26 protein-coding genes (1 of these 26 running past the window's edge) are annotated in these 42039 nt (G+C 73.8%); 14 read left to right on the top strand and 12 right to left on the bottom strand.

Annotated elements, in window-relative coordinates:
- Window positions 1–91: 91 nt before the first annotated feature.
- The 4 genes from ACI2L3_RS15605 to ACI2L3_RS15590 all read right to left on the bottom strand — a co-directional run bounded on the left by ACI2L3_RS15605 (window position 92) and on the right by ACI2L3_RS15590 (window position 3246).
- Window positions 92–1210: a Gfo/Idh/MocA family protein gene (locus ACI2L3_RS15605; protein ID WP_404752893.1), complete on the bottom strand. Its 1119-nt coding sequence runs from the start codon at window positions 1208–1210 to the stop codon at window positions 92–94.
- On the bottom strand, window positions 1207–1992 hold the full coding sequence (locus ACI2L3_RS15600) for a sugar phosphate isomerase/epimerase family protein (RefSeq protein ID WP_404752892.1): 786 nt from the start codon (window positions 1990–1992) through the stop codon (window positions 1207–1209). Before ACI2L3_RS15600 ends, ACI2L3_RS15605 begins: the two co-directional genes overlap by 4 nt.
- A gap of 145 nt (window positions 1993–2137) precedes the next feature.
- Window positions 2138–2641: a hypothetical protein gene (locus ACI2L3_RS15595; protein WP_404752891.1), complete on the bottom strand. Its 504-nt coding sequence runs from the start codon at window positions 2639–2641 to the stop codon at window positions 2138–2140.
- A 173-nt stretch (window positions 2642–2814) separates the two neighbouring features.
- Complete coding sequence (locus ACI2L3_RS15590; protein ID WP_404752890.1) at window positions 2815–3246, bottom strand: nuclear transport factor 2 family protein; 432 nt, start codon at window positions 3244–3246, stop codon at window positions 2815–2817.
- Window positions 3247–3364: 118 nt separating this feature from the next.
- Between ACI2L3_RS15590 and ACI2L3_RS15585 the strand changes: the two genes are divergently transcribed.
- The gene (locus ACI2L3_RS15585; protein WP_404752889.1) at window positions 3365–3937 is read left to right on the top strand and encodes a PadR family transcriptional regulator; all 573 of its coding nucleotides are present in this window, start codon (window positions 3365–3367) and stop codon (window positions 3935–3937) included.
- A gap of 21 nt (window positions 3938–3958) precedes the next feature.
- Here ACI2L3_RS15585 and ACI2L3_RS15580 read toward each other — a convergent pair whose 3' ends face one another.
- The gene (locus ACI2L3_RS15580) at window positions 3959–4957 is read right to left on the bottom strand and encodes a fibronectin type III domain-containing protein (RefSeq protein ID WP_404752888.1); all 999 of its coding nucleotides are present in this window, start codon (window positions 4955–4957) and stop codon (window positions 3959–3961) included.
- Window positions 4958–5138: 181 nt separating this feature from the next.
- Here ACI2L3_RS15580 and ACI2L3_RS15575 point away from each other — a divergent pair, with 181 nt between their 5' ends.
- From ACI2L3_RS15575 to ACI2L3_RS15565, 3 genes are all read left to right on the top strand, one after another.
- Window positions 5139–5870: a glycoside hydrolase family 75 protein gene (locus ACI2L3_RS15575; RefSeq protein ID WP_404752887.1), complete on the top strand. Its 732-nt coding sequence runs from the start codon at window positions 5139–5141 to the stop codon at window positions 5868–5870.
- Entirely contained in the window at window positions 5867–7063 is a 1197-nt protein-coding gene (locus ACI2L3_RS15570) for a glutamate--cysteine ligase (RefSeq protein WP_404752886.1), read from the top strand. Before ACI2L3_RS15575 ends, ACI2L3_RS15570 begins: the two co-directional genes overlap by 4 nt.
- Before the next feature lie 70 nt (window positions 7064–7133).
- A complete protein-coding gene (locus tag ACI2L3_RS15565) occupies window positions 7134–7994 on the top strand; it encodes a phenylalanine 4-monooxygenase (protein ID WP_404752885.1) in 861 nt (286 codons plus the stop codon).
- Between the two features lies 1 nt (window position 7995).
- Here ACI2L3_RS15565 and ACI2L3_RS15560 read toward each other — a convergent pair whose 3' ends face one another.
- The 4 genes from ACI2L3_RS15560 to ACI2L3_RS15545 all read right to left on the bottom strand — a co-directional run bounded on the left by ACI2L3_RS15560 (window position 7996) and on the right by ACI2L3_RS15545 (window position 10931).
- Window positions 7996–8406: a PTS-dependent dihydroxyacetone kinase phosphotransferase subunit DhaM gene (locus ACI2L3_RS15560; protein ID WP_404752884.1), complete on the bottom strand. Its 411-nt coding sequence runs from the start codon at window positions 8404–8406 to the stop codon at window positions 7996–7998.
- Complete coding sequence (dhaL, locus tag ACI2L3_RS15555) at window positions 8399–9055, bottom strand: dihydroxyacetone kinase subunit DhaL (RefSeq protein ID WP_404752918.1); 657 nt, start codon at window positions 9053–9055, stop codon at window positions 8399–8401. The genes ACI2L3_RS15560 and dhaL overlap by 8 nt, the downstream gene beginning before the upstream one ends.
- Before the next feature lie 2 nt (window positions 9056–9057).
- On the bottom strand, window positions 9058–10050 hold the full coding sequence (dhaK, locus tag ACI2L3_RS15550) for a dihydroxyacetone kinase subunit DhaK (RefSeq protein ID WP_404752883.1): 993 nt from the start codon (window positions 10048–10050) through the stop codon (window positions 9058–9060).
- 281 nt (window positions 10051–10331) lie between these two features.
- On the bottom strand, window positions 10332–10931 hold the full coding sequence (locus ACI2L3_RS15545) for a hypothetical protein (protein ID WP_404752882.1): 600 nt from the start codon (window positions 10929–10931) through the stop codon (window positions 10332–10334).
- A gap of 436 nt (window positions 10932–11367) precedes the next feature.
- Here ACI2L3_RS15545 and ACI2L3_RS15540 point away from each other — a divergent pair, with 436 nt between their 5' ends.
- Together ACI2L3_RS15540 and ACI2L3_RS15535 are read left to right on the top strand one after the other, a co-directional pair.
- Entirely contained in the window at window positions 11368–12021 is a 654-nt protein-coding gene (locus tag ACI2L3_RS15540) for a hemolysin III family protein (protein WP_404752917.1), read from the top strand.
- A 157-nt stretch (window positions 12022–12178) separates the two neighbouring features.
- Window positions 12179–12754, top strand: a complete 576-nt coding sequence (locus tag ACI2L3_RS15535) for a DUF5994 family protein (protein WP_404752881.1) — start codon at window positions 12179–12181, stop codon at window positions 12752–12754.
- 243 nt (window positions 12755–12997) lie between these two features.
- Here the strand turns inward: ACI2L3_RS15535 and ACI2L3_RS15530 are convergent, their stop codons facing one another.
- A complete protein-coding gene (locus ACI2L3_RS15530) occupies window positions 12998–15307 on the bottom strand; it encodes a C1 family peptidase (RefSeq protein WP_404752880.1) in 2310 nt (769 codons plus the stop codon).
- Window positions 15308–15519: 212 nt separating this feature from the next.
- On the opposite strand from ACI2L3_RS15530, the gene ACI2L3_RS15525 reads away from it, so the two are divergent.
- Window positions 15520–15789 carry a protease inhibitor I42 family protein gene (locus ACI2L3_RS15525; RefSeq protein ID WP_404752879.1) on the top strand — a complete coding sequence of 90 codons (270 nt, stop codon included), beginning with the start codon at window positions 15520–15522 and terminating at the stop codon, window positions 15787–15789.
- A gap of 64 nt (window positions 15790–15853) precedes the next feature.
- Here the strand turns inward: ACI2L3_RS15525 and ACI2L3_RS15520 are convergent, their stop codons facing one another.
- Window positions 15854–16387, bottom strand: coding sequence for a hypothetical protein (locus tag ACI2L3_RS15520; RefSeq protein ID WP_404752878.1), 534 nt, complete (start codon window positions 16385–16387; stop codon window positions 15854–15856).
- Between the two features lie 95 nt (window positions 16388–16482).
- On the opposite strand from ACI2L3_RS15520, the gene ACI2L3_RS15515 reads away from it, so the two are divergent.
- The 3 genes from ACI2L3_RS15515 to ACI2L3_RS15505 are packed head-to-tail and all read left to right on the top strand — an operon-like array spanning window position 16483 to window position 17049.
- Entirely contained in the window at window positions 16483–16605 is a 123-nt protein-coding gene (locus tag ACI2L3_RS15515; RefSeq protein ID WP_404752877.1) for a hypothetical protein, read from the top strand.
- Window positions 16606–16610: 5 nt separating this feature from the next.
- Window positions 16611–16928, top strand: coding sequence for a hypothetical protein (locus ACI2L3_RS15510; RefSeq protein ID WP_404752876.1), 318 nt, complete (start codon window positions 16611–16613; stop codon window positions 16926–16928).
- Window positions 16915–17049, top strand: a complete 135-nt coding sequence (locus tag ACI2L3_RS15505; RefSeq protein ID WP_404752875.1) for a hypothetical protein — start codon at window positions 16915–16917, stop codon at window positions 17047–17049. Before ACI2L3_RS15510 ends, ACI2L3_RS15505 begins: the two co-directional genes overlap by 14 nt.
- A gap of 16 nt (window positions 17050–17065) precedes the next feature.
- On the opposite strand, the gene ACI2L3_RS15500 is transcribed toward ACI2L3_RS15505, so the two are convergent.
- Window positions 17066–17536 carry an MSMEG_6728 family protein gene (locus tag ACI2L3_RS15500; protein ID WP_404752874.1) on the bottom strand — a complete coding sequence of 157 codons (471 nt, stop codon included), beginning with the start codon at window positions 17534–17536 and terminating at the stop codon, window positions 17066–17068.
- 596 nt (window positions 17537–18132) lie between these two features.
- Between ACI2L3_RS15500 and ACI2L3_RS15495 the strand changes: the two genes are divergently transcribed.
- The 4 genes from ACI2L3_RS15495 to ACI2L3_RS15480 form a co-directional block, all read left to right on the top strand.
- Window positions 18133–19104: an ACP S-malonyltransferase gene (locus ACI2L3_RS15495; RefSeq protein ID WP_404752873.1), complete on the top strand. Its 972-nt coding sequence runs from the start codon at window positions 18133–18135 to the stop codon at window positions 19102–19104.
- A 1-nt stretch (window position 19105) separates the two neighbouring features.
- On the top strand, window positions 19106–20212 hold the full coding sequence (locus ACI2L3_RS15490; protein WP_404752872.1) for an arylcarboxylate reductase: 1107 nt from the start codon (window positions 19106–19108) through the stop codon (window positions 20210–20212).
- A gap of 143 nt (window positions 20213–20355) precedes the next feature.
- Window positions 20356–35190 carry an SDR family NAD(P)-dependent oxidoreductase gene (locus tag ACI2L3_RS15485; protein WP_404752871.1) on the top strand — a complete coding sequence of 4945 codons (14835 nt, stop codon included), beginning with the start codon at window positions 20356–20358 and terminating at the stop codon, window positions 35188–35190.
- An 18-nt stretch (window positions 35191–35208) separates the two neighbouring features.
- On the top strand, window positions 35209–42039 hold the 5' end (the start) of the coding sequence (locus ACI2L3_RS15480; protein ID WP_404752870.1) for a type I polyketide synthase. Its footprint extends 8001 nt past the window's final position; 6831 of the gene's 14832 nt are visible here — the first part of the coding sequence; the start codon lies at window positions 35209–35211; its stop codon lies off the right edge, out of view.

Raw genomic sequence — 42039 nt, 5'->3', positions numbered from 1 at the left:
GCAGGGTTGGGGTCTCCCCTGCTCGAGCGAAGCCGAGAGCTTGGGGAAGTGCCAGACCCCGCGCCCCGCGGCATGATCCGCCGGACAGGCCCTAGTCGAGTGTCGCCTCCGTGGGGTCCCAGTCCTCGGGCAGCGGCCGCGGTGGCACGAGCTGTGTGGCGAGCGAGGTGAACTCCGACCGCTCCGCCGAGCGCGCGATCGCCGTCATCGTCTGCAGGACGTGCAGCGCGAGCGCGCCGGACGCCCGGTGCGCGGTGCCGTTCCGCAGGGCGCGCGCCATGTCGACCACGCCGAGGCCGCGGCCGTCGGTCCGCCCCCGCACGGGCAGTTCGCACCATTCGCCGGAGCCGTTGGGCAGCAGCTTCAGCGGGCCGCCGAACGTGTTCGGGTCGGGCACCGCCAGGGTGCCCTCGGTCCCGGTGACCTCGAAGCGGATGCGGGGCAGCGCCGAGTCGAAGCTGAACGTCGAGGCGGCCCGCACACCGGAGGCGAACCGGATGAGCGACGACAGATGCGTCGGTACGTCGACGGGGAACGCCTGGCCCGCCTTCGGCCCCGACCCGACGATCCGCTCCTCGCGCGCGCGGGCCGCCGTCGCGGCCACCTGCTCCACACCGCCGAACAGCGCGACGAGCGAGGTCAGATAGTAGGGGCCCAGGTCGAAGAGCGGCCCGGCGCCCGGCTGGTAGAAGAACGCCGGATCGGGGTGCCAGGCCTCGGGCCCCATGCCCTGCGTCACGGTCGTCGCCGCCACGGGCGCGCCGATGTGCCCGGCCCTCACGGCCCGCAGCGCCGACTGCAACCCCGCACCGAGGAACGTGTCCGGCGCGTTGCCCACCAGCAGCCCCCGCTCCGACGCCTCGGCGAGCACCTTCTCCGCCTCGCCCGGGGCGAGCGTGATGGGTTTCTCGCCGTAGACGTGCTTGCCCGCGCGCAGCGCGGCCGTCGCCACCTGCGCGTGCGCGACGGGCACGGTGAGATTGACGACGAGCTCGACCTCGGGAAGCGCGAGCACCTCCGTGAGGCTGCCCGACACGGGTATGCCGTGGGTGACGGCCGCGGCGGCCGCCCGCTCCTCGTCGAGATCGGCGACGGCCACGACCCGGACGTCCGGGAATCCGCTCAACGTACGCAGGTACTCGGCGCTGATGACGCCCGCGCCGACGACGGCGACGCCGACCGGGCCCGAGCCGACGGGTGCCGCAGTCATGCCGCCTCCAGCGAGGTGAGGTAGATGCGGCTGGCCGCGAGCTCGTCGAAGAGGGTGTCCGTGCCGCCCGCGCAGGAGTCGAACTCGACGATCCGCCAGGCGTCCGGCGCGGCGGCGAGGATCTCCGGCACCGGCATGGTGCCGCCGCCGACCGCCACGTTCGGGTCCTCCCTGGTGCCGGGCCCGTCCTTGAGGTGCAGCGCCCGCACCCGGTCGCCGAGACGGCCGAGGAGGGCCGGGACGTCGGCGCCGCCGACCGCGGCCCAGTAGGTGTCGACCTCCAGGAACACGGCGGGGTCGAGCAGTCCGGCGAGCACGTCGAGGGCGTGCGGGCCCTCCGCCGCACCTGCTTCGCCCGCCCCGTCAGCGCCGAAGCGGGGCTCGATCTCCCACCAGTGGTTGTGGTAGCCGATGCGCACCCCGTGCCGACCGGCCACCTCCGTAAGGGAGTTGAGGCGGTCGGCCGTGCGCGCGAGCCCGTCGCGGGAGGTGAACTCCGCGGGCGGGATGCCTGCGGGGACGATCGCGACGTCGGTCCCGAGCGTCCGCACCGCGTCGAGGACGGGCCCCGGCTCCGGGCCGAGCAACTGCACGGCGTGCGTACCGGACACGGTGAGCCCGAGCTCCTCGACGACGCGGCGCAGCCCCTTCGGATCACTGAGCACGTCGTACGCCTCCACCGCGCCGTACCCCAGACCGGCGAGGCGGCGCAGGGTTCCCTCCCGGTCGGCGACGAGCTGGTCGCGCACGGTGTAGAGCTGAACGCTGAGCGGTCGTGGCATGAACGCGCCCTCCCCTGTCGGCTGGGAGGACGGTAAGGCGGTTCGGTGGGGTCGGCAAGGGTGCCTCGGCATGCGAACGCCGCCCGCCTGTCACACCGACAGGCGGGCGGCGCTCGGTTGGTGCCGGGCCGGCCGCGGCCCTCGCTCAGGGGCGGCCGGCGGCTCCCCGGCGGCGCAGGAACCAGACGCCGCCGACCGCGGCCGCGGCCACCAGGGCCCCGCCGGTGGCGAGCGTGATCGTGCTCCGGTCCTCGGAACCGCCCCCGATCCCTCCGCGGACGCCGCGCGCGGGCGCGGTCGTCGAGGAGGCCGTCGGCGTGGTGCCGACGGTGACGGTCCGAGGCCCGACCTGCGTGCCGTCCTTGCAGGAGACGAGCACCGTGTAGGAACCGGCGCCGACGTTCTGCCAGGAAGCGCTCCCGTTGACCAGCGCCGCCTGTTTGCCTCCGGCGAAGCTGGCGTTGGCGGCGCCCATGAGCGAGGCCGTGCCGCCGTCGGGACATGCGGCGGTGGTGGCCCGCACCGTGGAGCCGGTGGCGGTGACGGTGAGATCGTCGGCCGCGGACGCCGAAGGGGCACCCAGTATCAGCGGCAGCGCGGCGGCGGCGACGGTCAGGCCGGTACGGACACATATCTGAGTAGTACGCATGAGTCTGCCCTCCGGTGACACGGGAGGCGGTACAACCCATGCGCCGCCGAGAGTCGGGGAACGCCCGTGCTACCTGACGAAGAGCCAACGTGCCGCGAGCGGCGACCGCATGCGGACGGCCGCCGGGCAGGTGACGGAATCCTTCGTCCGGCGCAGGTGTGCCGGCAGAGGTGTCAGCGGGGGGCCGGCACGAGGCCGTCCGCGACCAGCCCCTCGTACACCGCCTGCCCGAGCGCCTGGACCGCGGACTGCGGGCGCACCATCACGGTGAACTCCTTGATCCGCCCGGCCTCGTCGAAGTGCAGCAGGTCGATGCCGTGCACCTCCTTCCCGTGCACGGTGGTGCGGAACAGCAGCACGTCCGACTCCGCCTCGCCGCCGTCGGCGCTGGTCTGCGCCTCGCCGGTGTACGCGCCGACGTACCGGAAGTCCTCGAACGTCCGCAGCAGCACGCCGAAGAGCCCGAGCACGGCGGGGCGGCCCTCGAAGGGCGTGAACTTCACCGGGCTGTAGAGCCGGACGTCCGGAGTGAACAGCTCTTCCAGCGCGGCGAGATCGCGCCGCTCGACGAGGGCGCGGAAGCGCGCGGCGGTGGGATGGGTCATGTTTCCTCCCGAGCTGCAGAGAACGCAGAGAACGCAGAGAACGCAGTCAAGAATGTGAGTAGTCAGATCGGTGACTATGATGAGGGGCGAGGCGGCCGGAGGGAAGGGGACCCGGGAAATGGCTCTGCGGCACGCGGTGCTCGCGGCACTGCTGGACGGCGAGTACAGCGGCTACCAGCTGGCCAAGGGCTTCGACATCGGCGTCGCCAACTTCTGGCACGCGCTGCCCCAGCAGCTCTACGCCGAGCTGGCCAAGCTGGAGACGGAGGGCCTGATCGCCGGGCGCGAGGTCGTCCAGGAAGGCCGGCCCAACAAGCGGCTGTTCAAGGTCACCGACGACGGCCTCGCCGAGATGGAGCGGTTCGCCGCGCGGGCCGCCAAGCCGTCCTTCATCCGCGACGACCTGCTGGTCAAGGTGCAGGCCGTCGACGGCGTCGCCGCCGGGCCAGTGATCGAGCAGCTCACGGAGCGGGCGGCGGTCGCCGACGCGAAGATCGACGTCCTGGAGAAGCTGCTCGTACAGCTGCGGGGCGACGCGGACGAGGCGGAGTTCCTGCGCACCAGCGAGCGCGTCGGCCCTTATCTGACCTGTCTGCGCGGGCTCGCCTTCGAACGCGAGTCCCGCGACTGGTGCCGGCGCGCGGCGGCCCTGCTGAGCGAGCGGGAAGCCGCCGCGCGCCGGCGGAGTTGAGCCCCAGGGCCGGCCGGTGGCTCAGCCGGTGGTGACCGTCCGCTCGGGGGAGTAGCCGCCCCATGTCCCGTCCGGCAGCTTGGGGCGGAGCCGCACCCGGTGCCGCTCCCCGGCCTCCCTGCCGATGTAGAAGCTGTGCTCGGCCTCGTCCCGCGGCGCGGTGCCGCCGAAGACGAGCGAGGTCGCGGTGCGGCCGTCCAGCTGGATCTGATACTCCGTCACGGCTCCACCCGTGCGCGGCGGTGTCCACTTCAGGTCGATGTAGTACGCCCCGTCGGCGCGGTGCGTGCCCGCGCGGAAGTCCGTGGGCGCGGTGCCGCGTCCCGATCCCTTGCCGTCGCCGGCGGCCGTGGTGACGCGTACCGCGGGGCTCGCGGGCGAGAAGTTGTCGGCGGCGTCGCGCGCCTTGACCGTGAAGGTGTAGTCGGTGCCGGGCCGCAACCCGGTGACCAGCGTCGCGGTCTGGCTGCCGCCCACGCTGTGGATCTTCGAGCCGCCCTGGAAGATCTCGTACGAGGCCACCTTCTTGTCGTCCGACGACGTGCTCCAGGAGAGCATCACCGCCCGGCTCCCCTCGGCCTCGCCCGTCAGCCGCCCGGGCCGGGCCGGCGGTTCGCGGTCCTCGGCGGCCGCGGCGGGCATCGTGACCGAGAGCTCCTTGCTGTCCTCGCTGACGTTCCCCGCGGCGTCGCGGGCCCGGACGGTGAAGGTGTACGTGGCGGACGGCTTCAGGCCGACGACGTCCACCATGTGGTCCCGGCCCGGCACCTCCTTGACCTTCTTGGCCCCGCGGTACACCTCGTACCCGGTGACTTCCGTGTCGTCGGTGGCCTGGTTCCACATGACGTGGGCGGTGGTGGAGCTGCCCGCCTGCACGGTGAGGCCGCGGGGCGCCGCCGGGGGCCTGGTGTCCTCGGTGCCGCCGCCACCGCCCCATGCGCAGCCGCTCAGCGTGGCCGCGGTCGCGGCCGTCACCGTCAGCAGGGTCAGGGGGGTGGACAGCCGGGGGGTCCGTCGCACGGTGCTGCCTTCCACTCGACGGCATTGGTCCGGACCTATTTGACACAGGTGACGAGAGCACATCAAGGGGTGGGCGTGCCCCGTCCGGTCCCTGATCGCACGCGCGGGGCGTACGGCGGTGCACAAACTGGGATATGTCCGTGAGTCGCCCCGCCCCTCCCTCTATGAAGGGTTCTTCCCTGTGCGCATCAGAACGACAGCCTCGGGAACGACGGTCCTGGTCGCCGCGGCGGCGGCCGCGGTCGCCCTGCTGGCCCCCGCCTCGTATCCCGCGGCGGCACGGGGCGCGGCAGGTGCGGAGACCCACCCGGTCCGGGAAGGGACGGTGCGGGCCGCCGACCTGCTGGCCAGGACCAAGGACTGCGAGCAGATCTCGCAGGGCAAGTACCGCACCGACGTCGGAGCGCCCGAGGCCGTCCCCGTGTGCGGGACACCGGACGCGGTCTTCTGGAAGGCCGACATGGACATCGACTGCGACGGACAGCCCACCGAGGCCTGCAACCGCCGCACCGACCCGCTGTTCCTCCCCACCACGACGTACCAGCAGTCCGACGGCCGCCACCTGAACGCGGAACTCCTGCCCTACGTGGTCGTGCCCCAGCCGGGCCCCCGCTGGAACCACACCGAGCACGGCATCACGGGCGGCACCGTCGCCGCCGTCATCCACGGCGACCAGGTCCAGTACGCCGTCGTCGGCGACACGGGCCCCACCGACCTCATCGGCGAGGCGTCGTACGCGACGGCCCGGGCGCTCGGCATCCGCCCGGACCCGGCAACGGGCGGCGCGAGCTCCGACGTCACGTACATCTTCTTCAAGGACGCCAAGGCGACACCGATCGAGAGCCACGAGGCGGCGGTCGCGCAGGGTGACGCGGTGGCGCGGCGGTTCGTGGCGGGAACGGTGGGTGCATGACAGTGACGTACGGGGCACGGCCGACGCTTGGGGTGGAGGAGGAGTACTTCCTGACGGCCGCCGACAGCCGCGCGTTGGCCGATGGTGCCTCGCGGATCCTGCCGGGAGCCACCGCTCTGCTGGGCGAGCGGTGCTCCGGTGAGCTCATGGAATGCCAGGTCGAGGCCAAGACTCCGCCGTGCTCCACCATGGAGCAGTTGCACGGTCATCTCACCGCGATGCGGGGCGCGCTCGTCCGGGCGGCCGGTGCGCAGGGGCTCCGGATCCACGCTTCCGGCACCCCCGTGCTGGGCGCGCGGGGCGCCGCGACGCTGCGCGACGATCCCCGCTATCTCGCCGCCCGCACCACGTTCCGGGCCAGGACCGAGGGCGCCGTCATCTCGGCCACCCACGTCCACGTCCAGGTCCCGGGGCGGGAGGAGGCGGTGCTGGTCGGCAACCATCTGCGTCCGTGGTTGCCGGTGCTGGTCGCGCTGTCGGCGAACTCTCCCTTCTGGGCGGAGCGCGACACCCGTTACGCCAGTTGGCGGACCATGGTGGCGCACGCCCTGCCCGTGTTCGGGCCGCCGCCGTACTTCACCTCCGCGGACCACTTCGACCGGGTCGCCGCCGACCTGCTGGAGGCCGGGGCGGTCGTCGACGAAGGGATGCTCTTCTGGGACGTCCGGCCGTGCTCGCACCTGCCGACCGTGGAGATCCGGGTGATGGACAGCGTCGCCGACGCCGAGGTGGTCGCGGTGCTCGCCGTCCTGATCCGGGCCGTGGTGGTCACCGCCCTGGAACGGGTGAGGCTGGGGGACCCCGGCCCCAGGCTGCCCGAGACGTCACTGAGCACCGCGTACTGGCGGGCGGCGCGCGACGGCCTGCGCGGCCACGGGGTGGATGCGCACAGCGCGCGGCTGCTTCCCGTGCACGAGCTCGTGAAACAGCTGGTGCGCCATGCGCGGCCCGTGCTGGCGGAGTACGGCGAACTGGAGCGGGTGTGCGGCGTGTTGCGGCGCTGGTGCAGGCAGGGCGGCGGAGCGACGGCTCAGCGAGCGGCCTTCGAGCGCCGGAAAGACCTGCGGGACGTGGTCGACGACTTGACCGACCGCACGGCCGGGACGGCGCCGGGCTCCGGCACACGGCCGTCCGGCACCCCACGGCTCACCCGTTCGGGCCACACGTCGGGCGAGGCCGGGCCGGGACGCTGACGCTGGGACTCCGGCGACCGAACCGGTTGTCGAGGGTTCAGAGACAGGCTCTAAGGGGTTGTGGTCACCCATGGAACAGGCCTTCGGCTACCCGGACGTGCAGAACGTCGACGGCAAGGTGTCCGTGGTCTTTCCACCCGACCACCCGGGCCACCGTGACGCCGCCTACCACGACCGGCGGGTCGCGATGGCCGAGGCCGCGTTCCGCACCCCCGCGGGAGCGCCGGCCCCCGACGTCGCCTACACCGCCGAGGAAGACGCTGTATGGCGGACCGTCACCACGTCACTCGTGGACCTGCACGTGAAGTTCGCCTGCCAGGAGTTCCTCGAAGGCATCAGCCGCCTGCAACTGCCCGCCGACCGACTGCCGCAGCTCAGTGAGGCGTCCGCCCGAATCCAGCAGTGCACGGGAGCCCGGTTCAGCCCGGCACCCGGCATGCTCGCGCCGCGCGACTTCTACAGCTCCCTCGCGGAACGCCGCTTCCAGGCGACCCAGTACATCCGGCATCCCTCGCTGCCGCACTTCTCCCCCGAACCCGACATGATCCACGAGATCATCGGTCACGGCTCCGCCCTGGCGCACGACCGGTGGGCCGACATCTACGAACTCTTCGGCCACACCGTGCGCCGGCTGTCCACCCGCGAGGCCGTCGGTGCCGTGTCGAACGTCTTCTGGTTCACCATGGAGACCGGACTCGTCAGGGAGGACGGGGACGTCAAGGCGTGCGGTGCCAGCCTGCTGTCCTCCTGCGGAGAGCTGGAGAACATCGCCCGGGCCGACATCCGGCCGCTGGACACCGCCGCCATGCAGAACCAGCCGTACGTCGTGACCGGCTACCAGCCGGTCCTCTTCTGCGCCGAATCCTTCGGTGACCTCGAGGAGGTTCTCCGCAGGTATCTGACCGGGGTGAGGGACGAGAACCCCGGGTAGCTCAGACTTTCCGGTAGGTGTACGCCTCCGTCGCCGCCGCCTCGACCGTGGCGAGGTCGGCGCCGGCCGACGCGGTCACCACGGCCGCCACCGCGCCCTCGACGAACGGGGCGTCCACCAGCCGTGTGCCGGGAGGGAGTTCGTCGCCCTCGGCGATCAGCGCCTTCACGGTGAGGACCGCGCTGCCGAGGTCGGTGAGGACGGCGACGCCCGCGCCGCGGTCCACCCGCGCGGCGGCCGCCGAGATCAGCTCCGCGCTGGTGCCGAGCCCGCCGTCCGGTGTGCCGCCCGCGGCCGCCACGGGTGCGGTGGCGCCACCGCCCGCGAGCCCCGCGGCGAGCGCGGCGACTGCCTCGGCGACGGGACCGCTGTGCGACACGAGGACGATGCCGACCAGCCGTTCGTCAGTCACGGCTGCCCTCCGACGCGTCGCCGCTCGCGGTCTCGGCGAGCGCTTCGAAGAGCAGCGCCGAGGACGTCGCGCCCGGGTCCTGGTGGCCGATGCTGCGCTCGCCCAGGTAGCTGGCGCGGCCCTTGCGCGCCTGGAGCGGCGTCGTGGCGAGGGCGCCCTGGAGGGCGGCGTCGCGCGCCGCGCCGAACGCGCCGCCGACTGTGTCACCCGACGAGTCGTCGGGCGCGCCGAGGGCATCGAGCGCGGGGACGAGGGCGTCCAGCATCGTCTTGTCACCGGGTGCGGCGCCGCCGAGCGCGGCCACCGCGTCGACCCCGGCGCGCAGGGCTTCGGCGAACCGCGCCTCGTCGACCTCTGCCGCGTCGCCGAGCGCCTTGCCGGTGCGGCGCAGCAGTGTGCCGTAGAGCGGGCCCGACGCGCCGCCGACCGTCGAGATCAGCTGCCGCCCCGCCAGCGTGAGCACGGCGCCCGGCGTGTCCGGGGCCTCCTTCTCCAGGGCGGCCACGACCGCGGTGAAGCCGCGCCGCAGATTGCTGCCGTGATCGGCGTCGCCGATGGGCGAGTCCAGCTCCGTGAGCCGGTCGGCCGCGCGGTCGACGGCGGCCGCGGCGGCCGTGAGCCAGCGGCGGAAGAAGTCGGCGTCGAGCACGGTCAGACCCCCCAGCGCAGCCCGGGCGTCCGCACCGGCGCGTCCCACAACCGCAGGAGCTCCTCGTCGACCTGGCACAACGTCACCGAGGCCCCGGCCATGTCGAGCGACGTCACGTAATTGCCGACGAGGGTACGGGCCACGGGCACGCCGCGCTCGACGAGGACGCGCTGCACGTCGGCGTTGAAGCCGTACAGCTCGAGCAGCGGGGTGGCCCCCATGCCGTTGACGAGGAGGAGTACCGGATTGCGCGGGTCGAGATCCTCCAGCACGGCGTTGACGGCGAAGTCGGCGATCTCGCGGGAGGTCATCATGGCGCGCCGCTCCCGCCCCGGCTCCCCATGGATACCCACGCCCAACTCCAGCTCCCCGGCCGGGAGTTCGAAGGTGGGGCTGCCCTTGGCGGGCGTACTGCACGCGGTGAGCGCGACGCCGAAGCTGCGCGTGTTCTCGTTGACCTGCCGCCCGATCGCCTCGACCCGCTCCAGCGGCATGCCCGCGTCGGCGGCGGCCCCCGCGATCTTCTCCACGAAGAGGGTGGCGCCGGTGCCGCGCCGCCCCGCGGTGTAGAGGCTGTCGGTGACCGCCACGTCATCGTTGACGAGCACCTTCGCCACCTGGATGCCCTCGTCCTCGGCGAGCTCCGCGGCCATGTCGAAGTTGAGCACGTCACCCGTGTAGTTCTTCACGACGAACAACACGCCCGCGCCACTGTCCACGGCAGCCGCGGCCCGCACCATCTGATCCGGCACGGGCGAGGTGAACACCTCACCCGGACAGGCCGCCGACAGCATCCCCGGCCCCACGAACCCGCCGTGCAACGGCTCGTGCCCGGACCCACCACCCGAAACGAGAGCGACCTTCCCCTCGACGGGCGCGTCCCTGCGCACGATCACCCGGTTCTCGACGTCGACGATCAGCTCGGGATGCGCGGCGGCCATCCCGCGCAACGCGTCGGCGACGACGGTCTCGGCGACATTGATCAGCATCCTCATGCGTGCCTCCTGGGAAGGTTGGCAGGCAGCTCCTCCGCCTGCGTTTTTGCTGGTCGGAGTGGGTATGGCCGGTGCACGGCCGGAGAGCCGCTGTCGGCAGTATCGACCTTGCGGCAGCGAAGGTCACGCCTGGAGACGTCAGAGGTGCGGCCGGGCCCGATGTGCGGACGGACCGCTACGACGTAAGGCACCCGGCCAAGGGATCTTGGCCGGGTGCCTTATGGGCTTCGTCGCGCCCCGTTGAGTGCCTGACGGCACTCAGCAGTGCTGGGGCGGGATGTTCAGCAGGGGAGAGTGGTCTTGCCGGCAGCGCCCGTGGCGCCGGTGGTGCCGTCCGCGAACATCGTGGCCGCGGTTCCATTGCCGCCGGGCTTACCCGGGCACACCGGGCTGGCCGCGCCACCGGCGCCGCCCGTGCCGCCTGTGTGGCCGCCACTGACGATGGCGGCGCCGCCGTTGCCGCCCTTGCCGCCGTTGATTCCGGCCCCGGCGTCGCCGACACCGCCGACGCCGCCCTTGCCGCCGGTGCCACCGAGCTTGGCCTCGCCACCCGAACCGCCGTTGCCGCCGTTGCCGTTGGCGCCGCCGGCCCCGCCCGTGCCGCCGAGTCCGCCGACACTCGCGACGCCGCCGGCATTGCCTCCGGCCCCTCCGTTGCCGCCGTTGCCATTGGCACCCGCGGCGCCACCGGTGCCGCCGAGGCCACCGATACCGCCGAGGACCCCAACGCCGTTCGCCCCGTTACTGCCGGGGGCCCCGGCGGCGCTGTGAGCCCGGGCGCTGCCCGTACCCGGCTGGGCGGAGGCGAGGGCGGGCGACACGGTGAGGCCGGCTACGGCGATCGTGGCGATCAGGAAGGTCCTGGCGGTGGTTGCGCGCATGGTGCGCATGGTGTGACTTCCTTCGATTGTTCAGGCGGAGAGATACTCCGCCTGACGGTTTCCAACCTAGGGGAAACGGAACGTGTCACACATCCCAAATACTGATCAAATGTCTCCAAGTGGACGGAATCAGCAAACTTTGGCCGCAAATCACTATTTCGGCTCGCGTCATCAAAAACGCCTCGCCGTCGGCCCTCCGAGCCTGCAGGCCCCAGAGCCCTGCCAGGGTCAGTTCTTTTAACATGGCGACTTGGTCACCGGTCATGCCGAGGAGTGCGAGGGAGGGCGGGAAGCTGTGGCCCGCGACGCCGTTGAAGCCGATAACACGCACATCGCGCCAGCGCGTGGAGAACGTGGAGAACGTGGTGATGATGAGCCGCGCTGTGGATCACGGGGGGACGGTTCCGGTGGCAACGGGCACCCGGTCGCGGATCTGGTGGAGCGGGCGGCCGACCTGGCCGAACCGATCAAACCCAGGCTGCGAGGGTGGCTCCATGCCGGAATGGTCCCCGCCGCGCTGATCGCCGGCATTGCGCTCATCTTCCTGGCTCACACCCCGCAGGCGGTTACGGCCTGCGCCGTGTACTCGGTCACCGCCTGGCTGCTGTTCGGGACGAGCGCCATCTACCACCGCGGCACTTGGGGGCCGCTCGGCGAAGCCCTTCTGCGACGTCTCGACCACGCCAACATCTTCCTGATCATCGCCGGAACCTGCACGCCCCTCGCGGTGGTCCTCCTTCCGCCGGACCGGCGGGCCGTGCTGCTGTGGATCGTGTGGGCCGGCGCGTTGGCGGGCATCGCTTTCCGGGTTCTGTGGGTCGGAGCTCCGCGTTGGCTGTACACCCCGTGCTACCTGGCCCTGGGATGGGCACCGGTGCGCTACCTGCCGGACTTCCTGCACACCGGCGGGGCAGCCGTACTCATCCTGATCGTGGTCGGCGGTCTCCTTTACAGTGCGGGCGCGGTCGTCTACGCGCTCCAGCGCCCCGACCCCTCACCGCGCTGGTTCGGCTTCCACGAGGTGTTCCACGCCTTCACCGTGGCGGCCTTCACGGCGCACTACATCGCCATCTCCCTGGCCGTCCACTGAGAAGCAAGGACTCCCACAGTCCGTTGCGCCTGACCGGGGAGTAGTCTGGAGGTACCGAGAGCATGTCGTACACCGGCCACCGCGCCCTAGTCGTTCTCGGTGAGCAAATACGCCGGCCAGCCGCTCCCGGGCAGCTGTCCGGAGACGGGTTCGCGCCATGTCCGCGACCATCAGCCTTCTCCCGCCGCCCAGGGACCCCGCCGTACCGGCCGCCCGCCTCTCGCTGAAAGCCCCGGGCACCCCCCGTGGCCTGCTGGACGGCGCGTGGTGGCCACGCTCCCGCGACCTGCTGCGTGAACTGCCCGACCTGACCGACGCGTTGGACCCGCACTGGGGGCGCGTCACCCGCATCGCCGTCAATCCCACTCACTGGCCCGTGATCCCGCGCAAGGTGCCCGTCCGCGGGCACGTGGTGAATGTCGGCTGGTTCACCACGGAGCTCGACCCGCACAAGATCCTGCTGCTCTCCTACGGTGTCGGACGCTGGGACCTGATGGTGATTCCACCTGAGACCCGCCCTGCCGCCGCCGCCCGGCTGATGGCCGCCGTGAGCGACCCCACGGGGGCGCTTCTGACCGCGAGCGCACTGCTGGCCGCGGAGGAAGCCCGCCACGGCGACTCGTCCGCCGGACAGGTACAGGATCCCGAGGAGGCGTGGGAGTTCGAGGGCGGCGCGTCCTTGCCCCAGGCGGCCGCCCTGGTCCTGGCCCGTCGTCCGGGAGCAGGGTCGTGATCGCTATGGACGTGTCCCTGCCCGCCGGCCGAGGCGCTCGCGGCGGCACCACCCGACTGCCCCCGGTTCTGCCCCGGCCGCCCGCCGCTCCCGAGCGTCGCGATCACCGGGACGGAGGACGAGGGCGCCTGCGCCCACGCCGCCGTGTCCACCGGGCACACGGGCAACGCTGACTTGACGCACCCCCCTGGGGCCGTGCGGTTGACCGCCTGAGCCATCCATCCGCACCCACCGGACCAAGCCCTACTGATCGTTGCGGACCATCCTCAGCGTCACCGTGCTGCCGCGCCGCGCTCGGGACCCGGGCGTCGGCTCCTGGCTCCATACCTCCACCCGGGCCCCCTGGGCACCGCTGAAGCGGGGCACGAGGTCCGCGGCGCGGATCGTGTTTCCTGCCGCGCTGCGGCTCAGGCCGGTGGCATCGGGGACCGTCGTCTCCTCGAGCGTCATGTAGACGCGTACGGCCGTGTGTGTCGAGAGCGCGCCGAACCACTCGACGCCCTCGCGCAGCATCCGCCACTGGAAATGGGTGACGCCCGTGGTGGCGGGCGCGGTCACCTGGAACGGGACGGTGACCTGCTCGCCCGGGGCGACCGGGCGCGGCAGTTCGACGCGGCCGAGGCCCCACACCGTGTTGTCCTGCGGACTCTGCGAGCCCAGCCGGTAGGCGCCGACCGTCGTCCAGGTCTCCGTACCGACATTGCACATCGTCACGCTCACGTCATAGCCCTGGCCGCGCACCATGGTGGTGGGCACCAGCTGCGAGACGAACCGCGCGTCGCGCGCCCGGAAGTCGGAGGCGAACCACAGGTCGTTGGCGTCGCGTTTGCCGAAGCACGTGACCTCCTGCTGGCCCATCGTCCAGTCCGGATGCGCGAAGCCCTGGTGGGAGTGGAGGGCGTGCTCGGTCGGGACATGGATCAGGCGCATCTGCCGGCCCGCCTGCCAGGTGCCGCCGCCCTCGATCTCCACCCGCCAGGTGTCGTTGCCGTCACCCTGCCCGGCCTCGCCGAAACACGTGACCTCCTGCTGCCCGGTGACGGGGGAGGGGATGCCGGCGTGGCTGTGCAGGTTGCGGCGGGTGGCCATGTGCTCAAGGCGCACCAGGTCGCCGTGCGCGACGTGCTGTCCGACGCGGTGCTCCGGCGGTGTCCCGTCGGGCCCCTTCACGATCCACAGGTCGTTGTCGTCGGCCCCTTCGTAGCAGGTGACCTGCTGTTGCCGCGACGAGCCCGGGTGACCGTACGGATGGGTGTGGGAGTGCAGATTGGCCCAGCTCGCGGCGTGCCGGACGCGCAGCGTGGAGCCGTAGCGCACGGTCACGCCGGCCGCCTCCACCAGGACGTCCGGAGTGAACTCGCCGAACCACTCGACGGCGTCCTGCACCATGCGCCACTGGTGGTGGGCGGGCAGCTGCGCGGGCGCCGTGACGCGGAACGCGAAGGTCGCCTCACCCCAGGTCGGCACCCGGTGCGGTACGTCGATGCGGCCGGGGCCCCACACCGTGTTGTCCTGCGGTTGCTGCGAGCCCAGGCGGTAGTTGCGGCCCGGCGTCCAGGCCTGGATGCCGGTGTTCCGCAATGTGACGGCGACGTCGTACGCCTGTCCGGGAACCATCGCCGTGGGCACGGACTGCGCCACGAAGGAGGCGTCGCGCACCGCGAAGGGGCTGCGGATGCCCTCGACGGTCCACATCTCGGCGTCGATGCCGACCTCGCCGTAGCCGATGCGGTAGAACCCGCTCTCGCCCCGGTCCGCGCCCCAGCTGTTCTTGCAGATCCAGTAGCCACCCTCGTCGTCGTAGCCCACGACACACACGCAGTGCCCGCCGAGCCACTCGCCCCACACGTGCCGGTACACGCCCCCGCGGTAGTACATGAAGTCCTTGTAGACCGAGAAGCAGGCGATCAGGGGTCCTTCACCGGCCAGCCAGATCTTCATGGAGGCCGGGGTGACGAAGCGGCGCCAGTTCTCGATGTAGGTGAGCCGGGACGGAGCACTGTCGGAGAGGTTCGAGCAGTTCTGGTCACCCGCCGTGTACGGATAGCAGTTCTCGTCCACGACACCGGACTTCTTGATGGCCTCGAGCGCGCGGTCCACCCACCAGCCGTTGTCGCAGTTGCGGCCCTCCCTGCGCGCGTGGCAGTAGAAAAGGTGCGCCTCGGAGTAGTCGATCTCGAGGTCCGGGTTCTTCAGCGCCACCCGCAAGGTGCCCTCGGCGGCGGCGAGCGTCCCGAAGGCCACGCACGAGCCGCAGTTGCCCTGGACGCGGACGGGCGTGATGTAGTTCTGGCCGTCCACGTCGCGCAGGTCGTACGCGCTGGGCGCGCCCAGCGCGGCGGACTCCGGACCGGCCGCTCCCGGCCGATTGCGCAGGGCCACCGCTTCGCGTTCGGCCAGCGACGGGTCGTTGGGGCCGGGGACGAAGCCGAGGCGGCGGCGCTGTTCTTCCAGCGGCAGCCGTGTCAGCGGGTTGCTCTCGGCCTGCCAGTCGGCGTTGTCGCGTGCAATGGCTTGTTGGATCTCTTCCAGGTGCTGCGGTTCCGGTGCCATTGTGTCCCCCCGAGAAGCCGGCTGGGCCGCCATTGAGAGTGGTCACTTTGCTCCGCTGTGTCCGATTCAGCCAGACCTGGCGCGGCAATGACCGGAAAGAGGCGTCAAGTCCGGTGCGGCCCCGTACTGTTGGGCCTGCCCGGGGTGAGGGGGCTGCCGTGCCGCAGGTGACCTGCACCGAGAGTGACCACGGCCGTGAAATTCACGTACACGTGGGGGACTTGGTGGTGGTGACGCTGCGGGAGAACCCCACGACCGGCCATCTGTGGCTGCTCGCCTCCGGGGCCCCGGACGTCTTCGCCGGGCAAGGGGACCAATTCGCGCCGGGCGCCACCACCGCGCTCGGCGCCGGCGGAGCGCGTACGTTCACCTTCCGGGCGTACGCCGTCGGCCGCGCGAAGCTCGAGCTCCACCTGCGCCGATCGTGGTGGGACACAACCGCGCCCGTCGCGCGGTTCGCGCTTGCCGTGGTGGTGAGTTGAGGTTGTGGCTCTCGGGGGGGGCGAGGGCAGGGCTGACTGGCACGCGATCAGTTACTGGAGCGGCTCACCGACATCCCCGCACCGGCCGGTGGCCCAGCCCGTGTCGGACGAAATCCAGGTGGGCCGCACCGACCTCGATGCTGTTCTCATCAAGGCCGTTGACGATCCGCAGGCAGCCGCCGGCGAAGACGAACTCCACCGCCACGGTTCCTGCCGCCAGGTCATGTTCTGGCGGCAGCCATTCGAGGAGCGTGACCTCCCGCAGTTCATGGCCGACGAACGGTTCGAGGCGCTCATCGCTGTGAGACCACCGCGGCGTGAACTCCGACGACTCCCACCCGGCGATGGTCACCGCGGTGTCGATGGTGTTCCAGCTGATCGAGAGCTCGTCGAACTTCCAGTGCTGGACCTCCACCTGGATCCCGTCGAAGTCCAGCACCACCGGGCAGTCGGCGAACCAGTCCCCGTCTTCGGCGAACCGCACCAGCGCGAACCCCGTCAGCCGCCTACCGGCGAGCGCAGCCAGGCGTGAGCCGTGCGCCCGGCGAATCGCGTCGACCCCGATCAGGAAGGACGGCTCGAAACCAGAGATTCCCATGTTCACAGCACAGGAGTCTCCAGGCGTTCGTCCCGGCGGGCCAGCGGGCCAGCGACGTCCTGCGGCACGGCGGCCACCTTGCGGTGTCTGCTTAGATGCGGACATGGGCAACGGACATGGGGTGGCACGACGCCACCATCCACGGCTTGTCCGTCCAGCCGACCGACGACATCCTGCCGCGTCTTCTCCTCGACCTCATACTGGTGCGGCGCTCGTAGGATGCGTGGATGCCCAAGCCGATATGCCGATACGGATGAGTCGCCGCGCGTGGGGTGCCGCGTGGGTGGCGTTGTGCGCGGTCGGCATCGCCGCCACCGCCGGACTGAACGCCTCCTCGGCGCCGGACCCGCAGCCCGAGAAGCCCGTCAGTGCCGAGTGCGCCGAGTACATCGCGAACATCGAGACGCAGCTGGCGAAGGCGAAGGCGAAGGCCGAACAGGAAGGCGCGGAAGACCAAGTGCTGGGTTTCTCGCGGGTCCGGGTCGGTACCGAGGACGACTGCGGCGATGCGTTGCGCGAGCACTTCCGTGGCGATCAGTGAGCCGGGTACGCGGCTCGCCGCGATGGTAGGGCCGGCCGTCAGCCCCATCCTGGCCGCCCTGGACGTCACCAACCGCGTCCACGCCGCACTGGTGGCCCGCGACGCCGGACTCACCCGTTGAGTCCCTTTGAGCGTGGTCACGAGGTGGTCCGGTCGGAGGGTGGCCAGACGTAGGGCAGGTCGTCGGGGACGTCCGGGAAGAGGGGGGAGTAGACGTCCGGTGCCTTGCGCAGCAGGGCCGACTGGTGGCTGCGGTGGAAGGCCGGGTCTCCCAGCCAGGGAGGCAGCTCGCCGGCGTCGGCCAGTTCGTCCTGGGTGCGTACGGAGGCGCCGGGGTGATGCCGGGTGAAGTCCGTGAGCAGGGTGGCGGCGCAGGTGTCGGGGCGTCCCTCCGCCACCCATACCGCGCACACGTCGAGGCCGTAGCGGACCAGGGCCTCCTCGTAGCCGGCCCACATGCGTACCGCGGGGTGGTGCCGCCACCCGTAGCCGGGCACGGTCAGGCCGCGCAGCACTTGAAGGGCCTCGACCCGCTGTTTGCCCAGGCGGGCGCGGTCCAGGACCGTGGCGGAGCGGGTGAAGCCGGGGTACGGGAGGAAGGTCTGCACGGGGGATGCCTACCGCGGCGGGCCCGTTACCACCCCTCCCTGTACGGGCGATACGGCCGCAGACGCGCCAACTCCACGAGGAGCTGAGGACGGCCGGAAGCGGTCTTCTGTTCGGGGGCGTGCGCTCGTGCGAGGGATTCGTCGAACGGCCGACCAAGGGTTCGCGCCACTTCCGGCGAACCGGCCGCGGTCGGGCACGTTGCGCGAATGTGTCGTCCTGCCCGTCCGGCAACCCCGGCTGGCACCTGCCAGCGGCGCGTTCCCGACCCCGCGGGTACCCGCCATGGCGTGCGGAACGTATTCGAATCACGTGCCGTGCGGGGCGTTCGGTGCTGGCTTGTTCCTGTCATTCCGCCATGGCGTGGCGGCGCACATAAAGGGTGGCCGGATCGAGAAGGTGCCGTTCTGCCACCGCGGCCCCGATGTTAGGCTCGCCGAAGTTGCATTCCCGTACCTTTCGACGTCCGATTGTTTACGGTTGTTTATGGGCGTTGTGGATTTCCTTCGCCCAGGCGTGGGAAGGTCTCCATAGGTGGTTCGGACTCGGCGCTGAGTTCGTACGGCAAGAGTGATTCCGAAGTGTGACAGGAGTAAGCATGCCCCTGGGGTACTTATTCGGCGGTGGCGTCGGCACCGAACCGCACGGGATCGAACTGTATGAGGCGTCACCGCTCGTACGACAGCTTTATGAAGAGATATCCGGGTGGACCGGCCTTCCGGCCGAGCAGATTCTGCGCGGCGAGCTTCCCGAGGGGCGGGAGCAGCGGCAGAGCGCCGGCACGATACGCGAGGCGGCGCTCGCCGTCGCCGTGCACGACCTCCTCGCGGAGGCGGGCCTGAGTCCTGACGTGGTCGGCGGGCTGAGCCTGGGCGCGATGACCGCCAGCTCCGTGGCCGGCGCCCTGGACCGCCGGTCGCTGTTCACCATGCTGGCCCGGACGGCCGACGCCCCAGGTCCCGGGCCCGACGCCGTGGAGGAGGGGATGGCCCTCGCCTTCGTGCGGGCCGAGGACGCGCAGGACCCACCGCCCTGGGACGGACGCCCCGACATCCACCTCGCCGGCGACTTCGGACCGGTCGTGGACGGATCCCAGCGCATCGTCATGCTCGCCGGGCACCGCACGGCGATCGAGGCCCTGGCCGCCGAGTCCGCCCCCGGCGCGATCGTGCCGCTGCCCGGCCGCACCATCGCCGTGCACTCCCCACTGCGCAAGCCCTTCCGCGACTTCATCGCGCCGCAGCTGGCGGAAATGCCGTTCACCGCACCCCGCATTCCGCTGCTCTCCTGCCTGGAGCGCGGAGAGCTGAAAACGGCGGACGAGGTGCGCGAAATGTTCGAGCGGAATCCCACGGATCCGATAAGTCTCGTCGACATCTACGAAGGAATGCGGAGCCACGACGTGCGCCTCGGCCTCGTCATGGGACCCGCGATCCCTGAAGGAATGCTCGCTTTCCCGTTCCCTGTTGTTCATGTGGAAAGCATCGAGCATATACAACTCGCCGTCAGTACTGCCTACGATCTGGGAATCGGCTTCTCCGGAGGCGACTCCGGCACACGGGAACGCTGATATGCGGGGGGCCGAGCACACGGCTGGTCCGGAAGATTTCCCGGCGGCCGATCCCGACGTGCTCGTCAAGAAGTGGCTCGACACCGACATCGACGCGTGGACCCGCAGGGTCGTGCGGCGCACCTTCGACCCCGATGCCGGCAGCCCCTACTGGCTGAGCCGTCGCGAGCGGCTCGACTTCGACCCGTACGACATCACGCGCCACGAGGAGCTCATCGCCTTCGGCCCGTTCCCGCTCACCGACCTGCGCGGCGTGGACCCGGCGGACCTGGTGCCACGCGCCCATCGGCGGCCGCTCGCCGGCCGCGTCTGGGACACCGGCGGCACCACCGGCACCCCCTGCCGCGTCTTCTACACACCCGACATGCTCCGCCACCGCGCCGTCTGGCGCCGCTGGTCCTTCGTCCACGAAGGGTTCGCGCCCGGCCGCGGCTGGCTCCAGGCGACACCCACAGGACCCCACCTCATAGGGCACGGCGTCTGGGAGGTCGCCGACCTCTACGCGGGCCTGGTGTACGCCATCGACATGGACCCCCGCTGGGTCAAACGCCTCATCCGCGAAGGCCGCCCGGCCGACGTCCGGCACTACACCGACCACCTCCTGGACCAGATCACCGACGCCCTCGACCAGCCCGGCATCGACTACCTCAACACCACCCCCGCCCTGTTCGCGGCGCTCTGCCGACGCGCGCCCGAGCGCGTCGCGGCCCTCGCCGGGGCACGCCTGAGCGGCACTCAGATCAACGCCGCGATGCTCCGTGACTTCCGCGCCGCCCTCGACGGCGGGATCTGCGGCATCAGTTACGGCAACACCTTCGGCAACGCCGCCTTCCTCGGCGTGCCCGAGAGCGGCGGCCCGATCCCGTACATGCCCAACTATCCGCAGGTGACCATGGCCGTGGTGCGCAAGGACGACTGGCGCTCGGTCGTCGCGCCCGGCGCGACCGGCCAGGTCCGCCTCACCGTCCTCCACGACGACCTGTTCCTGCCCAACATCCTCGAACGCGACCAGGCGGCACGCCACCTCGACCCCGAGTGGCCCTGCGACGGCGTCGCCGACGTCCGTCCCCTCCAGATCGCCAACACCGCGCCCGAAGGCCTCTACTGACGGCCGCTCACCCCGCGAGCCACCCGCCCCGAGAGCCACCCGCACCGACCCGGACCGCGAGCCGAGCGGCCCCGCGTCCCGGCGCCCCGGCGCGCCCGCAGTCCCTGTCCCGTTGTCCCCTGTGCGTGCTGAGGAGCCATGGCGTGAACGTGCCCGAGTCCCCCGCCGGGACCTCCCTCCTGTGGACCCTGTCCGGCGACAGCAGGGGCGCCATCGCGGCGCAGGCGCGACGACTGCGCGACCACCTGCGCACCCTGCCCGAGTGGAACCCCGCGGACATCGGGCTCGCCCTCGCCCACGCCACGACCGTCGAGGGACGGCGCGCCGCCCTCGTGGCCGGGGAAGGCGAGGAGTTCCTGGACCGCCTCGACGCGCTCGCCCGCGGCCACGGCGCCCCCGGCCTCGTCGAGGGCCCCGGCGGGCCCGGCGCCGGCGTCGCCTTCGTCTTCCCGGGACAGGGCTCCCAGTGGCCCGGCATGGCCGCCGAACTCCTCGACTCCGCACCCGGCTTCAGGGAGCGCGTGGACGCCTGCGCGCAGGCCCTCGAACCCTTCGTCGACTGGTCCCTCATCGACGTGCTGCGCGCCGCCGACGGCGCGCCCGCCCTGGACCGCCCCGACGTCGTGCAGCCCGCCCTGTTCGCCGTCGGCGTCGCCCTCGCCGGGCTCTGGCGCGACCACGGCGTGGAGCCGTCCGCCGTCATCGGCCACAGCTGCGGCGAGATTTCCGCCGCGGCCGTCAGCGGCGCGCTCTCCCTCGACGACAGCGCCCGCGTCGTCGCCCGGTGGAGCCAGGCGCAGGCCACCCTGTCCGGGCGCGGGGACATGGTCTCGGTCATGGCTCCCGTCGCCGACGTACGAGCCCGACTGGCTGAGTACGACGGGCAGTTGGGTGTCGCCGCCGTCAACGGGCCGAGCTCCGTGATCGTCTCGGGCGGCACCGCCGCCGCCACGGAACTCGTCGCCCGGCTCACCGCCGAGGGCGTCCACGCCCGCCGTATCGCCGTCGGGCTCGCCGCCCACTCCCCGCAGATCGACGCCATCGTGCCGCGTCTCCACTCCGACCTGGCCCCTGTCCGCCCGCTCCCCGCCGACCTCCCGTACTACTCCGGCCTCACCGGCGACCGGCTCCCCGCTCCGGTCCTCGACGCCGCCTACTGGGCCCGCAACCTGCGCAACACCGTCCGCTTCGACGAAGCCACCGCGGCCCTGCTGCGGGACGGGCACCACACCCTCCTGGAGGTCAGCCCACACCCGGTCCTCACCACCGCGCTCCAGGCGACCGCCGCCGAGCAGGCGGTCGACGCCCACATCGGCGCGACCCTGCGCCGCGGCCACGGAGGCCGCGCGCGGTTCCTCACCGCGCTCGGCGAGGCGTACGCGCACGGGGTCGACCCGGACCGCACCGCCGTCTTCGCGGGGCTCGGCGCCCGCCCCGCCGAACTCCCCGCCGGCCCGCGGGAGACGGACGACGACGCCGGCACGGAGGACCCCGGGGCCGCCCTCCGCGACGAACTCACCCGCCTCACCGCCACCGGACAGCGCGAGCGGCTGCTGCGCGTCGTGGCGCAGGAGGCCGCCGCGGTGCTCGGCGACGCGGGACCCGTCGACCCCGACGCCACCTTCACCGGCCTCGGTGCCGACTCCGTGACGGCGGTGGAGATCCGCAACCGCGTCGCCGCCGTCACCGGCGCCGGGGCGCTGCCCGTGACGGCCGTCTTCGACCACCCGACACCGAGGGAGCTCGCCGAGTTCCTCAGGGACGAACTGCTGGCCGGCTCGGCCCAGGGGGACCGGCATGCGGGCCGGGCGGGCGCCGAGGGGCGCGACACGGCCGTCGCGGGCGTCGCGGGTGTCGCCGCCGCGGACGACGATCCGGTGGCGATCGTCGCCATGGGCTGCCGGTACCCCGGCGGAGCCGACAGCCCCGAGCGGCTCTGGCAGCTCCTGACGGACGGCACCGACGCCGTGACGCCGTTCCCCGACAACCGGGGCTGGAGCACCGGGGACGCCTGCGCCCCCGAAGACGTCGCGCCGGGCCGGCACTATCAGCGCGAGGCCGGGTTCCTGCACGAAGCCGACCGCTTCGACGCCGCGTTCTTCGGCATCTCGCCCCGCGAGGCACGCGTCATGGACCCGCAGCAGCGGCTGCTCCTCGAGACGTCCTGGGAGACCTTCGAACGCGCCGGGCTCGACCCGCACACCCTGCGCGGCAGCCGCACCGGCGTCTACATCGGCGCGATGACCATGGACTACGGCCCCCGCCTGCACGAGGCGACGGACGGCAACGGCCACCTCCTCACCGGCAACACCGGCAGCGTCGCATCCGGCCGCATCGCCTACGCACTCGGCCTCGAAGGGGCCGCGGTCACCGTGGACACGGCCTGCTCCTCGTCGCTCGTGGCCCTGCACCTCGCGGTCCAGGCGCTGCGCCGCGGCGAGTGCGCGCTCGCGCTCGCGGGCGGCGCGACGGTGATGCCGACGCCGGGCATGTTCGTGGAGTTCAGCAGTCAGGGCGGGCTTGCTGCCGACGGCCGCTGCAAGGCGTTCTCCGCGCAGGCCGACGGGTTCGGCCTCGCCGAGGGCGTGGGCGTCGTACTCCTTGAGCGGTTGTCGGACGCGCGTCGGAACGGGCATCCGGTGCTGGCGGTGGTGCGGGGCAGCGCGGTCAACCAGGACGGTGCGAGCAATGGTCTGACGGCGCCGAACGGTCCGTCGCAGCAGCGGGTGATCCGTGCGGCGCTGGCGGACGCGGGGCTGTCGGCGAAGGACGTCGACGCGGTGGAGGCGCACGGTACGGGAACCACGCTCGGGGACCCGATCGAGGCGCAGGCGCTGCTCGCGACGTACGGCCAACAGCGCGCAGACGGGCGTCCGTTGTGGCTGGGATCCCTCAAGTCCAACATCGGCCATACGCAGGCCGCCGCCGGGGTCGGCGGCGTCATGAAGATGGTCCTCGCGATGCGGCACGGGCTGCTGCCCCGGTCCCTGCACATCACCGAGCCGACGCCGTACGTGAACTGGGGCACGGGTGACGTACGACTGCTCGGCGAGCCCACACCCTGGCCGGAGAACGAGCGGCCCCGGCGGGCCGGCGTCTCCGGGTTCGGGATCAGCGGGACGAACGCGCACGTGATTGTGGAGCAGGCGCCGGAGGGCGTCGCCGCGGAGGCGGCCTGCGAGCCTCCCGCGGACGCTTCCGAGGTGCGTACGCCGGTGCCGTGGGTGGTGTCGGCGAAGTCGCCCCAGGCGTTGCGGGAGCAGGCGGCGCGGCTCCTGGAGGCGTGCGGTGCGGAGGTGCGGATCGGTGATGTGGGTCTGTCGCTGGCTGTGACGCGTTCCCGGTTCGAGCACCGGGCCGTGGTGGCGGGAGACCGGGAGCAACTGCTCGATGGCGTGGGGGCGTTGGCGTCCGGAGACCCGTCCCCGTTCGTGGTGGAGGGGCGGGCCGAGCAGCTCGGCGGGACGGTGTTCGTGTTCCCGGGGCAGGGGGCGCAGTGGGCGGGCATGGCGCGCGAACTGCTCGACGAGTCGGCGGAGTTCGCCGGGTTCATGGGGGAGTGCGAGGCGGCCTTGTCTCCCCATGTGGGGTGGTCGTTGCTGGATGTGGTGCGCTCGGGCGAGGGGCTCGAGCGGGTCGACGTGGTGCAGCCGGTGCTGTTCGCGGTGATGGTGTCGCTGGCGCGGCTGTGGCGTTCCTTCGGTGTGGTGCCGGACGCGGTGGTGGGGCACTCCCAGGGGGAGATCGCGGCGGCGGTGGTCGCGGGGGGCCTGTCGTTGGCGGACGGGGCGAAGGTGGTCGCGTTGCGCAGCCGGGCGATCGTGCGGCTCGCCGGGCAGGGCGGGATGGTGTCGCTGGCCGTGTCGTCGGCGCGGGCCGCCGAGCTGATCGAGGCCTGGGACGGGCGCCTGTCGGTGGCGGCGGTCAACGGCCCCTCGGTGGTGGTGGTGTCCGGCGACTCCGACGCCCTTGCCGAGCTGCTGGCCTCGTGTGAGGCGGAGGGGGTGCGGGCCCGTCGTATCGACGTGGACTACGCGTCGCACTCGGCTCATGTGGAGCGGATCGAGGGGGAGTTGGCGGAGGCCCTGGCAGGGATCGAACCGGTCCAGGGCGACGTACCGTTGCTGTCCACCGTGACGGGGGAGTGGCTGGACACCTCGGTGATGGACGCCGCGTACTGGTACAGGAACCTGCGGGGCACGGTCGGCTTCGAGGCGGCCGTGCGGACCCTGGCGGGCGCGGGTTACGGTGCGTTCGTCGAGGTCGGTCCGCATCCGGTGCTGGCCATGGCGGTCGAGCAGACCCTGGAGGCCGCCGGGGCGAGTGGTGTGGTGCTCGGCACGCTCCGGCGCGACGAAGGCGGGCTGCGGCGCATGCTGCTGGCCCTGGGGGAGGCCCACGCGCACGGCGTCCCGGTCGACTGGTCACCCGCCTTCGCCGGCACCGGGGCCGCCCGCACCGAACTGCCCACCTACCCCTTCCAGCGCGAACGGTTCTGGCTGGAGCCCACGGAGCCGGCAGCCGGCGGCACCAGTGGGAGCGGCGAGACGGACGGGCTGTGGGAGGCGCTCGTCGAGGCGGAGCCCGCGCGTCTCGCCGAGACGCTGCGGGTGACCCCCGAAGCGCTGCACGAGGTGCTGCCCGCGCTGTCCGCGTGGCGCGCCGAACGGACACGGGAGCGACGCGTCGACTCCTGGCGCCACCGCGTCGGCTGGCGCCCGCTGGACCTGCCGCCCGCACCGGCGCCGACGGAGCGCTGGCTCGCGGTGTGCCCGGCGGAGGGTCCCGCGGACGACGTCGTACGCGGCCTCGTGGCACTCGGCCTCGACCTCACCGTCGTCCACACCGACGGCCCCGGCACGAGCCGCGCCGAGCTGGCGGCCGCGCTGCGTTCGGTCGCCGGGGGCGCGCCGGTCGCGGGGGATCCGCCGGTTGGGAGGGATTCGCGCGCGGCAGGGGGGTTGTCCGGCGCCGGGTCGCCCGTGGCCGGCGAGCCGCTCGCGGTCGGGGTGCCGCCCGCCGCCGATGCGTACGCCGACGGGTATTCGCGCGCGGCAGGGGGGTTGCCCGGCGCCGGGAGGTCGCCCGTGGCCGGGGAGCCACCCGTCGTCGCGGCGTCGCACGCTGCGGAGGGCCCGCCGGTCGCAGGCGATTCGCCCACCGCAGGGGAGCTGTCCCTCGCCGGGGAGCCGCCTGTCCTCGGAGAGTCGCCCGTCGTTGCCAGGCCGCCATCCGCTGCCGATCCGCATGCCGACGGGGATTCGGGCGCCGTAGGGCAGCTGTCCCGCGCCGGAGAGTCGCCCGTCGCCGGGATGCCATCCGTCGCCGAGCCGCACGTCGCGGGTGGGGCGTCCCGTGTCGGGGCGCCGCCCGTTGCCGGGGTGCCGCACGCCGACGGCGAGCCGTACGCCGCAGGTGAGACGTCCCGCGCCGGGGCGGCACCCGTCGTCGGGGTCCTCTCCTTGCTCGCGGACGAGCGGCGCACGCACCCGGAGCACCCGGAGGTGCCGGGTGGGGTCGCGCTCACCCTCTCGCTCGTGCAGGCGCTCGGGGACGCGGGCGTCGACGCGCCGCTGTGGTGTGTGACGCGGGGCGCTGCCGTGGTCGGGGCCGGGGAGCGGCCCGGTGCTCACGCGCACGCGGCCGTCGCGGGGCTCGGTCGTTGTGTGGCGCTCGAACACCCGGACCGGTGGGGCGGGTTGGTTGATCTGCCGCACGAACCGGACGAGCGGGCGTTGCGGCGGCTGTGTGCCGTGCTGGCGTCCGTGACCGATGAGGACCAGGTCGCGGTGAGGTCGACCGGGGTCCAGGGGCGGCGGTTGTTGCCCGCGCCCGTGCGGGGTGATCTGGCCGTGCCGGACGAGGCGTTCGGGGACGGCACGGTCCTCGTCACCGGCGGCACCGGCGGTGTCGGCGCGCACGTGGCGCGGTGGCTGGGCGCGCGCGGTGCCGGGCATCTGCTGCTCGTCGGCCGGCGCGGGCCGCAGGCGCCGGGTGCGGAGGAGCTGCGGGCCGAGTTGGAGGGCTCGGGTACGGCCGTGAGCGTGGTGGCGTGCGACGTCGCCGACCCGGAGCGGGTGGCGGAGTTGGTCGGGACGCTGCCGCCCGACCGCCCGCTGACCGCTGTCGTCCACGCGGCGGGCGTCCTCGACGACGGCATGCTGGACGCCCTCACGCCCGCGCGGCTCGCCAAGTCCCTGCGGGCGAAGGTGACCGCCGCCGAGGTCCTGCACGAGGCGACCGCGCACCTCGACCTGTCGGCCTTCGTCGTCTTCACCTCAGTCATGGGGGTCGTCGGCAACGCGGGGCAGGCCAACTACGCTGCCGCGAACGCCGCGTTGGAGTCCCTCGTCGCCTCCCGGCGGGCCGCCGGACTGCCCGGCACCGCCGTCGCCTGGGGCGCCTGGGCCGCCGGTGAGGGCATGCTCGCCGACGGGGTCGCGGGCCGGCTGCGGGACCGCGGGCTGCCCTCCATGGACCCGGAGGCCGCCGTCACCGCCCTCGGACGCGCCCTCGCCGAGGACGACGCGCTCGTCGTGGTCGCCGACGCGGACTGGCGGCGGTTGGCCGACGCGACGGGGCCGCGGACCGCCACGCTGCTCGCCGAGCTGACCGGCCGCAGCGACGGGGCTGTGGGGGGCCAGGAATCGGAAGGGGCGTTCCGCGAGCAGGTCGCCGCCGTGCCCGACGCCGAACGGGCCCGGTTCGTCACCGACCTCGTCCGTACGCACGCGGCGGCCGTCCTGCGGCACCCCGACACCGACGCCGTGCACCCCGAACGGGCCTTCACCGAGATGGGGTTCGACTCCCTCACGGCGGTCGAGCTGCGCAACCGGCTGGCCGCCGTCACCGGCGTACGACTGCCCGCCACCGTCCTCTTCGACCGCCCCACCCCGGCCGTCCTCGCCGGCCACCTGCTGAGCGAACTCGGCGCGCCCGCCGACACCCGGGCCACGGACGAGACCTCCGCCGCCCAGGAGGGAGAGCCCATCGCCATCGTGGGCATGGGCTGCCGGTTTCCCGGCGGCGTACGACGTCCCGCGGAGCTGTGGCAGCTGCTCACCGAGGGCCGGGACGCGGTCACGGACTGGCCGGCGGACCGGGGCTGGGACACGGCCGGGCTCTACGACCCGGACCCGGACAGGACCGGCACCACCTACTGCACGCAGGGCGCGTTCGTGACGGGCGCCGCCGACTTCGACGCGGAGTTCTTCGGGATCTCGCCGCGCGAGGCGCTCGCCATGGACCCCCAGCAGCGCCTCCTCCTGGAGACCGCCTGGGAGGCCGCGGAGCACGCCGGGCAGAACCCGGCCGCACTGCGCGGGCGCCGTGTCGGCGTGTTCGTCGGCACCAACGGCCAGGACTACATGGGCCTCGCCGGCGCCGACCCGGCGGTGTCCGAAGGCCACCTCCTCACCGGCAACACGGCCAGCGTGATGTCCGGCCGCATCTCCTACGTCCTCGGCCTGGAAGGGCCCGCCCTCACCGTCGACACGGCCTGCTCCTCGTCGCTGGTCGCCGTGCACCTCGCCGCCCAGGCGCTGCGGCGCGGCGACTGCGACCAGGCGTTCGCGGGCGGCGCGACGGTGATGAGCACACCCCGCCTGTTCGTCGAGTTCAGCCGTCAGCGCGGCCTCGCCCGCGACGGACGGTGCAAGGCGTTCGGGGCGGGCGCGGACGGCACCGCGTGGGGCGAGGGCGCCGGAGTGCTGTTCCTGGAGCGGCTGAGCGATGCCCGCCGCCACGGCCACCGGGTGCTCGCCGTGATCCGTGGCTCCGCCGTCAACCAGGACGGCGCGAGCAACGGCCTGACCGCCCCGAACGGACCCGCCCAGCAGACCGTGATCCGTGCCGCGCTCGCCGACGCGGGCCTGCGCCCCCACCAGGTCGACGCGGTGGAGGCGCACGGCACAGGCACCGTGCTCGGTGACCCCATCGAGGCGCAGGCCCTCCAGGCCGTGTACGCGGGGCGGCCCGCCGACAGGCCGCTGTGGCTCGGCTCGGTCAAGTCCAACATCGGGCACACGCAGGCCGCGGCCGGAGTCGCCGGGCTCATGAAGACGGTGCTCGCCCTCGGCGCCGGAGAACTCCCCGGCACGCTGCACGCCGACGAACCGAACCCGCACATCGACTGGTCCGCCGGTGACGTACGACTCCTCACCGGGCCGTCCATGCCCTGGCCGGAGACGGGTGAGCCGCGGCGGGCCGGAGTCTCCTCGTTCGGCATCAGCGGCACCAACGCCCACATCGTGGTGGAACAGGCGCCGCCGCCCGCCGAGGCTCCAGCGACAGCGACACACGACACGCCTGACACCGGTGTCGCCGTGCCGCTGCTGCTGTCCGCCCGCACCCCGGATGCCCTGCGCGCGCAGGCGGCCCAGCTGCGCACCCATCTTGTACGCGCGTATCCCGGCGGGCACCCCGCTCGAGGCCTCGCGGACGTCGCTCACGTCCTCGCCACCCGGCGCGCCGCGCTCGACCACCGCGCCGCCGTCCTCGGGCACGACCCCGACGCGGTCCTCGCCGCCCTGGACGCCCTGGCCGACGGGGCCTCCGCCGGGCGGCTCGTCACCGGGCACGCGGGCGCGCCCGGCCGGACGGCGTTCCTCTTCCCCGGCCAGGGCAGCCAGCGGCCGGGCGCGGGCGCCGGGCTGTACCGCACCGAACCGGCCTTCGCCGACGCGCTCGACGACGTCCTCACCCACCTGGCACCCCACCTCTCCCCGGGCCTCGAACTGCCGCTGCGCGACGTCATGTTCGCCGCCCCGGGGACCGAGGACGCCGTACTCCTGGACCGCACCGGCTGCACCCAGCCCGCGCTGTTCGCCCTCCAGGTGGCGCTGTTCCGGCTGCTGGAGCACTGGGGCGTACGTCCCGACGTCCTGCTCGGGCACTCCATCGGCGAGCTCGCCGCCGCGCACGTGGCCGGGGTCCTCGACCTGCCGGACGCCTGCGCCCTGGTCGCCGCGCGCGGCCGCCTCATGGACGCGCTGCCCGGCGGCGGCGCCATGGTGGCCGTGGAAGCCGACGAGGAGGAGGTGCGGACGCTGCTCGCGGCCGGGGGCGGCCAAGTGGGCGCGGTGCCGGCCCCGACCGGTGGGGAGGGTGTTCCGTCCGACGCGGCCGGTGCTTCCAGCGCTGCGGGCGCCGTCTCGATCGCCGCGGACGCCGTCTCGATCGCCGCCGACGCCGTTTCGATCGCCGCGGTCAACGGGCCGCGCTCCACCGTCCTCTCCGGTGACCGCACGCCCGTGCTGCGCCTCGCCGAGGCCTTCCGGGCACGGGGCCGCCGCACCAAGGAACTCGCCGTCAGCCACGCCTTCCACTCGGCACACGTGGAGGCGATGCTCGACCAATTCCGCTCCGTGGCACGGCGGATGACGTACGAGCCGCCGCGCATCCCCGTCGTCTCGAACCTCACCGGCGAACGCGCCACCGCCGCCGAGCTGTGCGACCCCGAGTACTGGGTGCGGCACGTCCGCTCCACCGTCCGGTTCCTCGACGGCGCCCGCACCCTGCTCGCCGAGTCCACCACCAGCTGCCTCGAACTGGGCCCGGCCGGTGTCCTGTCCGGCCTCGTCGAGGGGTGCCGCACCGCCGACGACGACTGCCGCGCCGTACCGCTGCTGCGCGAGGGGCGCACCGAAGCCGAGTCGCTGTCCGGGGCCCTCGCCGCCCTGCACGTACGGGGCGTGCCCGTCGACTGGACCGCGGGCACCCCGGCCCACACACCCCCGCTCGACCTGCCCACCTACCCGTTCCAGCACCGCAGGTACTGGCCCGCGTCACGCCCGACCCGCGTCGCCGACGACCCCGCCGACGCCTGGACCTACCGCGTCACCTGGCGCGCCCTGCCCGACCCGGCCCCCGCCCCGCTGACCGGCACCTGGCTGCTCGTCGTGCCCGAGGCGGCCGCCGGCGCGGCGCTCGCCGAGGCGTGCCGGGGTGCGCTCGCCGAGCACGGCGCCGACGTGTCCGTCGTCGAAGTCCCCGAAGGCGCCGACCGGTCCGGGCTCGCCGCCCGCGTCCCGTTCGGCACGAACGGCGTGAGCGGAGTGCTTTCGCTGCTCGGCCCTCTCACCGGGCCCGAGGCCACCCTCCTCCTCATCCAGGCCCTCGGTGACGCGGGCGCCGACGTCCCGCTGTGGTGCGTCACCACCGGTGCCGTCGCCGTGGACGGCAGCGGCCCCGACCACCCCGAACAGGCCCAGGTCTGGGGACTCGGCAGGGTCGCCGCACTCGAACACCCGCGGCGCTGGGGCGGTCTCGTGGACCTGCCCGAGCGGCCCGACGGCACCGCCCTGCGACGCCTGTGCGCCCTGCTGTCCGGAACCGTGCGCGCACCCGACGGCGGCTGCGCCGAGGACCAGGTGGCCGTCCGGGCCGACGGCCTGCACGGCCGCCGCCTGGTCCGGGAGCCGGCCCCCGGCGGACCGCGCCAGGGTGCGCCCGAGTGGACCGTACGCGGCACCGTCCTCGTCACCGGCGGCACCGGTGGACTCGGCGCCCACGTGGCCCGCCGCCTCGCCCGCGGCGGCGCCGACCACCTCGTCCTCACGAGCCGCCGAGGAGCGGACGCGCCCGGCGCGGCCGAACTCGTCCGGGAACTCGGCGCGTCGGGCACCCGCACCACCGTCGCGGCCTGCGACGTCGCCGACCGGTCGGCGCTCGCGGACCTCCTCGACCGCATCGCCGCCGACGGCGACACCGTACGGGCCGTCTTCCACGCGGCCGGTGTCACCTCCGACACCCGGATCGCCGACTGCACGCCCGCGGTGCTCGCCGAGGAGACCGCAGCGAAGGTGCGCGGCACCGCACACCTCGACGCGCTGCTCGGCGACGACCTGGACGCCTTCGTGCTCTTCTCGTCGGTCTCCGCCGTCTGGGGCAGCGCGGGACAGGCCACCTACGCGGCCGCCAACGCCCACCTCGACGCCGTCGCCGAACGGCGGCGCGCACAGGGGCGGCCCGCGACCTGTGTGGCGTGGGGGCCGTGGGCCGGGGCGGGCATGGCGCAGGGCGGGACCGGCGCGGGGCTGCGCCGCCTCGGCCTGGTCCCGATGGCGCCCGAGGCGGCGCTCGACGCGCTGTGGCGGGCCCTCGAGCGCGACGACAGCGGGATCGCCGTCGCGGACATGGACTGGGGGCGGTTCGCCCCCGCCTTCCGCTCCAGTCGTGAGAGCGCTCTGTTCGGCGACCTTCCTGAGGCGGCGTCCGAGACGCTGTCCGGGGCGGGGTCCGAGGTGGCGTCCGGGCGGGCGGGGGGCACGGAACCCGACGCGGCCGCCGCCCGCTGGCGCGAGCGGCTCGCCGCCCTGCCCGGCGGCGCCGAACGGCACCGTGCGCTCACCGAGTTCGTACGCACCGAGGCGGCCGCCGTCCTGGGGCACGACTCGACGGAGGCCGTCGACGCCGGACGGTCCTTCCACGACATCGGCTTCGACTCGCTCACCGCCGTCGAACTGCGCAACCGCCTCGCCGCCGCCACCGGCCTCACGCTGCCCGCCAGCACCGTCTTCGACCACCCCACGGCCACCGCGCTCGGGGAGCACCTGCACACCGAACTGACCGGCGTCGCCCCCGCGTCACAGGCCGCGCCGACCATGTCCTCGTCCTCTTCTTCCTCCTCCTCCGCCGATGAGCCGTTGGCCGTCATCGGCATGGCCTGCCGCTTCCCGGGCGGAGTACGCAGCCCCGAGGACCTGTGGGACCTCGTCGCGGGCGAGCGGGACACGATCGGGCCGCTCCCCGACGACCGCGGCTGGCCGCTCGACGCCCTCTACGACCCCGACCCCGAGCGCGAGGGAACCTTCTACACCAGTGGCGGCGGATTCCTCGACGGAGCCGGGGACTTCGACGCGGAGTTCTTCGGTATCTCGCCGCGTGAGGCGCTCGCCATGGACCCGCAGCAGCGGCTCCTCCTGGAAACCTCCTGGGAGGCGCTCGAACGCGCGGGCCTCGACCCCGCGTCGCTGCGCGGCAGCCAGGGCGGCGTCTATCTGGGCGTCGCCGGGCAGGGGTACGGCGCCGGGCCGCAGGACCCGGCCGCCGACGTGGAGGGCCATCTGCTCAGCGGCACGGTCACGAGTGTCGCCTCCGGACGCATCGCGTACACCCTCGGCACCGAGGGGCCCGCCGTCACCGTCGAGACCGCCTGCTCCTCCTCGCTGGTCGCCCTCCACCTGGCCGGGCAGGCGCTGCGTGCGGGGGAGTGCTCCTTCGCGCTCGTCGGCGGCGCCGCCGTCATGGCGTCCCCCGACGCCTTCGTGGAGTTCAGCCGCCAGCGCGGGCTCTCGCCCGACGGCCGGTGCCGGTCCTTCGCGGAGGCCGCCGACGGCACCGGCTGGGGCGAGGGCGTCGGCGTCCTGGTGGTCGAACGGCTCTCCGAGGCCCGCCGCCAGGGCCATCCGGTCCTCGCCGTCGTCCGCGGCTCCGCCGTCAACCAGGACGGCGCCAGCAACGGCCTCACCGCCCCGAGCGGTCCCGCGCAGGAACGCGTCCTGCGCCGGGCGCTCGCCACCGCCGGGCTCACCGGCGGCGACGTCGACCTCGTCGAGGCGCACGGCACCGGGACCACTCTCGGCGACCCCATCGAGGCACAGGCCCTGCTCGCCGTCTACGGCCAGGACCGGCCCGTCGAACAGCCCTTGTGGCTCGGCTCGTTGAAGTCCAACATCGGCCACACGCAGGCCGCCGCGGGAGTCGCGGGCGTCATTAAGACGGTGATGGCCCTGCGCCACGGGCTGCTGCCCCGCACCCTCCACGTCGACACGCCGACCACCAAGGTGGACTGGTCCAAGGGCGCGGTACGGCTGCTGACCGAGGCCCGCCCGTGGCACGACACCGGCCGCCCGCGCCGCGCCGGCGTCTCCTCGTTCGGCATGAGCGGCACCAATGCGCACGCGGTGCTCGAACAGGCCCCGTCCGACAGCCCGTCGACCGTGCCGCCGGGCCCACGGCCTCCCGCACCCGTCGCCTCCACCGAACCCTCCGCGTCGCCCGAATCCTCCGCCTCGCCCGCCCCCCTCGCGCCCACCGCACTCGAGCCGTTCACCGGCGCCCCCGTGGCGCTGCCGCTGTCCGCCGCCTCCGCCACCGCCCTGCGCGCCCAGGCCCGCCGCCTGCGCGAGCACGTCGAGGCCGAGCCCGAGCGGCCCCTCGCCGATCTCGCCCATGCGCTCGCCACCACCCGCACCGCGTTCCGCCACCGCGCCGCGGTGACCGGCCGCACCCGGCAGGAACTCCTCGGCGCCCTCGCGGCCCTCGGGGACGGGGCGCCCGCCCCCGGCGCCGTCACGGGCCGCGCGGGCGAGGCGCGGACCGTGTTTGTCTTCCCGGGGCAGGGGTCGCAGTGGGCGGGCATGGCGCGTGAGCTCCTGGACGGCTCACCCGTGTTCGCCGCCCGGATCGACGCGTGCGAACGGGCTCTCGCCCCGTACGTGGACTGGTCGCTGGACGCGGTGCTGCGCGGCTCGGACGGTGCGCCGTCCCTGGAGCGCGTCGACGTGGTGCAGCCGGTGCTGTTCGCGGTGATGGTGTCGTTGGCGGAGGTGTGGCGGTCGTACGGGGTGGAGCCCGCCGCCGTGGTCGGGCACTCGCAGGGGGAGATCGCCGCCGCGTGCGTGGCGGGCGCGCTGTCGCTGGAGGACGCCGCCCGCGTCGTCGCCCTGCGCAGCCGGGAACTCCTGCGCCTCGCGGGCCGCGGCGGCATGGTCTCCCTGGCCGCGCCGGAGGAACGCGTACGGGAAATGCTGCTGCCGTACGACGAGCGGATCGGCGTGGCCGGGGTCAATGGGCCGCAGGCCGTCGTTGTCGCGGGCGAGCCCGCCGCGCTGGAGGGGCTGCTCGCCGACTGCGCACGCGAGGCCGTACGGGCCCGGCGGCTCCCCGTCGACTATGCCGCGCACTCCGCCCAGGTCACCGACGTCGGCGACGCGCTGCGCACCGCCCTCGCCGGAGTGCGGCCCCGGACGCCGGACGTGCCGCTGTACTCCACCGTGACCGGCGATGTCGTCGACGGCGCCGTCCTCGACGCGGCCTACTGGTACCGCAACCTGCGCGAGCCCGTCGAGTTCGCGCGCGCCACCGAGACCCTGCTCGCCGCCGGGCACGACCTGTTCATCGAGATGAGCCCGCACCCGGTGCTGACCGCCGCGATAGCGGACACCGCCGAGCGGGCGCGGCGGCCCGTCGCCGCCGTCGGTTCGGTACGCCGCGACGACGGCGGCACCGACCGTCTCCTCGCCTCGCTCGCCGAGGCGTGGACGCACGGCGCCGCCGTGGACTGGGCCGCCGTACTGCCCCCGCCCACCGGCACCCACGTCCCGCTGCCCACCTACCCCTTCCAGCACGAGCGCTACTGGCTGCCCACCCCGGGCCGGACCGCCGGCACCGCGACCGCGAAGGCCGCCGCCCCGGAGCCCGTGGCCGGACCGGTGCCCGAAACGGACCCGGCGAACGAACTCGCCGCCCGGCTCGCCCCGTTGGACGAGACCGACCGCCGCCGCACCCTCCTCGACCTGGTCGTCACGCACGCCGCCGCCCTGCTCGGACACTCCGGCACCACGGCCGTCGACCCCGAACGGCCCTTCACCGACGCCGGGTTCGACTCGATGCTCGCCATGACGTTCAGGAACCGCCTCGGTGAGGCGACCGGCATCGCGCTGCCGCCCACCACGGTCTTCGACCACCCCACGCCCGCCGCGCTCGCCGCCCACATCGATCAACGCCTTGCCGCGCCGTCCGAGCCGGAGCGGCCCGTCCTCGCCCAACTCGACCGCCTCGCCGACGCGCTGGCCGGTGCGGGCACGGACACGCCCGACGCCGACGAGATCGGCGCCCGCCTGCGCGACCTGCTGCGGTCCTGGAACAGCCGACGCCCGCGGGACGACTGCGACGGCGGGGCGGAGGGCGCCGACACGACCACCGCCACCGCCGACGAACTCTTCGAACTGCTCGACAACAATTACGGCGCCTGAGGGAGAAGCGAGACACCCATGCCGGACAACGACAAGCTCCTCGAATACCTCAGGCGTGCCACCGCGGACCTGGGGGACGCCAGGCGGCGGCTGCGCGAGGCGGAGGACGCCCGCCACGAACCCGTCGCGATCGTCGCCATGAGCTGCCGCTACCCCGGCGGCGCCGACACCCCCGAGCGGCTGTGGGACCTCGTCGACAGCGGCACCGACGCCATCACCGAATGGCCCACGGGACGCGGCTGGGACACCGAGGCGCTCTACCACCCGGACCCCGACCACCCCGGCACCTCGGCCACCCGGCACGGCGGGTTCCTGCACGACGCCGCCGACTTCGACCCGGGCTTCTTCGGGATCTCGCCCCGCGAGGCCCTCGCCATGGACCCGCAGCAGCGCCTCGTCCTGGAGACCGCCTGGGAGGCCGTCGAGCGTGCCGCCATCGACCCGGCCGCGCTGCGCTCCACCCGCACCGGCGTGTTCATCGGCGCGATGCGCAACGACTACGGCAGCGCCTCGCGCGACATCCCCGAACTGCAGGGCCTCCTCGACACCGGCACGGCGGCGAGCGTCGTCTCGGGCCGCGTCGCCTACACCCTCGGCCTCGAAGGGCCCGCGATCAGCGTCGACACGGCCTGCTCGTCGTCCCTGGTCGCCCTGCACCTCGCGGTCCGTTCGCTGCGCGCAGGCGAGTGCTCCCTCGCCCTCGCGGGCGGCGTCGCGGTGATGGCGACACCGGACGCGTTCGTCGCCTTCAGCCGCCAGCGGGCCCTGTCCGCGGACGGGCGCTGCAAGGCGTTCGCGGCCTGCGCCGACGGCACCGGCTGGTCCGAGGGCGCCGGCGTCGTCGTCCTGGAGCGTCTCGAGGACGCCCGCCGCAACGGCCACCGGGTGCTCGCCGTCGTCCGTGGCTCCGCCGTCAACCAGGACGGCGCCAGCAACGGCCTGACCGCGCCCAACGGCCCCGCCCAGGAACGCGTCATCGCCGACGCCCTCGCCGATGCCCGGCTCGCGCCCGGCGACGTCGACGCCGTCGAGGCGCACGGCACCGGCACCCGCCTCGGCGACCCCATCGAGGCGCAGGCCCTGCTGGCCGCGTACGGGCAGCGGCGCGACGCCGAACGGCCGCTGTGGATCGGCTCGTTGAAGTCGAACATCGGCCACACCTCGGGCGCGGCCGGTGTCGGCGGCGTCATCAAGATGGTCATGGCGCTGCGCCACGGGCGGCTGCCCCGCACCCTGCACGTCGACGAGCCGACCCCGTTCGTCGACTGGTCGCGGGGCGGCGTCCGCGTCCTGACCGAGTCCCGCCCCTGGGAGGCGCAGGGGCGGCCGCGCAGGGCCGCGGTGTCCGCCTTCGGCGTGAGCGGCACCAACGCCCACCTCGTCCTCGAAGAGGACACCGCGCAGGACACCGCGCAGGAGGACCCGCAGGACGGCGTACCGGACTCCGCACCAGGCCGGCCTCTGCCCTGGGTGCTCTCCGCGCGCGACGCGGACGCCCTGCCCGCCCAGGCCGCGCGCCTGCTCGCACACCTGGAGGCCACCGCGGCCACGGACGGCGCCGTCGGCCGGGCCCTCGCGACCACCCGCACCGCCTTCGAACACCGTGCCGCCGTCGTCGCGGACGACCGGGACGAGTTCGTCGAAGGGCTGACCGCGCTCGCCGCGGGCACCACCTCCCCGCGCCTGGTGCGCGGGGCCACCGGGCCCGCCGGCAAGACCGTGTTCGTCTTCCCCGGGCAGGGCTCGCAGTGGGCGGGCATGGCGGTCGGACTCCTTGACGCGGAGCCGGTGTTCGCGGCCCGGATCGCGGCGTGCGAACGGGCCCTCTCGCCATACGTGGACTGGTCCCTTGAGGCGGTGCTGCGCGGCTCGGACGGCGCGCCGTCCCTGGAGCGCGTCGACGTGGTGCAGCCCGCGCTGTTCGCGGTGATGGTGTCCCTGGCGGAGCTGTGGCGTTCGTACGGGATCGAGCCGGACGCCGTGGTCGGGCACTCCCAGGGGGAGATCGCCGCCGCCTGCGTCGCCGGGGCGCTGTCCCTGGACGACGCGGCCAAGGTCGTCGCGCTGCGCAGCCGGGCGCTCGGCGACATCGCGGGACGCGGTGGCATGGCGTCCGTGCCGCTGCCCGCCGGTGACCTCGGCCCGCATCTGGCACCGTGGGCGGAGCGGCTGTCCGTCGCCGCCGTCAACGGACCCTCGGCCACCGTGCTCTCGGGCGACCCGGAGGCGATCGAAGGCGTCGTCGCCGCCCTCAACGCGCAGGACGTGCAGGCCCGCGTCATCCCCGTCGACTACGCCTCGCACTCCGCGCACGTCGAGGAGATCGAGGAGCGGCTGCACACCGTGCTGGCCGGCATCGCGCCGCGGGCCGCCGAGGTGCCCTTCCACTCGACGGTCGATGCCGCCCGGGTGCCCGACACGACCGTCCTCGACTCCGCGTACTGGTACCGCAATCTGCGGCAGACCGTCCGCTTCGAGGAAACCGTCCGCGGCCTCCTCGACCAGGGCCACGGCTTCTTCGTCGAGATCAGCGCCCACCCGGTGCTCACCCTGGGCGTGGAGCAGACCGCCGAGTCCGCGGGTCTGGAGCGGCCCGCCGCCGTGCTGGGCACGCTCCGCCGCGACGAGGGCGGCCCGGACCGCTTCCTGCTCGCTCTGGGCGAGGCCCACACCCGCGGCCTGACCCCGGACTGGTCCAGGGTGTTCGCCGGCCACGACGCGGTGGCCGACCTGCCCACGTACGCCTTCCGGCGGCGCCCCTACTGGCTGGAGTCGCCGCCCACGCCGACCGCGGCGGACGCCACCGTCGATCCCGTGGAGGACCGCTTCTGGGAGGCCGTCCGCACCGGCGACCTGCCCGAGCTGACCGCCACCCTCGGCGTCGGGCCCGACGAACCGCTCAGCGCCGTCCTGCCCGCCCTCGCCACCTGGCGGGAGCGGCGCGCCGAGCTCGCCACCGTCGAGTCCTGGCGCTACCGGCCCACCTGGCAGCCCCTGCCCGAGCCCGCCGCCGCCCGCCTGTCCGGCACCTGGCTCGTCCTGTCGCCCGCCCCGCTCGCCGGGGACCCGTGGGCACTCGCCTGCGTACGCGCCCTGGAGGACGCCGGGGCCACCGCGGTCACCGTCGTCCTCGACGAGCCCGATGCCGTACGCGGCCCGCTCGCCGCCCGCCTCGCCGACGCACTGGCGGCCACGGAACCCACCGGCGTCCTCTCCCTCCTCGCCACCGACGAACGACCGCACTCGCAGCGGCCGTCCGTGCCCGTCGGCGCCGCCCTCAACCTCGCCCTGGTGCAGGCACTCGGCGACACCGGCATCGATGCGCCGCTCTGGTGGGCCACGCGCGGCGCCGTCGCCGTCGGACCCGCCGACCCGGCCGTCAGCCCCGCCCAGTACGTGAGCTGGGGCCTCGGCCGGTGTGCCGCCCTGGAACACCCGCGCCGTTGGGGCGGCCTCGTCGACCTGCCGCAGGAACTCGACGCGCGGGCCGAGGCCCGGCTGTGCGCGGTGCTCGCCGCACCCGGCGCCGAGGACCAGCTCGCCGTGCGCGGCGCGGGCCTGCACGGCCGCCGCCTCGTCCGCGCCCCGCTCGGCGACACCGCGCCGCGCCGCACCTGGACGCCGCGCGGCACCACGCTGATCACCGGCGGCACCGGCGGCCTCGGCGCGTACATCGCCCGCAGGCTCGCCCGGGAGGGCGCCGAACACCTCGTCCTCGTCAGCCGCCGCGGCCCCGAGGCGCCGGGCGCCGACGAACTCGTGCAGGAGATAGCCGACCTCGGCACCCCCGCCACGGTCGCCGCCTGCGACATCACCGACCGGGACGCCCTCGCCGCGCTCCTCGCCGACCTGGCGGCGGACGGCCGCGAGATCCGCTCCGTGCTGCACGCCGCCGCCGGGGGCTCCCTCGTGGCACTCGACGAGACGGACCTCGCCGAGTTCGCCGACACCCTGCACGCCAAGGCGCTGGGCGCCGCCAACCTGGACGCGCTGTTCGACCGGGACACGCTCGACGCCTTCGTGCTGTTCTCCTCCATCTCCGGCGTGTGGGGCAGCGCGATCCACGGCGCGTACGCCGCCGCCAACGCCCACCTCGACGCGCTCGCAGAGAACCGCAGGGCCCGGGGCCTGACCGCCACCTCCGTCGTGTGGGGCATCTGGAGCCCCGAGGACGGCGGCGGCATGGCCGCGAACCTCGCCGAGGACCAACTGCGCGCCCAGGGCGTGCTGTTCATGCCACCCGCCACCTGCTTCACCGCCCTCAAGCAGGTCCTCGACCACGACGAGACCCTCACCCTGGTCGCCGGCATCGACTGGGACCGGTTCGCCACGGTCTTCACCACCAGCAGGCCGAGCCCCCTCATCGAAGGCGTCCCCGAGGCCCGCGCCGCCCTGGAACCGGCCGCCGCACCCGCCCACGACGACGCGGCCCCGGCCACCGGAAGCCTCCGCGACCGGCTGCGCGACCTGACCGAACCCGAGCGCGAACGTGCCCTCACCGACCTCGTGCGCACCGAGGCCGCGGCCGTGCTCGGCCACGACAGCGACGACTCCATCGCGCCCGACCGCGCCTTCCGCGACCTCGGCTTCGACTCGCTGACCGCCGTCGAGATGCGTAACCGGCTCACCGCCGCGACCGGTCTGCGCCTGCCCGTCACCGTCGTCTTCGACTACTCCTCGCCCGGCGCCCTCGCCCGCCACCTGCGCACCGAACTCCTGGGCGGCCGGGCGCCCGCGCCTGCCGCGCCGGTGGTCCGTGCCGCCGCGGACGACGACCCGATCGTCGTCGTCTCCATGAGCTGCCGTTACCCGGGCGGCGTCACCGGCCCCGACGACCTGTGGCGGCTCGTCGCCGAAGGCCGCGACGCGGTCGCCGAACTCCCCGCCGACCGCGGCTGGAACCTGGACGCGCTCTACGACGCCGACCCCGACCGGCCCGGCACCAGCTACGCGGCCGCGGGCGGCTTCGTGTACGACGCGGGCCGCTTCGACGCCGGCTTCTTCGGGATCTCCCCGCGCGAGGCCCTCGCCATGGACCCCCAGCAGCGGCTCCTCCTCGAAACCTCCTGGGAGTCCCTGGAACGGGCCGGCATCGACCCGCGCACCCTGCGCGGCAGCCGCACCGGCGTCTTCGCGGGCGCCGCCTACCAGGGGTACGGCGGCAGCATGGACGACGTCCCCGAAGAACTCGAAGGCCTCTTCGTCGCGGGCATCTCCACCAGCGTCCTGTCCGGCCGCGTCGCGTACACCCTCGGCCTTGAGGGCCCGGCCGTGACCGTGGACACGGCCTGCTCGTCCTCCCTCGTCGCCGTCCACCTCGCCGCGCAGGCCCTGCGCAAGGGCGACTGCTCCCTCGCCCTCGCGGGCGGCGCCACCGTCATCGGCTCGCCGCTCACGTTCACCGGGTTCAGCCGGCAGCGCGGGCTCGCCTCCGACGGCCGCTGCAAGTCCTTCGCGGCGTCGGCCGACGGCTTCGGCATGGCCGAGGGCGTCGGCCTGCTGCTCCTGGAACGCCTCAGCGACGCCCGGCGCCTCGGCCACCCCGTGCTCGCCGTCCTTCGCGGCTCCGCCGTCAACCAGGACGGCGCCAGCAACGGACTGACCGCCCCCAGCGGCCTCGCCCAGCAGCGCGTGATCAACGAGGCCCTCGCCGACGCCGGACTCACCGCCGCCGACGTCGACGCCGTGGAGGCGCACGGCACCGGCACCACGCTCGGCGACCCCATTGAGGCAGAGGCCATCCTCGCCACGTACGGGCAGCACCGCGAAAACCCCCTGTACCTCGGCTCGTTGAAGTCCAACATCGGACACAGCCAGGCCGCCGCCGGAGTCGCCGGCATCATGAAGATGATCCTGGCGATGCGCCACGACGTGCTCCCGGCGACCCTGCACGTGGACGCGCCCTCCCCGAACGTCGACTGGTCCGCCGGAGCCGTCACGCTGCTCACCGAGGCCGTGCCCTGGCCCGCCGACGGCCACCCGCGGCGCGCCGGGGTCTCCTCCTTCGGCCTGAGCGGCACCAACGCCCACGTCATCGTCGAACAGCCGCCCGCGCAGGAGCGGCCCACGGAGACCGAGGCGCCGGACGTGGCCGTGCCGTGGGTGCTCTCCGCGCGCACCCCCGAAGCCCTCCACGAGCAGGCCGTACGGCTGCGCGACCACGTCACCGCCCGGCCGGAACTGCGCCCCGCCGACATCGGCCACGCCCTGGCCAGCACCCGCACCGCCTTCGAACACCGCGCCGCCGTCGTCGGCGACGACCGGGACACCCTGCTCGCCGCGCTCGGCACCCTCATCGACGGCCGTACCGGCCCCGACGCTGTGCGCGGCACCGCCGCCCAGGACCACCGCCCGGTGTTCGTCTTCCCCGGCCAGGGATCGCAGTGGCCGGGGATGGCACGCGAACTCCTCGACACCTCACCGGCGTTCACGGCGCGCATCACCGAGTGCGGTGAGGCTCTCGGTCCGTACACGGACTGGTCGCTGACCGACGTACTGCGCGAGGTTCCCGCCGCGCCGTCGCTCGACCGCGTCGACGTGGTGCAGCCCGTCCTGTTCGCGGTGATGGTGTCGTTGGCGGAGGTGTGGCGGTCGTACGGGGTGGAGCCCGCCGCCGTGGTCGGGCACTCGCAGGGGGAGATCGCCGCCGCCTGCGTCGCCGGGGCGCTGTCGCTGGAGGACGCCGCGCGCGTCGTCGCCCTGCGCAGCAAGGCGCTGGTGGCGCTGACCGGCCGGGGCGGCATGCTGTACATCCCGCTGCCCGTGGAGAACGTCGAGGCCCGACTCGCGCCCTGGACGGGCCGGCTGGACATCGCCGCCGTCAACGGCCCCACGACGGTGACCGTCTCG

This window comes from Streptomyces sp. NPDC029674, from assembly GCF_044903205.1.
Classification (GTDB): Bacteria; Actinomycetota; Actinomycetes; order Streptomycetales; family Streptomycetaceae; genus Streptomyces.
The sequence above is the reverse complement of the archived record's forward strand: the minus strand, read 5'-3'. Positions and strand labels throughout refer to the sequence as shown.

Excerpts from the sequence above, each read along its gene's own strand:
- ACI2L3_RS15605 (WP_404752893.1), bottom strand. The coding sequence starts at position 1,210 with ATGACTGCGGCACCCGTCGGCTCGGGCCCGGTCGGCGTCGCCGTCGTC.
- ACI2L3_RS15600 (WP_404752892.1), bottom strand. The coding sequence starts at position 1,992 with ATGCCACGACCGCTCAGCGTTCAGCTCTACACCGTGCGCGACCAGCTC.
- ACI2L3_RS15595 (WP_404752891.1), bottom strand. The coding sequence starts at position 2,641 with ATGCGTACTACTCAGATATGTGTCCGTACCGGCCTGACCGTCGCCGCC.
- ACI2L3_RS15590 (WP_404752890.1), bottom strand. The coding sequence starts at position 3,246 with ATGACCCATCCCACCGCCGCGCGCTTCCGCGCCCTCGTCGAGCGGCGC.
- ACI2L3_RS15585 (WP_404752889.1), top strand. The coding sequence starts at position 3,365 with ATGGCTCTGCGGCACGCGGTGCTCGCGGCACTGCTGGACGGCGAGTAC.
- ACI2L3_RS15570 (WP_404752886.1), top strand. The coding sequence starts at position 5,867 with ATGACAGTGACGTACGGGGCACGGCCGACGCTTGGGGTGGAGGAGGAG.
- ACI2L3_RS15565 (WP_404752885.1), top strand. The coding sequence starts at position 7,134 with ATGGAACAGGCCTTCGGCTACCCGGACGTGCAGAACGTCGACGGCAAG.
- dhaK (WP_404752883.1), bottom strand. The coding sequence starts at position 10,050 with ATGAGGATGCTGATCAATGTCGCCGAGACCGTCGTCGCCGACGCGTTG.
- ACI2L3_RS15545 (WP_404752882.1), bottom strand. The coding sequence starts at position 10,931 with ATGCGCGCAACCACCGCCAGGACCTTCCTGATCGCCACGATCGCCGTA.
- ACI2L3_RS15535 (WP_404752881.1), top strand. The coding sequence starts at position 12,179 with ATGTCCGCGACCATCAGCCTTCTCCCGCCGCCCAGGGACCCCGCCGTA.
- ACI2L3_RS15530 (WP_404752880.1), bottom strand. The coding sequence starts at position 15,307 with ATGGCACCGGAACCGCAGCACCTGGAAGAGATCCAACAAGCCATTGCA.
- ACI2L3_RS15520 (WP_404752878.1), bottom strand. The coding sequence starts at position 16,387 with ATGGGAATCTCTGGTTTCGAGCCGTCCTTCCTGATCGGGGTCGACGCG.
- ACI2L3_RS15515 (WP_404752877.1), top strand. The coding sequence starts at position 16,483 with ATGCGGACATGGGCAACGGACATGGGGTGGCACGACGCCACCATCCAC.
- ACI2L3_RS15495 (WP_404752873.1), top strand. The coding sequence starts at position 18,133 with ATGCCCCTGGGGTACTTATTCGGCGGTGGCGTCGGCACCGAACCGCAC.
- ACI2L3_RS15490 (WP_404752872.1), top strand. The coding sequence starts at position 19,106 with ATGCGGGGGGCCGAGCACACGGCTGGTCCGGAAGATTTCCCGGCGGCC.